Genomic DNA, 56,570 nt, shown 5'->3' with positions numbered 1-56,570 from the left:
GCTGTTTTCCTATAAAGGCTCGGGTTATGTGCGCGGCGGGATTTTCGATCGGGTGCAATTGCGCCAGTTCGGCAACGTCATCAGTTTTCGCGACATGGACCATCAGCGGCTCTCCGACGTGTTTGCCAAGGGCATGCCCGAGTTCACTGAAATGTCGGTGTTCATTGTGCGCAAACCGGCGGGGTTCGACCCGGGGTCGCCCTGGTCCCTGGAGCTCCTGGTGCGACGTCAGACGGGACCGGTCAGCGGCACCTTCAGCAGCTTCGAACTGCCTTATCAACTGCCCGAGCCCTACCTTGAGCGACCCGCACCCAGTGCCGAAGAACAGGCGGCCATCGAGGAAGCCAGTCGGCCGATGTGGCTGACCATCTGGTACCACAAACACTTCCAGATCGCCGTACTCGCGAGCGCGTTGTTGCTGCTGACGGCCATTTTGTTCCTGCAAGACAAACTCACCCGCCGGCCACGCTTTCTGCACTGGCTGCGTCGTGGTTACTTGCTTTTTACCGTGGTCTTTCTGGGCTGGTATGCCTTGGGGCAATTGTCGGTGGTCAATGTCCTGACCTTTGTGCATGCGCTGTTCGAGCAATTCCGCTGGGAGCTGTTTCTCACCGATCCGCTGATCTTCATGCTCTGGGTCTTCACCGCCGCGAGCATTCTTCTGTGGGGCCGTGGCGTGTTCTGCGGCTGGTTGTGCCCGTTTGGCGCCTTGCAAGAGCTGATCAACGAAGCCGCGCGCAAATTGAAAATTCCCCAGTACGAATTGCCCTTTGCGGTGCATGAGCGGCTGTGGGCGATCAAATACATCATCTTGCTGCTGCTTTTCGGCATCTCTCTGGAATCGATGTCCACCGCCGAGCTGTTCGCCGAGGTGGAACCCTTCAAAACCGCCATCACCCTCAAGTTCGACCGCCAGTGGTGGTTCGTGCTCTACGCGGTGGGGCTGCTGGTGATCAATCTTTTCACTCGCAAAGTCTATTGCCGCTACATCTGCCCCTTGGGCGCGGCGCTGGCGATCCCGACCAAATTGCGCCTGTTCGACTGGCTCAAACGCCGCAAGGAATGCGGCAGCCCCTGCCAGTTGTGCGCCAAGGAATGCGAGATCCAGGCGATTCATCCAGATGGCCGGATCAATGCCAACGAGTGCCACTACTGCCTCGATTGCCAGATGACCTACCACAACGAAGACAAATGCCCGCCGCTGATCAACAAGCGCAAGAAACGCGGCAAACCGGCACCCGTGGCGGTGCAACTGATACCTGTCGTGGAAGTGACCGCTCCTGAATGAAGCTTGCGAGCGCACGTCTGCAGTGACCCGTTTTATCCCTTCAAGGAGTACGCAACATGACTGACACAGAATCCAAAAAAACCGTGCCGGAAGCGGAACAGGCGGGGCTCAGCCGTCGCGGTTTTCTGGGCAGCAGCGCCGTGACCGGTGCGGTGCTGGCGGGTGCCACGACGTTGGGCGGCGCAGTGTTCAGCCGCGAGTCCTGGGCCGCGGCGGTCAAGGATGCGCAGGCGAAAATCCACGTCGGCCCCGGTGAGCTGGACGAATACTACGGCTTCTGGAGCGGTGGTCATCAGGGCGAAGTGCGGGTGCTGGGTGTGCCGTCGATGCGTGAGTTGATGCGTATTCCGGTGTTCAACGTCGACTCGGCCACCGGTTGGGGCCTGACCAACGAAAGCAAGCGGATCCTGGGCGACAGTGCAAAGTTTCAGAATGGCGATTGCCATCACCCGCATATCTCCATGACCGATGGCAAGTACGACGGCAAGTACCTGTTCATCAACGACAAGGCCAACTCCCGGGTCGCGCGCATCCGCCTGGACATCATGAAGTGCGACAAGATACTCACCGTGCCGAACGTGCAGGCCATTCACGGCCTGCGTCTGCAAAAAGTGCCTTACACCAAGTACGTGTTCGCCAATGCCGAATTCGTCATCCCGCACCCCAATGACGGCAGCACCTTCGATCTGCAAGACAAGAACAGCTTCACCATGTTCAACGCCATCGATGCCGAGAAAATGGAGATGGCCTTCCAGGTGATCGTCGACGGCAACCTGGACAACTCCGACGCCGATTACACCGGCAAGTACGCCGCGTCCACCTGCTACAACTCGGAGAAGGCCTACGACCTGGGCGGCATGATGCGCAACGAGCGCGACTGGGTCGTGGTGTTCAACATCCCGCGCATCGAGGCTGCGATCAAGGCTGGCAAGTTCATCACCCTGGAAGACTCGAAAGTGCCGGTGGTCGACGGTCGTAAAACCGATGGCAAGGACTCCGAGTTCACTCGCTATATCCCGGTGCCGAAGAATCCCCATGGCCTCAACACCTCATCCGATGGCAAGTACTTCATTGCCAACGGCAAGCTGTCGCCGACGGTATCGATGATTGCCATCGACCGGCTGGACGACTTGTTCGCCGATAAATTCAAGGACCCGCGCGAGGTCATCGTCGCCGAGCCGGAACTGGGCCTGGGGCCTTTGCACACCACCTTCGACGGTCGCGGCAACGCTTACACCACGCTGTTTATCGACAGTCAGGTGGTGAAGTGGAACATGGAGGAAGCGATACGTGCCTACAAGGGCGAGAAGGTCAATTACATCAAGCAGAAGCTCGACGTGCAGTACCAGCCTGGCCACAACCATGCCTCGCTGACCGAAACCAGTGAAGCGGATGGCAAGTGGCTGGTGGTGTTGTGCAAATTCTCCAAGGACCGCTTCCTGCCGACCGGACCGCTGCACCCGGAAAACGACCAGTTGATCGATATTTCCGGCGAAGAAATGAAACTGGTGCACGACGGTCCTGCGTTTGCCGAACCTCACGATTGCATCCTGGCGCGCCGGGACCAGATCAAGACCCAAAAGATCTGGAGCCGCAATGACCCGTTTTTCGCCGCCACCGTGGAGCTGGCCAAGAAAGACGGGATCAACCTGGAGACTGACAACAAGGTCATCCGCGACGGCAATCATGTACGGGTCTACATGACCTCCATGGCGCCGGCCTATGGTCTGACCGAGTTCACCGTCAAGCAGGGCAACGAGGTCACTGTGATCATCACCAACATCGACCAGATTGAAGACGTGACCCACGGTTTCGTCATGACCAATCATGGCGCCAGCATGGAGATCAGCCCGCAGCAAACTTCGTCCATCACCTTTACCGCCGACAAGGCCGGCCTGCATTGGTACTACTGCAGCTGGTTCTGTCATGCGCTGCACATGGAAATGGTTGGCCGCATGAAGGTCGAGCGGGCCTGACGGTTGCCAATCGACGGGAGCGGGCCGATGACCGATATCAAGGAAAATCCGGTGAAGGCGATTGCCCTTGTGCTCCTGTTGATGTCAGGCGGGGCACTGGCGGCGGTGCAACCGATCACCACGTTGCCGTTGCGGGTTGACGCGGAACAACGCTGGCACCTGCCGGCGGGCGAGTACCGTGGCTCGTTCAGCGTCGATCAACCGATGCAGATTCTCTGCGAGCCCGGCGCGGTGTTTCAGGCGCTAGGGCAGGGCAACGGCGTGATTGTCAGCGCGCCCGATGTCCGGATCGAGGGCTGTACCTTTCTGGATTGGGGGCACGACCTTACGGCCATGAATGCGGCGGTGTTCCTCCAGCCCAAGGCCCGTGGCGCGGTGATCAAAGGCAATCGCCTGCAGGGCCAGGGTTTCGGTATCTGGGTCGACGGTACGCAGGATGCGAGCCTGATCGACAACCGCATCCAGGGGGATCCGGCGCTGCGTTCCCAGGATCGTGGCAACGGTATTCATCTGTATGCGGTGCATGGCGCCAGAGTCATCGGCAACCAGGTGCGCGACACCCGCGATGGCATCTACATCGACACCTCCAACGGCAACCTGCTGCAAGGCAATACCCTGGAAGACCTGCGTTATGGCGTGCATTACATGTTCGCCAACGACAACCGGCTGATCGGCAACACCACCCGCCGCACCCGCACCGGCTATGCCTTGATGCAAAGCCGCAAGCTCACGGTGATCGGCAATCGCTCCGAACAGGATCAGAACTACGGCATCCTGATGAATTACATCACCTATTCGACCTTGCGCGACAATTTCGTCACGGACGTGCGCGACGGCTCGACCGGCGACAGCATGATCAGCGGCGCCGAAGGCAAGGCGCTGTTCATCTACAACTCGCTGTTCAATACCATCGAACACAACCACTTCGAGCACAGCGCCGTGGGCATTCACCTCACCGCCGGCTCCGAAGACAACCGCATCGCCGACAACGCCTTTGTCGGCAACCAACGGCAGGTCAAGTACGTCGCCACCCGCTTGCAGGAATGGTCAGCGGATGGCCAGGGCAATTACTGGAGCGATTACCTGGGCTGGGATCGCAACAACGATGGCCTGGGCGATATCGCCTACGAACCCAACGACAACGTCGACCGCTTGCTGTGGCTGTACCCGCAAGTGCGGCTGTTGATGAACAGCCCCGGGATCGAATTGCTGCGCTGGGTGCAACGGGCGTTTCCGGTGATGAAATCGCCGGGCGTCCTGGACAGCCATCCGCTGATGAATCCCACTACACGAACCCTGACCCAGGAGCCCACCGCATGAACGTCATCGACATGGAAGGCGTCAGCCAACGCTATGGGCACACCACCGTGTTGCATCAATTGAACCTGAGCCTGGGCGAAGGCGAAGTACTGGGCTTGTTCGGGCACAACGGCGCGGGCAAGACCACCAGCATGAAGCTGGTGCTCGGTCTGCTCCAGGCCAGTGAAGGGCTGGTCAGGGTGTTCGGCCGATTGCCCAGTGATCCGCAGGTTCGGCGTCTGCTCGGCTATTTGCCGGAGAACGTGACCTTCTATCCGCAGATGAGCGGCCTGGAGACCTTGCGACATTTCGCCCGACTCAAAGGCGCAGCGCCCGCGCAGGTGGATGTGCTGCTGGAGGAAGTCGGCCTGGCGAACGCGGCGCATCGACGGGTCAAGACCTATTCCAAGGGCATGCGCCAGCGCCTGGGACTGGCGCAAGCCTTGCTCGGCGAACCGCGTTTGTTGCTGCTCGACGAGCCGACCGTCGGCCTCGACCCTATCGCCACTCAAGACCTGTATCGGTTACTCGACCGGCTGCGTAGCCAGGGCACCAGCATCATTCTCTGTTCTCACGTATTGCCGGGGGTCGAGGCGCATATCAACCGTGCAGCGATTCTGACCCAGGGGCGCCTGCTGGCCCTCGGCAGTCTGCGCAGATTGCGCGACGACGCCGGGTTGCCGACGCTGATTCGCGCCAACGGGCTCAAGCACGCCGGGCCGTTGCAGCAATCCTGGAACAACGCCGGGCACGTCACCCAGCGCTGGGGCGTGGAGGGCCTTGAAGTGGCTGCGCTCAACGGCAACAAATTGGACCTGTTGCGCCAATTGCTCAATGAACACGAGCCGGTCGACGTTGAAATCGACCCACCGTCCCTGGAGGACATCTACCGCTATTACATGGGCCGGGCCGGTGCGACCCCCAGTGGAGAGACCGTATGAACCCGATCTGGAACATGGCCCGCAAGGAATTCAATGACGGTTTGCGCAACCGCTGGTTGTTAGCGATCAGCCTGTTGTTCGCGGTGTTGGCGACCGGCATCGCCTGGTTGGGTGCGGCGGCTTCCGGGCAATTGGGTTTCACCTCGGTGCCCGCGACCATCGCCAGCCTGGCTAGCCTGGCGACGTTCCTGATGCCGTTGATTGCTTTGCTGCTGGCCTATGACGCCATCGTCGGTGAAGACGAAAGCGGCACGTTGTTGCTGTTGCTGACCTATCCGCTGGGGCGCGGGCACATCCTGCTCGGCAAGTTCGTCGGCCATGGATTGATCCTGGCGCTGGCAACCCTCATCGGTTTCGGCTGCGCGATGCTCGCGATTGCGGTGCTGGTGGAGGACGTCGAACTGAACCTGCTGCTCTGGGCTTTTGGACGATTCATGCTGTCGTCGACGTTACTGGGCTGGGGCTTTCTTGGGCTGGCCTATGTGCTGAGCAGTGTGTCCGCCGAGAAATCCACCGCCGCCGGGCTGGCGCTGGGGGTGTGGTTCTTCTTCGTGCTGGTGTTCGACCTGGCGCTGTTGGCACTGCTGGTGCTGAGCGAAGGGCAGTTCAACCCGAAGGTGTTGCCCTGGTTACTGCTGCTCAACCCCGCCGACATCTATCGCCTGATCAATCTCTCCGGTTTCGAGCCCGGCGCCGGTAGCGCTGGCGTGCTGACGCTGGGCAGCGATTTGCCTGTGCCGGGCTCGATGCTCTGGTGGTGCCTGTTGCTGTGGGTGGCGGTGCCTTTGGGCTTGGCCTGGTTGCTGTTTCGTCGACGGGCGACATGAATTCATACCTTGGTCTTTGGAGCATATGACGATGAGTAATCTGTATTCGACGACGGTACGCGCCGTGGCGGGCCTGATGGTCTGCCTGCTGCTGGTGGCCTGTGACAAACCGGTGCAAACCACCTATAGCGACGCCGCGGCTGCTTTTCATCCCAGCGATGAATGCCATGTTTGCGGCATGATCATCGACGGCTTCCCCGGGCCCAAGGGCGAAGTGGTCGAGCGCAGCGGCATCAAGAAATTCTGCTCCACGGCGGAGATGATCGGTTGGTGGCTGCAACCGGAAAATCATCATGGCGAGGCCCGGTTGTATGTCCACGACATGGGCCGCAGTCCGTGGAACGCACCCAATGATTCTCATCTGATCGATGCCAAGGATGCGTTTTACGTGGTCGGCACCCAACTCAAGGGGGCAATGGGTGTGGTGTTGGCGTCTTTCTCCAGCCAGCAGGCTGCGGAAAAACTGGCCGCCGACCAGGGTGGTCGTGTGCTGCGGTTCAGCGAGATCGATCAGGCGGTACTTCAGCAGCAGCCAGCGATGTCGCACTCGACTCATTGATCGGCGAGCCATCGAGAAAAGTGATCGCCGTCAAGTCGGTATTTTTGCATCTGTTCAAAGATAGGGGCTCACAACGTCCCCAGTGCTTGGCATTCACGATGCCCAGGAGAAGATGATGCAAACCGAGTTTCAGGATCGTCTGGCGGTGATCACCGGTGCCAGCTCCGGGATTGGCCTGGCGTTGTGCGCCGCGCTGTTGCCTCGTGGGGTCAAGGTGCTGGCGATGTCACGCACCGTCGGTGAATTGCCGGCCTTGCAACAGATCTACGGTGAACGGCTGCAATGGTGCGCCGGGGACGTCACGTGCGAGGAAGACTTGCAAGGGCTGGCCCGGCGGGCGGCGGCACTGGGGCGGGTGGATTATCTGGTGCCCAACGCGGGCATTGCCGAAATGGCCGACAGCCTGGACATGCCGGCCTTCCAACGCCAATGGGCGGTCAACGGTGCCGGGGCGTTGAACACCCTGGCGGCGTTGCGCGGTGAGTTGGCGAACCCGGCTTCGGTAGTGTTTGTCGGTAGTTTTCTGACCGGTTCGAGCTTTCCCGGTCTGGCTGCCTGCATCGCCAGCAAGGCCGCGCTGGCGGCTCAGGCACGCACATTGGCGGTGGAGTTTGCGCGTTACGATGTGCGCATCAACCTTGTTTCGCCGGGGCCGACCGCGACCTCGATGTGGGACAACCTGGGGTTGAGCGATGGGGAGCTCGATGACGTCGCCGACACCCTCGGCAAGCGTCTGCTGCCTGGTCATTTTCTCGATGCGTCGGCGGTGGCCAATGTGATTGTTTTTCAACTGTCCCAAGGCGCCCGGGGTGTCTATGGGCAGGATTGGAAGGTTGATAATGGTTATACCTTGGGGTGATGTGGCTTGCAAAAAGGCGCGAAAGAACACCCTCAACCCCAAGACCAAACCATCGGAAAATGAGTCTAGCGCTGATTATCCCGAAACTGACTCGGCGAAAGACTGGTCAACGCCCGAAACTGCCGGCTAAACGCACTATGGTCGGTATAGCCACAGCGCAGGGCGATTTCGGTGATCGGCAGGTCGGTGTGCTGTAACAGCCGCGAGCCTTCTTCCAGTCGCGCCTTGTGAATCATCTGCCGTGGGGTGAGCTGGAATACCCGTTTGCAGTGACGCTCCAGTTGCGCCACGGAATAGCCGGCGATGGCGGTCAGTTCGGCGAGGCTGATGGCGCGGGCGAAGTGGCTGCGGATATGCGCATCCACGGCGGCGAGTTTCTGGAAGGCGGGATGGTTGGACTGAGGTGATTGCAGGTCGCGGGAGATCCCGGCCAGGCCAACGATTCGACCTTGCTCATCCTTCAGTGCGATTTTGTGAGTCAGGCACCAGATCGGCTGGTTGCCGTAGTACAAGTGCAGTTCCAATTGGTCGGCCAGTTCGCGGCCGCTGGACAGTACCCGGCGATCCTGTTCGGTGTACAGCGGACCGAAGCGTTCCGGGAAGACCATTTCGGCGGTGAGCCCCAGCAGTTCCTCGCGATGTTTGAAACCGCAGCGCCGGGCCAGGGTCTGGTTGACGAAGGCGTAGCGGGCTTCGCAGTCCTTGATGAAAAACACCACGTCCGCCAGGGTATCGAGCAGCGGCGCAATCGGCTGCAGACTGTTGAGCAGCGTTGGCAGGTCGCAGGGTTTGAAGGTGCTGAGCGAGGGATACATGGCGCTGGGGTCTGATGGCGACCCCGGGATCATAGAGGCTCGACAGCGTGGCCGAAACCCCCGAAGGGGAATCAGGCCGCAGGGGTGTCGTCCAGGCACATCAAGGTCTCGATCCGTGCCGGGCTGAAGGGTGGGCGGGGCACCGAAGGTTGCCAGCCGAACAGGTGGTGCACCGCACCACCACACACTCGACCCTGACAGGCACCCATGCCACAGCGACTGGCCAGTTTGGCTTCGCGCCAGTCAGTGTGCCCGGCCAATGCGGCGTAGGGCACGTCTTCGCAGCGGCAAACCAGGGTGTCGGATCGGGCCAGGGACTTGAGTTGCGGGTTGAGGGCGAATGCCTGATTCAGTGCCTTGGCAAAACCCTGCCAGCGTGCCCGGCGTGGCCACAACTGGCGGGCTGCTTCAAGGTTACCGACCGCCGCGTGGCCAGCAATTGCCCCTTCGACCAACGCCAGTTCACTGCCACCAAACCCGGTACATTCACCCGCCGCATAATGATCGGCACGGCTGCTGGCCTGCCAGGCATCCACTGCCAACGCCTGACCTTCGATGGCGTAACCCAGTGCCTGGCCCAATTGAATGTTCGGGATCAAGCCGAAACCACAGGCCAGCCGATCACATTCCAGTTCGACGATTTTGCCTTGCTGTTGCAGGCGCACGCCTTCCAGTCGCTCAGTGCCAAGGCCGGCCAGCACATGAGTCGAGGTGCGGTAATGGCGATCGAACAAACTGAACGATTGCAACCATTTGCCAGGCCAGCGTGGCAGTTGCGCGGCGAAACCGGCGACGGCGATGCGCGAGGCTTGCTCGGCGATGCGTTGTACCAGGGCGCCATGTTTTTTCGCGGTGGCGGCACTTGCCAGTAATAGCGGGCCGCTGCCGGCGATCACCACGCGCTCACCCCGCATCGGCACACCGGCCTTGATCAGTGCCTGCAAGCCACCGGCGCCGGTCACGCCCGGCAACGTCCAGCCGGGGAAGGGCAGCAGCAACTCGCGGGCTCCGGTGCACAGAATCAGTTTGTCGTAGCTGATCAACCAGCCATCGTCATCATCTTCGACCAACAGTTGTTTCGGCCCGGGACTGGCGATCACTCGGGTGCCGGCGTGATGGCGGATGTTGCTGCAAGCCTGCAAACGCTCACGCAGACGACGGGCCTGATCGGGCACGTTGGCTTGCGGGCCGTCACGCCAGATTTGCCCGCCCGGCAGCGGATTATCGTCGAGCATCACGATGCGTGCACCGCTGGGCGCAGCAGCGAGAGCGGCGGCCATGCCAGCGGGGCCGGCACCGATGATCAGCAGATCGGCGTATTCATTCATGGACGTGTCTCCACCTGCATGCCGTCTCGGCACAGGGTCTGGCAGGCGAGGCGGCGCCGGCCGTCAATGGTCACCCGGCATTCCTGGCAGATGCCCATGCCGCACAGCGGTGCGCGGCGTTGACCACTGACCGAGGTGCGCGTGCAGCCGTCGCTGCCCAACGCCAAGGCAGCGGCGACGCTGGTGCCCTCGGCCACCTTCAAGGCGCGGCCGTCCAGCAGCAAATCAGGCATAGGCAGGTTCTCCGAGGAAACGCTGGGGCAGATAGGGTTGTGCGGCCAGTGGCGGGGTTTCGTTGAACAGTTGCGCGACCAGCAAGTCGGCCGTGCCGGGGGCCGTGGTGACGCCTAACCCTTCGTGACCGACGGCCAGCCACAAGCCCTGGCGCTGCGGGTGTTGGCCCACCAGCGGCAGGCCATCGGGGCTGGCGGCGCGAAAACCGGTCCAGGCGCGGATACCGTTGAGCCGGGCCAGCCCCGGCATGTACTCGGCGGCGCGCTTGAGCATTTTGGCCAGCATCCAGCCTTCGACCTGCGGGTCGGTGGTGCCGAATTGCCGCGAGGCACCGATGAACAATTGCCCGGTGGGGCGCGGCTGAATATTGCAGGCGGTCGACGGTCCCGTGGCGTTGTGGGCGCTGGTGACGTAACCCAATTCCACCAAGGTGTGGGTGACGGTGCGGGGGTAGCGGTCGGTAATCAGCAGGTGACCTTTTTTCGGCTCTATGGGCAACTCCGGGCACAGTTCGCTGGCCTGAATACCGTTGGCCAACACCACCGCTTCGGCACTCAACCAACGACCGTCATCGAGGCAGACGCGGTGGCCATCGACCGCGCTGACCCGTGCCCGGCGTTGACGAATGTTCGGTGTGTCGAGCATCCAGCTGGCCGTCGCCGGCGCATAAAGAATGCCGTCACTATTGATCAATAAACCGCCTTCCAGGCCCACACGCAGTTCCGGTTCACGCTGGCGCAAAGCACTGGCGCCGACCAATTCGCACGCCACGCCCTGAGCCTGCAGGTTCAGGTATTTGCTATGGGCGACCGCCATTTCCTCGGCGTTGGCCGCCAGCCACAGCGTGCCGTTGTTGCGGTAGGCGCAGCCGTCGGGCAGGTCCGGCGCCAGTTCGCGCCAGCGTTGCAGGGAATGTTGACTCAGGGCCAGTTCGGCCGGGTTGTCGTCGAGCACCAGCAAGTGGCCCATGCCCGCCGCCGTCGCACCGTGCAGGCCGGCGTCCAGCACCAGTACCTGCAAGCCACGACGGGCCAGCGCCTGGGCACAGGCGGCACCGATGATGCCGGCGCCGATCACGATTACATCGGCCACAAGGCCCTCGTTCATGGACGAATGCCCCAGGCGAACGGGTCATCCTGTTCGATGATCAAACTGGCTTCGGCGCTGATAAAGGCACGGCCGCGAATGGTCGGTATAACGCGCTCGCCCTGCCATTCGTAAGAACCTTCGAACTCGCTGCCGATGACACTGGCCTGGCGCCAGATCTGCCCCGGTTGCAGTTTGTCGTCCGCGGCCAGGCACGCCAGTTTGGCACTGGTGCCGGTGCCGCAGGGTGAGCGGTCATAAGCCTTGCCGGGGCAGAGGACAAAGTTGCGGCTGTCGGCGTGATCGTCATCGGCGAACAGCTCGACATGGTCGATCAAACCACCGTCTTCGCCACGAATACCCTGAGCCTCCAGCGCCTGCTGCACGGCGTAGGTGTAAGCGGTCAGTGCTTCGAGGTTGTCGCCGGCCACCCGCAGGCCATGCTCGGCGATCAGGAAAAACCAGTTGCCACCCCAGGCGATATCGCCGACCACCTGGCCGACATCTGGCACCTGCAACACCAGCGCCTTGCGGTAACGGTAGGCCGGCACATTGCGTACGCTCACCGAATGATCTTCGTGCAGGGTCGCCTGCACCGTACCTACCGGAGTCTCGATGCGGTGCACGCCGGGACTGATCTTGCCCAGATGCGCCAACGACGCCACCAGGCCGATGGTGCCGTGGCCGCACATGCCCAGGTAACCGGTGTTGTTGAAGAAAATCACTCCGGCACAGGCGCTCGGGTCGACGGGCTCGCAGAGCAGGGCGCCCACCAGCACGTCGCTGCCACGGGGTTCCAGCACACAAGCGGCGCGCCATTGATCGTGATGTTCGGCGAGCAGCTTACGACGTTCGGCCATGCTGCCGGTGCCCAGGTCAGGAAAACCGGCAGTCACCAGGCGAGTCGGTTCGCCGCCGGTGTGGGAGTCGATCACGGTGATGCGTTTCATGGGAGGGCCACGTCCGTTCGGTTGAGTGAACGAAAGAGTGGCCTGTGCGGCGGGGTGTCGGCTTGATGGATTTATCCTGTGCCGATGACGAAATCAGCACAGCATTCTAGAAATCAGTGGGCGTGAGGCAGGTGCTCGAACAGGGTCTTGCAGACCCCGGCAATGTGTTCGTCCAGCAGCTTCACCGCCAGATCCACATCCCCGGCACGACAGGCTTTGATGATTTCACGGTGCTCGTGATCAGCCCGTTCCTTGCCGGCCGACAGGCTCATCTGCATGCGCAGGTAGCGCTCCAGCTTGTCGTTGACCGAACGAATCAGGCTGACCAGAAACGGTCGTTGCGCCGGCTCATAAAGGCAGGCGTGCAGTTCCCAATTGAGCTCGGCCCAGCGGCCCACGTCGTCCTCGCCGATGAATTCCTGACAGATGCGCTCGGCACGGGCGAAGGTTTCTTCGGTCATGTTGGGAATGGCCAGGCGCAGGATCTTGTCCTCGAGCAACATCCGCACTTCGAACATTTGTGCCAACTCGGCATCGGACACCCGCGTGACCATCGCCCCGCGATTGCGCTGGAACATCACCAGCCCTTCGGCCTCCAGCCGCTTGAGGGCCTCGCGCACCGGAATCTTGCTGACGTTGAACTGGCGGGCAATGTCGTCCTGGCGAATCGGCTCATCTTCGGCGAAATGCCCGGCGACAATCGCGTCCCGCAGATGACGGGTGATGATTTCCGAGGTTGAAGGTGTATTGCCAAGGTCGGGGGCGTTGAGTTTGGGTAGGTTCACGGCAGCGGTCGTTTGGAGTGAGATGGCGATAGGGTATACGAAATTCTTTCGCTGCGAAGTTCCAGACGATGGTCGCCCCGAAGAATAGGCATCAGCGGGGCGCTACCCAGACGCTTCGCGTGGGATCTCACCGGTCTGAATAGTCATTTGACAGCGCATCGGCCCGGATTCCAGCGGGATGCCCCGAGTGGATATCTGCGCGAAGGTGATTATGCTTCAAGGAACCTTGCAGCGATGCGAGGCCGTCAGCCTGTTTCCATGCTTCGCGCAGTCCTTGATCCGATGACATCAGCCCTGGGGCCTGGGTACGGTAAAAAGGTAACGAGGTACTCCGCCCTATAACAAGAGCAAGACGGAGAAGACTCATGGCCGTAATCGACAATACAACCACGGGCAGCACGCCCAACCGTGGGATAACCAGGGAGGAGCGCAAGGTCATTTTCGCCTCGTCCCTGGGCACTGTGTTCGAATGGTACGACTTCTATCTTTATGGCTCCCTCGCCGCGATCATCGCCAAGCACTTCTTCGCCGGCGTCAATGAGACAACGTCTTTCATCTTCGCGCTGCTCGCGTTCGCCGCGGGCTTCGCCGTACGCCCCTTCGGCGCCATCGTCTTTGGCCGACTGGGCGACATGATCGGGCGCAAGCACACGTTCCTCATCACCATTGTCATCATGGGTATTTCCACCGCCGTGGTGGGCTTTCTGCCCGGCTACGCGACCATCGGCGTGGCGGCGCCGATCATCCTGATCAGCTTGCGCCTGTTGCAAGGCCTGGCGCTGGGCGGTGAGTACGGCGGTGCGGCGACCTACGTCGCCGAACACGCGCCGAAGGGCAAGCGCGGTTACTTCACCTCGTGGATCCAGACCACCGCGACCCTCGGCCTGTTCCTTTCGCTGCTGGTGATCCTCGCCTGCCGAACCATCCTCGGCACCGAAGCCTTCGAGGCCTGGGGCTGGCGGATTCCCTTCCTGCTGTCGATCCTGCTGCTGATCATCTCGGTGTACATCCGCTTGCAACTCAGCGAGTCACCGGTGTTCTTGAAGATGAAGGAAGAAGGCAAGTCGTCCAAGGCGCCGCTGACCGAATCCTTCGCCCGCTGGGAAAACCTCAAGATAGTCATCATGGCATTGCTCGGTGGTACCGCTGGCCAGGCGGTGGTCTGGTACACGGGGCAGTTCTATGCGCTGTTTTTCCTGCTGCAAACGCTGAAGATTGACCCGCAGACTGCCAACTTTCTGATTGCCGGCTCGCTGCTGATCGGCACGCCGTTCTTCATCGTATTCGGCAGCCTGTCCGATCGCATCGGCCGCAAGGGCATCATCATGGCCGGCTGCATCCTCGCGGCGCTGACCTACTTCCCGATCTTCCAGGCGTTGACCCAATACGGTAACCCCGACGTGTTCGCCGCGCAGGAGAAGAACCCGGTCACGGTGATCGCCGATCCGAGTAAGTGCTCGTTCCAGTTCGACCCGGTGGGCAAGGCCAAATTCACCAGCTCCTGCGACCTTGCCAAGACCGTGCTGGCGAAGAAGGCCATACCCTACAAGAACGAAAAGGCTGAGCCGGGCGCTGTCGCGCAGGTCCGCATCGGCGGCAAGGTGATCCCGAGCTTCGAAGGCACCGGCATGCCGGCCGCCGACTTCAAGGCCCGCAACGACGCCTTCGTCGCTACCCTCGGCACCGCGCTCAAGGACGCCGGTTACCCCGAGAAGGCCGACCCGGCGAAGACCAATTACCCGATGGTGTTGTTGCTCCTGACCATCCTGGTGATCTACGTCACCATGGTCTATGGACCGATCGCCGCCTGGCTGGTGGAACTCTTCCCGGCGCGCATTCGCTACACCTCGATGTCGCTGCCATACCACATCGGCAATGGCTGGTTCGGCGGCTTTCTGCCCACGGTGGCGTTCGCCATGGTCGCGGCCACGGGGGATATCTATTACGGGCTGTGGTACCCCATCGTCATCGCCGTGATGACGGCCATTCTAGGCACGTTCTTCCTGCCGGAAACCAAGGATCGGGAAATTCATCACACATGAGGTTGGCACTGTCCTCTCCCGAAAGGGAGAGGGCATGTGCTGTATCGGGAGAGTGCTTGAGCTCCTAGCGCTTGCGACGATGGCCCGTGATCATCGACAGCGGCAGGTTTTCACGCAAGCGTATGCTTTCCACCAATGCCGCGACGATGTGCACGCAAACCAGTGTGAGCAGCGCATTGGCCATAAACTCGTGGACATCACGTGGCCAGTCTTCGCCCCAGAAGTAGTCCACTTCCTCCATCAGGAAACCGCTGATGCCCAGGCCAGTCATCAACAGCAGCATGAGGACCATCACCAATGCACCGATGGGGGAGTGCCCCATGCGGTGATAGCCCTTGCCGGAAAACAGCGCCCGGCCATGCTGAGCGACCCGGGTCGGGGTCGGCCAAAAGTCTGCCCAACGCGCCGATGGTGGGCCGATGAACCCCCACACCACGCGCACGAGCACGACCGCCACGGCGTAATAGCCGAGCCAGCGATGCCAGCCGTCTCCTTCCTCATTGAGGAAGTAGTCGCTGATGAAGACAACCACCAGGGACCAATGACAAACGCGTACGAGAGGGTCCCAGAGGCGCAGGGTTTCAGCGTTCACAGGGGACCTTATTCGATCTCTTCTTTCACGACTTTGCCGCTGACCGGGTCAAAGTAGATTTCGACTTTGCGCTTGTCTTTGTCAAAGCCGTAGATCTCGTAGCAATTGCCGCTCGTGACCTTGAACTTCTTGATGTTGTAGCCCTTGGCCTTCAGGTCTTCCTGAAACTTGGCCTGATCCTGCCATTGGGCTTTGTCGGTTGTGGTGCATTCAGGGCCGGCGAAAGCCAGGGGGGAGGCGGCAAGAAGGGAGAGCAACAGAAGTTTACGCATGGGTTTTCCTCGAAATATTGTTGTTGTCCGACAACGCGAGAGATTCTCAATCAGTCTCGCGCGCTGAAGATTAGTTGAGCTTTTGATCGTTGTCACGATGTTGCGGGCTGCAAACAAACGCCCAGGAATGCAGGGCGTGTAATTCTAATCAGTTAAGACGCAAATCCCTGTGGGAGCGGGCTTGCCCGCGAAAGCGGAGTGTCAGACGACATCAATGTTGACTGTGCCACCGTCTTCGCGGGCAAGCCCGCTCCCACAGGTTTTGCATTTTAACGGGCCGGCATTGCGGCATTTGATTTCAGGTTTTCACTCAGAACCGGTAGTTGGTGCTCAGTTCCAGAGTTCGTGGGGCTCCGGGGGTGATCAGGTCCACTGAGCCATGGGCCGAGGCGTAATAGTCCTTGTCGAAGACGTTGCGCAAACGTAGTGCCATGTCCCATTTCTGCAGGTTATAGAGCAACGCCGCGTCCACGGTGGTGTAAGCGGGCATGACCACTTGGTTATCCAGGGCGGTGTAACGATCGTCGACATAATTCGCCCCCATGCCCACGCGCCAGGTGTTGGTCAGCGAGTGCACCAACCAGAGGTTGGCACTGTGACGCGGGGTCAGGGTGGGTGTCTGGCCTTCGTTGGCGACGCCGTTGGTTCGGCTGTTGGACTTGGTGATCTCGGCATCCAGATAGGCATAGCCGGCATACACCTGCCACTTGTCACTCAACTGCCCGCTGGCGGTCAATTCAAGACCGTCGGTGCGCTGCTCGCCCGACAGGACCAGTTTAGTCGGGTTCGCCGGATCGGTCGTTTTCATGTTGGTGCGTTCCAGACGGAACAGCGCCGCCGTCAACGCCAGGCGGTTGTCGAGCAGGTCCCACTTGCCGCCGATCTCGAAGTTGGTGGTTTGTTCCGGCTCAAGGTCCTGGTTGGTAGTGCTCAGGGCGAAGACTTCGGAGGAGGGTTGATAAGAACGACTCACCGAAATGTAGTAGGACTGCACCTGATCAGGCTGGTAGACCAGCCCTGCGCGCGGGCTCCAGGTGTTATCGGTTCGGGACATTGAGGCACCCGTCAGATCATCCGAGTATTCCTGATCGAACACGTCATAACGCACACCCAGCAAAGCTTTCCATTGCGGGGTCAGTTCAATCAGGTCCTGGACGTAGAAACCGGCCGTGTCCTGGGTATTGGTACCTTTGGCGGTTTGACGGTTGGCCTGGAACGGCACGTCGACCAGGCCATCGCGGTACACCGGGACCCGCGCTACGTTGCTTTGGCTGAAGACGGATTGGTCCTTGACCTGGCGCCCCAGCTCCACGCCATAGAGCAGGTTATGGTTCATCCCGGCAAGCGTGGCCTGTTGCTTCAGTTCGGTCTGGTTGAACCAGCCGTCTTCCTTGCGCTGCACGTTGCCGCGGTTCAGTTTCACCAGCAGCTCGCCGTTGGGCGCGGTGACGAAGCGTGTCGGGCTGGAGTCGGCGAGTGTGTTGTTGCGATCCAGATCATAGTGGTAGTAGCGGCTGGTGTTGCTCAGAGTGAAGTCGTCGTTAGTGCGATAGTCGACGCCGGCCGTGAACGAAAACACCTCGCTGCGGGTGTAATCGTCATCCGGGTCGGCGGAACCGAAACGCTTGTCCCGATCGACATCGACCGGGCGATCGCCCCGCGCGGGAATGCCGAAGTCGATCAAGCGTTTGTCGTAGAGGTACGTCGCCCCCAGATTCAGCTCAAGGTCGTCGGAGAGCTTGAAGTAGGCCGAAGGCGCAATGGCCTTGCGATCGATATAGCCGTCATCGCGGAAGGTGTCGCTGTTCTCCAGCGCACCGGTCACCCGGAATGCCTTGTCGTTTTGCTGTTGATCGGCCCAGCCGGCATCGAACTGCGTACGCTTTTTACCCTCGCTGTCGACGCTGACACCCACTTCCTGTTTGGGAGTGAAGTTGGGTTTTTTGCTGATGCTATTGATCAGACCACCGGATGAGCCGCGGCCATAGAGTACCGCTGCCGGTCCCTTGATCACTTCCACGCGCTCGACGTTGGACAGATCGCGGAAGTACAGCGCGTCGTCACGAACGCCGTCGATGTACATGTCGCCGATGGCACTAAAGCCGCGAATGGTGACCTGGTCGCGCTGGCCATCGCCGTTGGAAAGACCGATGCCTGGGACGTTCTTCAACACGTCTTCCATCGACTGCGCGCCCTGATCCTTGATCACACTCTGGGGGATCACGTTCACCGTTTGCGGGATATCCCGCAGCGGGGCGTCGATTTTCAGCGCACTACGGCTGTCGGTCGGCTTGTAGCTCTGCTCGCTGTAATCGCTGGTCACAGCGGTGGCAGGCAGGGCCAACGTCGATTGGGTTTGTGCCTGTAAATCAGGGACTGCCAAAAGCCCCAGCAGTGAGAGAGAGGCGGGGTAGATGCGCGGTAAAGCCACCATGAGCTCCTTTTTTAGTTATAGGTGCTAATGATAATGATTTCCTTTTGTAAGTAAATAAATATCATTCACATGCATGGCCGACACATTTTCCGTTGGCCCAAACATGAGTCATTCCGAAACGTTGTATGTAAAGCGGGATCTGATGCACCCAGTCCGGAAGAAAGTCGGTAGTAAACCCATTGACCCTGCCGGCGGTCCTACAGCAATCCGCTTATGCGCAGCAGCGCCAGATGCCTGGAGACTTTGAGCGGGCTCTCATTCCCCGAATGAATGCACCCTATTGGCGAGCCTCCTCAATTTTTCGCCATTTCTTATTTACCGAATATTCCTACATTTTTCCTTCAGCGCTTTTGTTAACGTATTGCCCTCATTTGACGGCGCTCAGTGAAGGCTGTGCGTCGACGTTGCTAGGGAAGAAGGGCAGGAAGGTGATGGATTACTCACTCGCATTGAAGGTTATCGATCAGGAAAGAACTGAATCGCTGCGTCAACGAATGGATGACGTAGGGTGTGTGTTCGAGTTTGTGGTTGTCGCCCCTGAGGAAGACTCACTGATCGATGAAGCAATGCATCGACTGGCTCTGAATGCACTGTATGAACAGATCATGGCCAGTCAGCTTGATTGGCATCGTAAGCTGATCCTGAAGCTCCCCAGCGCGAATTTCCCAGAACCCAGCATGACTTGGGCTTTGGATAGGGCTATTGCCACTCCTTTAAGTCGAGCCGAAATCCGTAAGCTGACATCGACCGAGGTCTATCAGCGAGGCCCGCTGGCTCTTTATGGTCATTTCCGCGAACCTTTTCTCACCCAATTTGAGGGCGGAGAGGCGGAGGCTGAGGCGCTTTTTTGCGAATGGCTCGAATTGCTCGGCCTTGAAGATCGGGACGATGTTGTTGCTCTCAATTGGGTCAAGGGAGTTAAGGGGAGCAATAGTGGGTTGTTTGATAACGACAACGTTGCCTCCAGACGCGAGACATGGAGTGACTACTTCGATTTAAGGTTGGAATGTTGGGACATTTGGTGTCTGACCTTCTGGAACCCGCGACGTCGTACGTTGGGAGCATTAGCTGCCTGTGCAACGAAATGCACCAAGGCCCTGGAGACTCTTGCGACAGGGCAGGTTCATGAAGTCGAGGCTTGAATTTGTCGCTTTTTTCGGTTCGGTTTGCTGCGACTAATCGTAAAGCCAACACGGACAAGCGTGTTTTGATGTGTGAAAGGACAGTCTCATTTTTCGGTCCGCTTTCATCAACCCATTCGAATCAATTGTTAATGGCGATGATTGTCCGGTGTGGCCAGATCGCTTTGAAGAACGCTCCGTGGGCGACTTTTTCAACCCGGGCATTGACGGCGCGAAGCGGTCTTTGGTCCAGTGCGACCGCTAGCCCCAACGAACTATGTCGGCCTGCAGAAACTGGTGAAAGAGGCGAGTTGGTTGGCGTTGTAGAGTTCGAAAGGCTGGTCGCCTGCATAGCTGATCAGTGCATTAGGCATGCTCAGCGTTCCGACAAATGAATGCCACTGCATTTGGGATGGACGTCCGCACATGGGTCAGACCCTCCGGCCGTGCTTTCAGCGTAGTTCAGACCTCGGCTGCTTGATGACGAAGCCTTGCCCGGAGCAGGCAGCGCAATCGTCTCTTCGGTCAAAGCGGTCGAGACAAGTGGGACAGGTTCTGAACCTGGCCAGATCCATAAACGGCCGCATCTTTTCGTAGGCGTTCAGGTCGCGGTCTTCGAGCGCGACCTGCGCTGCGTCGATCAATGAACGATAAATATCGGGGTCCTCGATCGGCTCGTAGATGACACCGACAATCATCCGGCCCGTCTCGATGAGGTCGAAACGTTGACCATCGGGCAGGGTCAGTCTCAGGCCTTCGAGGCGTGCAGTGACACCCGATGGGTTGAAAACGAGATTTGCTCCGCGGCTGTCGCTATAGATCTTGCCGTCGTAGGTAGTTCGAACTTCGTCCTCATTGTCCTTTCTCGCATGAAAAATGGTCTGCCTGATTTTCCCGAGTATCAGGGCACCATCGCAGCCCACGACATCATAGGACGATGCGCCACTATAGCGGACAGGATGGCTCTGCAGTTCTTCCACGGCATGCCAGTACGCAGCGTTGGCCATTTCATTCATGTCGTATCGCTCGAGCGCGTTGATCAGCCCTTCGGCCACCAGCGCGGAGGTCATGGCATGAAGGTGCTGTCTGTGCGCCTCGGGGTTCTGCATTCGAAAGTCGTGGTCGTCGAGGGTGGAGCGCCACTGCTGAAGTCTCAGCGCTTTAGCCTGGTCGAAATTCATGAGGACGGGTTCGCTGTACAAGTGCTGGTTGTATGTACAGTAATTGAGGTTCGATGATGGTGACGAGGATGACGCGACGAGCTGTAGGGTTTTGGGTGGTGTACGGTCGGCAGGAGATGGGAGTCAATTGGTCGTTTCCTGCACCAGCTGGTAAGGGGGATCTATTCTTAATAGATGGAAGTCCGCTGGACTCTAAGGACAAAATTGATGATCACCCGTTTGAGCTACGCCACCTCATTGAGTGTGGTTCCTGCCACCTTCCGGTAGCTGTACCGTCAACCCTGATGGATCGTTGACGATCAAGATATTCGACCCAATAGCCGGGTGCGTCGAATTACCGGTCACTGGTGTCCAGGCAAGCGATTGCAAGTCTGGTTGACGAACTGAGTAGCAAAATGGAAGCCAGGACGATAGCTTTCGCGTGATGCGGCAGGTCGAACCTGTGTCGTTATACGGGACGGGCATTAACTTTTACATTCAACACAGTTATGCGTCAGCGTGTCGGAGGCGCATATGACCTATGACGTGAACATTGATCAATACTGCCTACAATGCGAGGTGACGTTGTTGCTGGATGTGCCGCCCGATCCGTGGGCCACCACCAGCGATTGGGACGCCTATGGCTATCGGGAACTGGAGTTTCGAGTGGTATCGGGTCAGGTGTATGACGACAACGGTATGGCCAGTGACGCCGGGCGCAACGCCTGCGCGGCACTAGCCGAACAATATGCTGAATTCATTGAACAAGAACTGTGGCGGCAAATTGAGGCCGAGCGACAGGATGTCGCTTAAATCCCGTTTGACCAGCGTGGGGTGTGAAGGGGCAAATCCCGCACAATGTGGATATGGTCTGTTGGTGAAATTATGACCGGCTACTTTCAGGCGAGGCTGTGTGAAAACGAAGAGCCACAACATTAGCAGTCGACATTTCTGACATTGATTTCAGGTTGATTTGTACTCTCGGCGTCCTCCATTGATGCTGAGCAGGGTGTGAGATCAAGCCAACCTTGACGAGCGAGAAGGAAGTCAGTATTTTTCTGGAATGATCATTCCAGAAAGGCTAGTCCGATGCGCACCAGAGAATTTGAGCATGACGAGATTGTCGACGCAGCCATGCAGGTTTTTTGGCAGCTCGGCTATTGCGCCACCTCGATACAGGATCTGGTCGACGGTACCGGATTGTCTCGAAGCAGCCTGTACAACGCCTTTGAGAACAAGCATGGATTGTACGAGCATGCACTGCGCCGTTATCACGATCTGACTGCCACGAACGTAGCGCTGCTTCAGGAGTCGGGCTCGGTCAAAGGGCTGATCCAGCAACTACTGATGAGGATCGTGAATGATGAACTCAGCGATACCGGACAACGCGGCTGCCTTGTCGCCAATGCCACACTTGAACTGGCTGGCCAGGACGAATCCATTGCCGAGTTGGTTTCCCGCAACTTCCTGCGTCTGGAGAAAGCTTTGGAGCGTGCATTCATCCGTGGTCAGGCAGAGGGGGAAATCCCCATACACAAGAAACCTCGCGCGCTCGCACGCTTTATAGTGAACACGATTCAGGGCCTGCGGGTCTTGAGTAAAGGCAGTGCTCACCAGAACCGTCGGCAACGCTTGCTGGATGTAGTCGACATCGCGATAGACGCGTTGTAACGCAGGACGGGTGTTGTAATGCTGCAAGTGAAAGTCTGACAGAGACCAGAATTTATTTGCCCAGAATTGGAATGATCATTCCAGATAAGACTCGAAGCACTTTTGTTCATTTTGCAAGAAGCCTTGAACGATCAAAAAAAGCACCACGTTACTGCCTGAAATTAACCTCAGGCAGTCGATCAGGAAACAGGAAATGTATTTTTCAGGGATACAACGATGACGATGAACGGCGACAATGGATTGATAGCAACGGGGTTCGATGAAACGTCTTCTGCGCAAAGGTTGCCCGTGTGGAAACTGTTGGCATTTACGATGGCTGGCTTCATCACCATTATGACGGAAACTATGCCAGCCGGCCTGCTGCCTCTGATCGGGCAGGGGCTGGGCGTCTCGCAGGCCTTGGCGGGTCAGTTGGTTACGCTCTATGCATTAGGCTCGGTGCTGGCAGCGATTCCGGTCGTTGCTGCTACGCGAAAATGGCGCAGGAGGCCGTTATTCCTGCTGGCGATCGGCGGGTTGCTGGTCTTTAACACCGTGACGGCATTGTCCTCCCACTATGTGCTGACTCTGATCGCGCGGTTCATCGCCGGCATGGCGGCAGGCGTGATATGGGGACTGTTGGCCGGTTATGCACGACGCATGGTGCCCCATGATTTGCAGGGGCGGGCCCTGGCGGTGGTCGGCATTGGTCAACCCATTGCCTTGTGTCTCGGCGTGCCCCTAGGCACTTGGCTGGGGACTCTGTTTGATTGGCGTGGCGTGTTCTGGATCATGTCGGCCCTCGCGTTAATGCTGTTCGTGTGGGTGCGGTTTGGCGTGCCTGACTACGCGGGACAAACTGAACGTCAGCGCAAACCGATCCGCAGAATTCTTCTGACCCCAGGTCTGCGCTCGATACTGTTTGTGATCTTCGTCTGGATACTTGCGCACAACATCCTTTACACCTACATCGCGCCATTTTTGGACTCCGTCGGGCTTGGTCAGCGAATAGACCTCGTGCTGCTGGTCTTCGGTGTTGCCTCTATCGTCGGCATCGGAGTCACAGGAATGTGGGTGGATCGTGGGTTGCGTGTGCTGACACTTCTTAGTCTGGCGGTTTTCGCGATGGCGGCGTTGGTGTTGGGAATGGCAAGCAGCTCTCCCAGCATTGTGCTCCTCAGTGTTGCTATCTGGGGGCTGACGTTCGGTGGCGCTCCCACGCTGCTACAGACGGCCATTGCCGATACCGCCGGTGACGGCGCCGATGTCGCGCAGTCGATGCTGGTCACCATCTTCAATCTGGCAGTGGCCGCAGGTGGCATTGCTGGTGGCTTGTTGCTGGAGCATGCGGGGCCGAGCTCTTTCCCCCCAACACTGCTGTTATTGGCGCTGCTCGGTCTGTCCGTGGTTTGGCTAGCTAGGGCCAATGGTTTCAAGCCTGGCCATCGCGCAATCACGCAATAAGAGTGGCCAATGGGCCGCTAGGTGGATGTTGAAGATCATAAAAATAACTTGAGAGTCTGCTTTCGGCACAGAGTGTGTAAAGACGCCTCAACGGTAAGTGTCCAGCCAACACACCTTCCGAACTCCAGCGTTAAGAGCGATGGTGTCCGCGTATTTTTAAGTGGACGCGATCGCCCTTAACGTCAGGATTTCCATGCGCAAACGAAGCTCTTATCCTAATCTCTTCAAGGCCCAGGTTGTTCAGGAGTGCCTGCAGCATAGTACGACCTTATCCGCCGTTGCCATCTGGGCATCTGGCTGGCTGCTAGTAGGTTGAATCAAGGTAAGTTTCACTGGCCAGGCATTCGGCATGGCTTCGAAATCGAACTCGATATCAAGCAACTCCAGGCTTTGGTACTTGGCCTGTCATCATGGCTACCGCAGTGATGACAGCTGCGGCAATGGATGTCATAAAGCACAAAATGGACAGCCAACAGCAGCGTGAACGACCATAGGCAAAGTAGGAAAAGGCTGGTAAGACTTTATTTGAAGCCCGTATGGGCGACCTCTGTTTGCTGTACCAAACTCAGAAATGGGAAAGCCAAGGGAACAGCGTGAATGAAGAAATGCTCCTGCAAGCTGTCCGTGATTTCTCAGCCCTTTTGCAGTTCGCTTGAAAGCGCGCCGGGGACTGCCTACGGCGCTGTGCGAGTTGATAGGTGCTATCAAAGACTTCAACGATTGTTGGGCCTGGCCTGAGCGTAATCGGGACTTGCAGATTGTACATATCGCCGCCCCAAGGAGGGGTTCTAACTTTAATCTTGAAGGCTTGAAAGCCTTCTGCATTGGGGCAATGCGGTGAGAAAACATAAGTTTGCATGGGGCTGGGGAGTAGCTCTCACTCTGGCGGTGGGGCTTGGGGTAAGCATTCTCGGGAGCTGGGCCCTTGAACGTTTCAACGAGCATCGGGCCCAAGAAGCGGTCGTTGCGGCTACCGAGGATGCAGCAGACTCGGTTTTGACTCGACTCCGGCTTTATCAATACGGATTGCGAGGCGCTCGTGGGGCGGTGCTGACTGCTGGAGAGCATGGTATTAGTCGCGAAATTTTCCTCCGATACAGCCAAACTCGCGATCTTGATACTGAGTTTCCTGGCGCACTCGGGTTTGGTTTTATAAGACGTGTACAAGAGCAAGACGAAGGTCAGTTTCTTAAACTTGCTAGAGCTGATGACAAAGCCGATTTTTCCATTCGCCAATTTTCACCGCATTCAGGCGAGCGTTACGTTATCCAGTATGTCCAGCCGGTTGAGCGTAACCAACCTGCAATTGGCTTGGACATTGCTTCGGAAACATTCCGGCGTGAGGCCGCTCAGTCTGCAATGCAAAGTGGTCAGGCACGGATTACCGCCCCCATCACACTGGTACAGGCCATAGGAAAGCCGCAGCAGTCTTTCTTGGTGCTGTTACCCATTTATCGTGAGGGGGTGACTCCATCAACCGTTGCAGAGCGAGAGGCAGCGGCATTTGGCTGGAGCTACACGGCGTTGCTGACAGAGGATGTGCTCAACGGCCTACGCGTGGAAAATGAATCGATCCATCTGCGTTTGAGGGATATCACCGTCCCTGGGCAAGAGGAGTTGTTCTATGAAAGTACCGACGACTCCACTAGCCATCAAACATTGATGACCCATCAGGTGGAGCGCGAAGTGTACGGGAGGCGATGGCAAATCGAACTCGACGCGCATCCGTTGTTCATTCAACGCCTGCATCAGGTTTCGCCGAAGGTCGTCCTTTTGATGGGGGGGGTGCTTACAGTTCTTCTAGCGACTTTGGTTGGAGTCGTGAGCGTCAGTCATCAACGACGGCGGCAGATACTCGCCGAGCAAGCAAGACTGGCTGCGATCGTTGAAAGCTCGGCCGATGGCATTATCGGTAAGACTCTCGATGGTTTCGTCACCAACTGGAACAAGGGAGCCGAGTATCTTTTTGGCTATACCGCCGAGGAAGCAGTGGGTCAGTCACTGGTCAGCTTGATTGTTCCTGAGGCGCTTGTAGCTGAGGAAGCCCATATCCTTGCGCGTATCAGGGCGGGGGAACGGATAAGGAGCTTTGATACCCAACGTCGATGCAAAGATAACCGGCTGATTGATGTCTCCGTAAGCATCTCACCCATTTTTGGTGAGGGTGGTCGCGTCGTAGGAGCCTCCAAAACCTTGAGGGATATCTCGGCGAAAAAAGCAGCAGAGGCCCGAATTCTTGAACTCAATTCCAACCTGGAGGAACAGGTTGCGCAACGAACTTCCGAGTTACGGCATCTCAATCTATTGCTAGGAACTGTGCTGCGCTCGGCCACCGAGGTTTCGATCATTGCGACGGATCTCGATGGTGTTATCCGCGTGTTCAACAAGGGCGCCGAGCATCTACTGGGTTATGACGCCGATGAGTTGCTGGGTAAAGACACCCCAGTACTGATCCATGTGCCAGAGGAAATCGCTGCTCGTGGTGTTGAACTGAGCGAGGAGTACGCTCAGGCAATCGACGGTTTCCGTGTGCTGACCCATAAACCTGAGCTTGAAGGCGCAGAAACCCGGGAGTGGACTTACATACGTAAGGACGGCTCGCGATTTCCTGTCACGCTGGTGGTCACTTCCATGCGCAATGACGAAGGGAAACTGAGCGGCTACCTGGGCATCGCGGTAGACATCACCGAACGTAAAGCGGCAGAAAAGAAGCTGGCGGCGAGCCTGGAGACGACACAGAAACAACGTAGCGAACTGATGGCGGTGCATGATCAGTTGCTGATGGCCGCTGAAGTAGCCGAACTGGGCATTTGGTCGTGGACGTTGGCGGACAATGCCTTGCAGTGGAATGATCGCATGTACGAGTTCTACGGGCAGCCACTGACGTTGCGTAATACTGGCCTGGATTATCAGCACTGGTACTCGCGTGTTCACCCAGACGATGTAGTGGCAACCGCTGAAAAACTGACTGCCGCAGTCGAGGGGACTGGTGTGTACGACACAATTTTCCGCGTCGTTCGCCCGGACGGTCAGCTCCGCTTCATACAGGCCGGTGCGCAAGTCGAACGCAGTCCGAGCGGTGAGGCGTTACGTGTGACGGGCATCAATCGGGACATAACCTCCCAACGCGAACTAGAGTCACATCTGTTGTACGCCAAGGAACAGGCCGATACCGCGAGTGCGACCAAGTCTGCCTTCCTGGCAAACATGAGCCATGAAATACGCACGCCGATGAACGCCGTATTGGGAATGTTGCAGTTGGTGCAGCACACAGACTTGAATGGTCGTCAGCTCGATTATGTGATCAAAGCACAGACAGCTGCGAAATCACTTTTGGGCTTACTCAATGACATCCTCGACTACTCCAAGATTGAGGCTGGCAAACTTCAACTCGATGTGCACCCCTTCGAACTGGAACCGCTCATGCGTGACCTCGCAGTTGTGCTGGCCGGCAACCAGAGCCAAAAAGAAGTCGAGGTGATGTTCGACCTGGACTCCAACCTACCCAACGACCTGATCGGCGATAGCCTGCGGCTGCAACAGGTGCTGATCAACCTGGCGGGTAACGCCCTCAAGTTCACCATGGAAGGCCAGATCGTGGTCAGCGTCCAGCAACTGATGCGCACGGAAAAAGCAGTGAGCTTGCGCATCGCCGTTTCCGATACCGGCATCGGTATCAGCCCGGAGCAACTTCAGCGCATTTTCGAAGGATTCACTCAGGCCGAGGCTTCAACCACCCGCCGCTTTGGTGGCTCCGGTCTGGGCTTGGTGATCTGCAAGCGACTGGTCACCTTGATGGGCGGCGAACTTCAGGTGGAGAGCCAGCAGGGTAGGGGAAGCCGCTTCTGGTTCGATATCTCCCTGGATGTAGCGCCGAGTTCGCTGCTGAGATCTGACACCCTAGGAGTCGATGTGTCCATACGGATACTGGTAGTCGACGACAACGCCATGGTGGGTGAATTGCTGTTGCGAACCGTACATGCATTGGGGTGGCAGGCTGACCATGTGAGTGGTGGCATGCAAGCAGTGGAATGGGTGAAAAACGCTCAGGCGAGGGGCGAAGCCTACGACGTGGTACTGATGGATTGGCGGATGTCCGATTTGGATGGGCTGAGCGCTGCGCAATTGATCCATCAGCAGGGCAACGGCGTACCTCCTCCAATGATCATTATGATTACCGCTTACGGCCGTGAAGTGCTGGCCGACGCTAACGAGATGAGAGACGCTCCCTTCGTGGGCTTTCTCACCAAGCCAGTCACTCCCAAGCAGTTAGCCGACGCTATTCAGCGAGCACTCAACGGCAAAGGTCTTGCACAGGCACTCCCGTCCAAGTCAGCTATTGACAGGCCGCAGCGCTTGGCCGGGCTGCGACTATTGGTGGTGGAAGACAACATGCTCAATCGGCAGGTTGCCGATGAGTTACTGAAGGGCGAAGGCGCTCGGGTGACGCTGGCTGAAGGTGGTCTGCAAGGTGTGAGCAGGGTGATGACTGAGAATGTACCCTTCGATGCCGTGTTGATGGATATCCAGATGCCGGATATTGATGGCTTGGAGGCGACCCGTCGCATTCGATCGAATCCACGTTTTGCAGCGCTGCCAATTGTGGCGATGACCGCGAACGCCTCCAATACCGATCGTGAGGCCTGTCTTGCTGCGGGGATGAATGATCATGTCGGCAAACCCATAGATCTTGAGCAACTCGTCATGACGCTGCTCATCCAAACGGGCCGCGAGGATAGCCAGGAATCTCTAGTCTTGGGGCAAGCCAATACAGGGGAAGACGTTATAGAGTCTCGTGCATCGACTGTTGACCGCTTTGGTGGTGACCTCGATTTGATCCGCAAAGTGCTGCGTAACTTTGGCCCGGACATGGAAAAACAGCTTGTTCGGTTGCGCGATCAGATCCAGCGGCAAGATGCATCGGGGGCCGCTTTTGTGCTCCATACCATTAAAGGTAGCAGCGGCACGATGGGTGCCAAGGCGGTGTCGCTGCTGGCCAGCAACCTGGAGCACACACTAAAAAACGGAGATGCAGAGTCGGTAGCGAGCATCTTTGCAGACCCAACATGGTTTGACGAATTGAGCAGGTTACTGCAACAAAGCCTTGAGCAAATGAATGTCGATTTTGGCCAGAGTCCGCGTGCAAAGAGCAGTGCTGACGAAGAATCCATGGTGCCGACGCAATGGAGAGAGTCCCTAGAGGAGATTTTGCTGTTGTTGGAAGCGGGTAACCTTCAAGCCATAGAGCTGGCAGACGCATTGGCGTCAAAAATTCCACAATCCCTGCGCCCACAGTTCGACGAGCTGGTTGTCAGGGTGCAGTCGCTAGACTTTTCCGCTGCGATGCCGATTGGTCGTGACCTGCTGAGATCTGCCTGATGGAACAATCAATGGAAACCTGGCTACCGCATTCTTTTATCCGTCCCAAACTCCTTATTGTCGACGACCAACCGACTAACATCCGGGTACTTCATGAGCTCTTTCGTGAGGACTGTGATGTGTTCATGGCCACCAGCGGTGAGCAGGCAATCAGTGTTTGCCAAGCCCAACTACCCGATCTGATTTTGCTGGACGTGGTCATGGAAGGCATGGACGGGCATGAAGTATGCCGTCGACTCAAGGTTGACCCTGCGACCCAAGGCATCCCCATCATCTTCATCACCGCGCAGCAGCAGGAGTCAGATGAGGTGTTAGGTCTGGAACTTGGCGCGGTGGACTTCATCAGCAAACCCATCAATCCCACCATTGTCAGAGCACGTGTGCGAACACATCTGACCCTGAAATTACAGAGCGATCTGCTTCGTTCCATGGCGTTGATGGATGGTCTTACTGGAGTGGCCAATCGACGCAAATTCGATGAGGACATATTGGTGGACTGGCGTCAGTGCTTTCGAGAGCAAAAGCCGATATCGCTTATTTTGGTGGATGTCGACTATTTCAAACGCTACAACGACCGATACGGGCACCAGGCTGGAGATGGCTGTTTGAAATCCGTTGCCCGAGTGCTATCTGAAGCGGTTAGACGGCCTTACGACCTGGTCGCCCGGTATGGTGGCGAAGAGTTCGCTTGCGTTCTGCCCAATACAGCTCTTTCTGGAGCAGTCGACATCGCAGAAAAAATGCAAGAGCGTGTCCAAGCACTGGGCATCGAACATTCGGCTTCTGATGTTGATCGAGTGATGACTATTTCTCTAGGTGTCGCAACATTGACGCCCACCGGCGAACTAGGATTCGAGGCTTTGATAGAAGCTGCGGACAAGCAACTCTACGAAGCGAAGAACGCGGGCAGGGCGCGGGTATGTTCACCTGCAATGTCGTCCAGTTAAGAGATTTTTGCTGCTGACTACTTTTTTGGTTGGAGCCTACTAGCTACAGCAACGCGCTGAGGCCGCGCCTAAGCAACGCGAAACTCAATGGCTAATCGCCATGCCTGCTTAGCACAAACCGGCGAGCAGGGTAAACCATAACGTCGCGGTGTTTGGCTTCACTGTAACCGTCCGGCCAAGTCATCTACCCAGCCCCGCAAAACCAAGACATGGTGTGCACTTAAATTTAAGTGGGCACCAATTCTAGCCTTTTAAGCGGGTATTTCATGCAGCCACAACGCCGTTCCTACTCTAAGTCCTTCAAGGCCCAGGTCATTCAAGAGTGTGCCCAGCCCAGTGCTTCGATTGCCAGCATCGCCCTCAGCCATAGCCTCAACGCTAACCTCGTCCACAAATGGATTCGGGTGCAAACGCAGAAAAGCACAGCGCTGCAACCTGCATTTATTCCGTTACCCGATCACTGGCGACCGGCGATTGGCTTTATGCGGCAGATTGATGCCATGAACAGTTACCGTTTCCGTTGCGCAAATTCAATTATTACCACCTTCATCTAGGTGGTGGGACTGCGCACGATATGCCGACCCCCGCCTCAGAAGCGGGGGGCACTTCTGCTTCTTAGGCTCAATCAGGAACACAGGAATGGATGCACTTACCCGAACTCTCAAAGAGACAATCGAGGCCGCTGATCGAGCCATCACAGCCGAAGACTTCGACGAACTGATGAAGTTTTATGCGGATGACGCAAGTCTCGTGGTCAAACCAGGATTGACAGTCGCAGGCAAAGACAGCATCCGCCGAGCTTTTGTCGCCATTGCGGAGCATTTCAATAACAGCATCATTGTCACACAGGGGGAGATGCAGGTTATACAAGGAGGTGATGTAGCTCTCGTTATCATGGAGACCCTGCTACAGGCCACGGATAAGGCCGGTGTGAAAACTGAGATTTCGCGCAGGGCCACCTACGTGTTTCGACAGATCTCGGAAAAGTGGCTTTGCGTAGTGGACAACTCCTATGGGACGACGCTACTGGATAGCGTTTCCTCCGTGGAAGTGGTCAGCGTTCTTGAGTCCGCGTGACCCAACTAATAACTAGACTGCGATAGCAGCCAGGCGTCTACCTTTGCCTGCTTACTCAGCACACAAAGCTTTAGCCTCCCAACGTCTAGCAGGTCGAGCAACCGTTGCAGTACTGGGACTCGCTTAGTGCCCACCTGATGATCATGTCCGCTGCGGCCCGGTAGTGATCTGCCATGAACAGAGGCCCCTCTGAAGCCCATCCGCGTCGAGCGAGCAGGTCAGTGACATCGAAGATCCCCGTTGCACCAAAAAATCTGGTATCCGGGTAATGGATACCTGCCAACGAGACCTTGGCAATGCCTGATTCTCGATCAAAGTACGACAGGAAATGCCATCCACCCGTAGTGCCTCCAGTGGCTGGGAAATTGATTGCGGCTTTCCCGGTGATGTAGTGCTCACGGGACACTCGGCATAGGTCAACATCGAAGTGAGGCATGCTCGACCTCTCCTGGTGCTCTCGCAACATTACAGGGCCTCTTTTATAGGTAATTCAATTCACATCATTCAATGCTCATGAGCATGTGAGTGGATGGTCAGGGCACCCGGTACCTTGGTGCGTTCGAGCCCCCCACGCTCCAGCCACCGGAGGGTCTGCGTATAGGCGCGCTGCAGCAAAGACTCGGTCTGGTCAAAGTTGAACACCGAGACATCCACCGGGCACAAGGGCGGGACGATGTGCAGGCTGGTGAGAGTGCGGAAGTGTTCGATGTCACTCACCAACTGGCGCATGCTCATCAGGTTGACGGTATGTAGGGCTAAGGCGATCAAGCCTCGGGGCGGTTGTGGTAGGGCGCAACTCACTCCTGTAGGAACCACCACTACGTTGGTGGCGCCCAAGGCTACGGCAGTTGAAATAGGTGTATTGCTTGCCACGCCACCGTCAATCAGGAACTGATCGGCAATTTGAACGCAGGGGAATACCAGCGGGATGGCAGCGCTGGCCAGTAACGCCTGCCCGAGTTCGCCACTGGACAGAACGGTCTCGGCACCGCTGAGCAGGTCGGTGGTGACGATGTGCAGGGGTAATACCGCATCCTCAATGCGGTGGATGGGTAGTGCCTGTCCCAGCAATCGGTTCAAGGCCGCCGGCTGCAACAGAAAGCCACGCCGATTGATCAGTCCTCTACAGGTATCGAGCCAGGACAGGGGAAAAATGTCCGTTTTACTCAGGCCGCGCCAGAAACCGGCAAGTGCCTCGACGCCTTCGGCATCGGGTCTTGCGGCGAAATAGGCACCATTGATGGCGCCCACCGAAGCGCCCACCACCATGTCGAATCGAATGTTGGCCTCGACCAAGGCCCGCAACATGCCCACTTGGACAGCACCCAAGCTGCCGCCGCCAGCGAATACGATTGCGGTTTTGGTAGCCATGGTCGAAGTCTCTGTGCAGAAATGTATCGAATCAGTGTAGCTGGCGGGTCGGCGTTACTTCCGGGTGCTCGCCAGATGATCGAGACGTCGCAAGCTTGGAGTTCCGGACGATGCTGAATCCCAATGGAAACGGGATCAATGCGTAACGGAGCGCGGTTCTACTGCGAGACTACGTCCATAGGAATGAACGTCTATGACAACGAAGAGAAACTACGTCTCAAGAACACCTATCAGGCTCAATAGGAAGCCGAGGTTGAGAGTCAGAGACTTAACCTGGAGCGCCTACGTATTTTGGAACGGGAAACCAGCCGGAGCCGGTGATTCAAAACCAGTTCATGCAGCTGAAATACTGACGAAACATTCTGGCCATATGATTCGCGTCACTGACATCCAGGGAGTTGGAGATGAATCGACCATCAAGAAGCATGCGTAAACTGCTCGACGCCGTTGCCACCAACAATGAGGCAGCGGCGCTTGATGTGATGCGTGCTGCTGAGCAGCTCCAAGATGAGGTGTTGCGCCAACGATTGCTGAACTTGATTCATCGGCTCAACCAAGACGCCAATGACTTGCGAATGGCGCGGGACGATATCCAAGGCGGAGCCATCAAGCTCGCGTGACCCGCATCCACCACTTAAAGCCAGTCCGCCTAAGCCACACTTTGGGTGGCGCGATGAACAGCTTTACTTCAATCCCGGCAGCGCTGAGCCCTCCATGACTTATAGCCAAAGCGGCTGCTAGGCAGAACGCTTACATTTGCTCGGAATCTGTTGTTCCTTGAGCGAATGAACTGGATGCGGCTTCAATCCGTTCCTGCAACTGAGTCACGTAGGTCTTCGCTTCCTCCAGGTTCTGGAACGACACTGCATTGTTGTCGAGCCAGACCGTGCATCCACTGCCTTCCTCATGCGCTTCAATTCTGACGTTCATCTGCAATTCCTATGCGTTTTGGTGCGGCGGATCGTAGCGTACTTTTCAGATGTATAAAAATGAAACAAAGGCTCTAGATCAATGCTTTGGCGAAGTATCCGGTTCAGGCTGCTTTGAAGAAATGTAGGAATACTGCCTCGGCAGGTATCACCCCAATCACTGATGGAAATGTGAAAGCAGGGGAGATGCCGTTCTCAGCGCTTGCTGAAAGCCAGCCGAGTGGCAAACAGAACAAAGACCATACCGGTGGTGCGATCCATCCACTTGGTCACATTTTCACGCCGCAAAATGCCAGCCAGTGGTTGAGTGGCGCCAATCAACATTGACGACCACAGTAAACCGAGCGCCACGTGGATGCTGACCAAGCCAAATGTCCAGGCAATCAAGGAGTGCCCTTGGGGAATGAACTGAGGGAGAAAAGAGACGTAGAAAATGCCAACCTTGGGATTAAGGACGTTCCCCATCATTCCCTTCAGAAACCAGTTTGCATTTGGCTTTCCGTCGGTTCCAGCGGGCGACAGTGAGGTAGGTGGACGCAAAAGCATATTCAAACCAAGCCAGGCTAGGTAAGCGGCGCCACAGTAGAATCGCTTCTGGGCCATCGCTAGCGTGGATAGTTACGCTAGCGATGGGCCAGTGCTATTTATAATTCAAAGCTTCCGAAATTGGGTTATTGGCTGGCAAGGGCGTGGAGCGCGACCCGCGAAGCGGCCAGGTCCCAAGCCGCGGTACCAACGCTTTTAAATACAACGGGCCGCGACGAATCGATTGGGCCGCGAATGGCTGCGGCCAGCGATCTGACTTGAGACCAATCCACACCTGCCCGCAACAGGTCGCCTGCTTCGTGCTGCGCACCCGCAATATCGTCAGCATAGAGAACGCTACCGTCTAGAGTGACTTTGCCGAGCTCCGCCATCTCTGGCTTGAAAGCACCTACACCAATAATCAATCGACCAGGTTTGGCTAGCTCGTTGTAGACCGGCTCTGTACTGGTGGTTACGGTGATTACCACATCCACGTCGGGAACGCTGTCGCCGCACGGTTGCAAATGCTCATGCAGGACTCGATTTTTATTGCAGAAATCTGCCGTCGCTTGCGCATCAATCCCTCGAACCCACAGCATGCACTGTGGGTAAAGGGCATTGATAGCTTGTACGTGGTAGCGTGCTTGTGCGCCGGTCCCGAACAGTAAGATCTGTTTGGGCTCATGCTTCAACAGCGTCCGAATCGCCAGGAGGGTAACTGCCGCAGTGCGACGCCCTGTGACCTCTGGGCCGTCGAGCAAGCACTTTATTTGTCCGGTTACGGCATCACATACAGTTACCGTGCCGTTGATCGTGGGCAGCTGACGCTGCACATTCCCCGGCTGGACGTTAACCAGTTTGTGGATACCGATGTCCTGGGCGGTGGCGGGCATGCTCAGCAAAACACCACCATCACCCAAGGGTACAACCAAGCGCTCAGGGCTCAGAATTGAACCAGCTTCCAGCTCGGTTGCGGCTTGGGCAATAGCGTCAACGAGTTTCTTGAAATCTAGTAGGGCCGCTGTCTGCGCTTGATCACAGACGGTAATCGAAAGGTTTTTCGGGGCGGCATTATTCGCCAGCATATTAGTCATTGAATATTCCTTTTGCTGAGATCATTAGTGGCGGATGTCGGAAGGAAACTGCTGGGCACGTAAGTACATTGATAAAGGGCCTACGCCTGGCGGATGGACGGCACAGCCATCGCAGGCAAGCCGTGCGCTTATGTGGTCTCAGTGTAAAATTTGCGCAAGAAAGGCCTTGGCCCGCGCGCTGTTCGGGGCGCTGAAGAAGTCCTGAGGTGGTGCGTCCTCAATGATCTGGCCGCCGTCTAGAAACAGCACGCGCTCGGCCACTTGCCGGGCAAAGCCCATTTCGTGGGTCACGCAAAGCATGGTCATACCGCTGCCGGCCAGATTAACCATCACATCCAACACTTCGCTTACCATCTCCGGGTCGAGCGCCGAGGTGGGTTCGTCGAACAGCATGATTTTGGGTTCCATGCATAACGCCCGGGCGATGGCCACGCGCTGTTGCTGGCCCCCCGAGAGCTGGCTTGGGTACTTGCTGGCTTGGCTGGCGATACCGACTTTTTGCAGGAAGTGCTGGGCCAGTTCCTCGGCCTTCTTGCGGCTCATGCCGCGCACCGAAATCGGGGCCAGGGTGCAGTTATCGAGCACGCTCATGTGCGGGAACAGATTGAAATGCTGGAACACCATGCCAATTTCACTGCGGACCTTCGCGGCTTCGCGATTGGTCTGGGCCAAGTCAGTGTCGTTGACCAGAATGCGGCCTTTTTCGGCGATTTCCAGGCGATTGATGCAGCGGATCAAGGTCGATTTTCCAGAGCCGGAAGGCCCGCAAAGCACGATGCGCTCGCCTTCGCGTACTTTCAGATCGATATTGTGCAGCACATGGAAGGCGCCATAGAACTTATTCAGGCCGGCGATATCAACCACTACCTTACGGGTGTCCGGGCTTGCGGCGAGCGGAGTGTCTACACGGGCAGAGAGGGCATGCATGGTCTTGTCTCCGGCAATCAGTGAAAGCGCTCGGCGCTGTACGGGGCAGGGTTGGTAAAGGGGGTGGCACCGGTCATCAATTCGGCCAGCAGACGGCCGCAGACCGGGCCGAGGGTCAGGCCATGGTGGGCATGCCCGAAGTTGAACCACAAACCTTTGTGTCGTAGCGCCGGGCCGATCACCGGGCACATGTCCGGCAAGCATGGACGGCGTCCCAGCCAAGGCTCGGCATCCAAGCGTTCGCCCAGCGGGTAGAAGGCGCGGGCCAGCTCTTCGCAGCGACGTAACTGGATTTCGTTGACCGGGTCCTGGCTGTCGGCGAACTCGATCCCGGTGGTCAGGCGAATGCCGCCGACCATCGGTGCCAGGACATAACCGCCCACCGGGTCAAGCAGCGGTTGTTGCAAGTGCGTGCCAGGCAGGGCGGCATAGTGCATGTGATAACCGCGCTTGATCGCCAGTGGAATGTCATACCCTAGTGGCTCGAAAATGCCCCGGGCTTGCGGGCCGAGGGCGACCACGGCTTCGTCTGCAATCACCAGGCCCTGTTCGCTCTGCACTTCCCATTTACCCACACGCTGACGCAAGGATAGGGCATCACCAAGGACGAACACGCCACCGCGTTTGACGAACAGTTCGGCATAACCGCGTGTCAGGCCGCCGGGGTCGCTAACAGTCTTGGGGTCCAGCCAGTGAATGCCGCCGACCACGCAGCTGTGCAAGCCTGGTTGACGGGCATGCATCTGGTCGCGGTCGAGCACTTCGAAATTCAGGTCATAGTTCATGAGTGCAGCAGCGTCGCGTTGGGCCTTGGCAAACACCGGTGGAGAACTGTAGGCCTCGACCCAGCCGTTGGCCTGGATCAAGTGATCCATGCCGGCCGGTGCAGAGAGCAGGTCGTGTTCGCTGACGCAGTGCTCCACCAATGGCAGCATGGCCCGGGTTGCGGCGGCCAAGCCCTTGGTCCCGGAGTGCCGCCAGTACTGCAGCAGCCATGGACTGGCTTTGGGCAGGTACTTCAGGCTGTAGCGCACGTCCGGCTGCTGGTTGCCCGCGTAGCGCAACAGGCGCGACAACTGGCGCGGGAACGCGTAGGGAATTACGCTGGCGCGCTCGATCAGCCCGGCATTGCCGTGGCTGGTGCCGTTACCAGGCTGCTGGCGGTCGATGAGCACGACCTTACGGCCACGGGCCTGTAACTGGAGTGCGGTACTGACGCCGACAATCCCTGCGCCCAGAACGATGGTTTCGCAATGCATGGTCTATCCCTGATGCAGGGGCGCGCACGGCAGCCCGAGAAAAGTTGATTACTGCAGGTGACGGCCGAGGCGGCCCTCGAGCGCTTTCAGACTGCGCCGCACGACTTCCACAATCAGCAGATAGAGCACGGCGGCCCAGAGGTAGATCTGGAAGTCGAAACTGCGTGAGAAGGCCAGCTTGGTCACCCCCATCAAGTCGTAGATGGTCACCAGCGAGGCAATGGCGCTGGCCTTGATCATCAGAATCAGTTCATTGCCCAGCGGGCCAATGGCGACCAGCAGTGATTGCGGCAGAATGACTTTGCGAAAGGTGGTCCAGCGCGACAGGCTGAGGGCTTTCGAGGCCTCGCGCTGGCCTTGGGTCACGGCCAGGATGCTGCCGCGCAAAATCTCGGCCTGATAGGCCGCGGTGTTCAGGGTAAAGGCCAGCAGTGTGCAGAACCAGGCGTCGCGGAAGAACCACCACAAACCTACGTCCTGCCAGAAGCCTTTGAACGAACCCAGGCCGTAATAGAGCATGAACAGCTGTGCCAACAGCGGCGAACCGCGGAAGAAATACACATAGACGCCGGTAAAACGGCTGATAAAGCGGTTACTCGACAACCGGCCCAGGGCGATTAGCAGACCGAGCAGGGCGCCAAGGGTGAAGGAAATGGCCACCAGCTTGGCAGTCACCAACAAACCTTCGATGAATCGGGGACCGTAACGCTCCAACAAGTCAGGGCTGAGAAACAGATTTTGCAATTCATCGAAGCTCATGGGCGAACGCTCCGTTGATGGCGGCTGAAATACTGCTCCAGGAACTGGAACAGGCGGCCGGAAATGGCGGAGAAAAACAGGTAGCCAAAACAGGCCACGGTGTAGAACAGCATCGGTTCCTTGGTGACGCTGACCGCCAGGTTGGTCTGGCGCATCAGATCGACAAGGGAGATGGTCGACACCAGCGAGGTGTCCTTGAGCAGTGACAGCCAGTTATTGGACAGGCCTGGCAAAGCAATGCGTACCAATTGCGGCAATACCACCTTGGTAAAGGTTGTACGTCGGGATAGGCCAAGGGCAGCTGCAGCTTCGAACTGGCCCTTGGCGACGGTTTTGAAGGCGCCCAGCCAGATTTGGCTGGAAAATGCGGCGAATACCAGACTGAAGGCGATTATCGCGGCAACGAAGGGGTTGATCGCGACTTCGGCCTCGTAGCCCATCGCGGCCAACAGTTTCTGCGCACCGATCTGACAGCCGTAATAGATAATCAGCAGGGTCAGCAGCTCGGGCAATCCGCGGAACACGGTGGCAAACACCGTGCTCATGGAGCGCAACCAACGACGTCGGGAACGGGCGGCCAAGGCCAGGCCCAGGCCCAGCGGCAGGCCAATCGGCAGGCAGCTCAGGGCCAAGGCAATGGTCACCAGAGCGCCGGCCAGCAAGGCCGAACCCCAGCCGCCGCTGGCGAAGGATAGCAATGACAGGTTTTCGAACATGCTCGAACCCTCTCGGTAAATTAAGCTCGCACGCTCTCGCCGCATCCGGATGCGGATGCGGTGCAGCATGTCGGCAAGTAACGACCCTCAGGCGTGCCTGAGGGCTCGGGGATCAATAGATATCGAAGGCAAAGTAGCGACTGGAGATCTTTTTATAGGTGCCGTCGGCAATGATCTCATCCAGCGCCTTGTTGAAGCGCTCGCGCAGGACATCGTCACCCTTGCGCACGGCGATCGAGGCATCGGCGGTGGTGCCGTTGACGTCGCCGATGATCTTGCAGCAGTCCTTACCAGCGCTGTCGACCCAGGCCAGCAGCGGGAATTTGTCGGCAATCACCCCGTCGATCCGGCCAGTCGCCAGATCGCTGTTGGCTTCATCAAGGGTGGGATAGAGCTTCACGTCGGCACCGGCTGGGCCGTAATGATCTTCGGCATAGATGGCCTGGGTCGAGGATGACTGGGCACCGACCGTACGGCCCTTGAAGTTGGTCTGGGCGTCGGTGATGTTCGAGTCCTTGGATACCGCCACGGACAGGGGGGTACGGTAGTAGTGCCGGGTGAAATCGATTTTCTGCTTGCGCTCATCGGTGGCGATCATCGAAGCCACGACCGCATCGTATTTCTTCGCCATTAGCGCCGGGATAATCCCTTCCCAGTCCTGGGCGACGATGCTGCATTGTACGTTCATGCGTTCGCATAGCGCGTTGGCGATATCCACATCGAAACCGTGCAGTTTGTTGTCCGAGTCAACGTAGTTGAACGGCGGGTAAGCGCCTTCGGTAGCAATCTTCAGTACTTCAGCCTGCGCGCTGGTGGCCCCGGCCAGGACCATTGCGCATGCACCGGCAAAGCGAATGACGTGTTTCATCCAGCACCTCGTTTTATTGTTTTAAATTTGGTGACGATGTGTATCCAACGAACTCATTGTGTAAGGCAGCGATGGTTTCAAGACGCTTTTCGACCTCGGGACCCAGCTGTTTGCAGACGTCGTTGACCAGCAGGTGGACCAGCGACTGCATCGCCGCTGTCGATTCCCAGAACAGGTTGAACTCGGTGGGCACACGGAACACTTCATCGGCGTTCTGTTCGGCCCAGTCGCAAAAGGTGTCGGTGATCAGTGTCACAGGGATTCCGGCATCGCGGGCCTTGCGGCACAGGGTCAGGGCGTGGCGGGAATAGCGGCGGGCTTCGAACACCACCAACGCACTGTCTTCGGGGACACTGAGCAATACGTCGGCGTAATGCCCGGCGGCACCGTCGACCCAGTGTGTGTCATCGCGCAGGTACTGCAACAGATGCACCATTGATGCTGCGATGCCACGCTCTGTCTGGAACCCGGCGACGAATACCTTGCGCCGGGTGGCCAGGCGCTGGCTGACGTTCTGCCAGGTCGGGGTGAGGCTATATTCGTAAACCTTAACCAGGGCCGCGACTTCCAACTCGAAACTGCGCGGTAGGCCTTGCGGGCCTTGGCTGGCTTGATGGCGAAACTCCTGCAAGCGATCGCCCACCAACCATGGGCCATCGCCCAGGTCGACCTTGAGGTCGTTTTTCAGGTCTTTGAAGTGGCTATATCCGAGGGAGCGACAGAAGCGCCCCACACTGGATTCACTGACGTTCAATTTCGCGGCAATATCAGCGGCGGTCTGGAATGGCAGTTCATAGAGATTGGCCAGCATATAGTTAGCAATCGCCCGGCCAGAGGCCGCGGCGGTTGAAAGACTGCTTTCAAGGCGTTGTTTGATGGGCTGGCTCAAGGCTGCATCCTGTTGTTTTCAGCGCTTACGAAAGAAAATGCGTGTTTTCTGGCATAAAGTCAATACATGACAGATAGCTGTCACCGCCGATGATCGTCACGCTGGTACGCAGCATCATCACGTTCCGAATATTAATGGGTGAAAACACCTCTTTTGCACGCTGCTACGTGAAATTGCTTCTGCGCAAAACACAGATTTCAATCTCAACCGCGTACTTTTCTGCCGTGGAAACCGAAGCCGACTTTTTCAACGGAATAGGCCGAAAGCTGTGGGTCGCGATCGGCAGAAATCGTCCACTGAGTTCAACTCCTGACCGTTGGCGGAGCTATCAAAGCCGGCCAAAATTGATACCTATAGGCAGTCGCCGATACAGCTACCCGGGCGGTGCATGGAGAGAGGTCAGGCGAAGCTGTCCCGCTACGCGGTGGGGCTATTCGCAGATTTTGTTAGTGGGCACTTTATGGACGTCGATGCGATCGTCCAGCATTACGATTCACTTCAAGTGGAGAATCAGCTGCCACAGAGGAAGTAGTAATCCAAGCTGTTTTTCGCGTTCCCCTGAAGTTGCTTGGGACGTGTCAGAATGGATCCAATGGTGTGATATTTCATGGGATGCCGCCTGCAAATGCTTGCTCAGAGGCTCCTTTTTTGACAGAGTTGTCACTTGACAACTAGTAGGCACCTTTCCATACTGGGGATGGGTTGATGGGGCGAACCAAGCACCCGAAGAAAGAAATTGAAGAAGCCCTGAAACACGCCGAATCTCAGGGTTGGATGATCAAGGAGGGTGGCTCTCACGCTTGGGGTAAGATCTATTGCCCGTTCAACGACAACGAATGCCGTTGCGGTGAATTCTGCATCACCTCGGTGTGGAGCACACCCAAAAGCCCAACCAACCATGCTTCCCAGCTTTGCCGAGTCGTTGATAACTGCGCCCGGCAACGAGAAAAACTCGAAGCTGACAAAGAGCAAGCCCAGTAAACCAGCAAGTCGAGTAATCCCGAAAGTTCAGTAAGCCAAGCCGGATCTCTTGCAAAAGTAAGTCGAGGGATCCCAGCAAGAGACGGAGTAATAGAGATGGAATTTACCTTCACTCTCAAGTACCAGCTACCAACCAACGACACCGACACTGATGGGCTAATTGAGAGATTGGCAGAAGAGGGTTGTGACGATGCATTGGTGGGCGTAGGCCAGCCTGGACGCCTCGGTCTCGAATTTGTACGCGAATCTGCTACCGCGAGAGAAGCAGTGGAAAGCGCTCTGGCAGATGTACGTCGTGCGGTGCCCGAAGCTAGGTTAATTGAAGCGACACCCGATCTTGTAGGCCTTACCGATGTGGCTGAAGTGATGGGCGTTACTCGACAAAACATGCGCAAGCTGGTGATTAACTATCCAAGCTTCCCGGCTCCAGTGCATGAAGGTAGCTCCGCCATTTGGCATCTAGCCGAGGTGCTTGGCTGGATGGAGGGTAGAGGAACCTACCAAGTGCCCCGCGTTACCTTGGATGTGGCTCGGGTAGCTATGCATGTGAACATCAAGAAAGAAAATGATCGCGTGGCGAATGATCCTTCCATTCATGCCATGGGTTACTGAGTCGTTTGCCGAGCGATTTTTGCCAATCCATTGAATGAGCTCAGGAGTGGGCGAAGTTCCGCCCTGGGGTCGGGTAAACAGTTATCCGCCAAGCGTCCGGTAGACCGCACCGATTGAACGGGCCAGATGCTACGAGCTTGGCTGACGATGCCGCGCATAGAGTATCGCGCCACCCACTCCCGACGTTCCTCTCGTCTGCAGTTCAAACGTATCCGGATACCGCTTGATCAACTCACTGAGCTTTTTATAACCATGGGTGCGAGGGTCGAATTCAGGCCTCAATTTGCTGATGTTGGTGCCCAGTGCCCCCAAGTGAGCCCAGCCGTCCTCGTCGGCGATGTCATCCAAGATCTTTGCGATGAAACTTACTGGTGCCTTGGGTAGCTTTTTTACTTCGGGCGTACTGGCGACTTTGACGGCCTCGATTGCGGCGGGTGGCTCGGGTTCGGGTCGATCATGTCCATTGCTCGTTGCAACAAGTACTTCACTGCGCAGCAATTCGGTATAGATGAATTTGTCGCAGGCCGACACGAATGGTCTTGGGGTTTTTTCTTCACCAAATCCGTAGACGGTCAAACCTTCTTCTCGTAGCCGCGAAGCGAGGCGGGTGAAGTCACTGTCGCTCGAAACAAGGCAGAAACCGTCGAAGCGTCGGGTGTACAGCAGATCCATTGCGTCGATGATCAAGGCACTGTCTGTTGCGTTCTTACCTTTGGTGTATGCGAACTGTTGGATAGGTTGAATTGAATAGTCGAGTAGCACCTTTTTCCATCCACCCAGCTGAGGGCCAGTCCAGTCGCCATAGATCCGCTTGACGTTGGCGACGCCGTACTTGGCGATTTCTTCGAATAAACCTTCGACAATTGCTGCGGGGGCATTGTCGGCGTCGATTAATACTGCCAAGTGTTTTTGCATGGGCGTGGCTGCGTGGATGGCCATGGGTCGTCCTTGAGTTGAGGACTTCAACATACCGTTAAATCACGGATGAACAAAGTGACCACCGCTTCGCGCTAGAGCCCGTCTTTTGCCAACGGCTACGGGTTGCGGTGATGTGCAAAGCGGCACCGGTTAGCCAGTGACTTTCAATAGACCGAAAGAGCCGAGGAGGCAGAGGTAGCTTAGGGTAGAAAGTAGCCGGTGACAGCTTCACCAGTTGACCATACTCCAATCAACCTATTATTTGGGGGCACTGTCGCTGCTATGCTTGGGCTTTCTCGAAAGGAATCGACATGCCAAGCGATTATTCACTGTCGGATGTACTGGAAAGGCTGTTCGAAAACCAGCAGGCCCTGGAGGCGGCCATTATGGAGTTAACCCTGCTGATTGAGAAACAAGGAGCCCAGAAAGTGGGCGGAAATGTCCGTGGCGCACTGTCGATCATGGGTGAAAATGCCGGTCATATCAAACAAGGCCTGGCTCGATTGAAGAAATTGGATATCGGTTAACTGACCGCACAGTAAGGTCCGTCAACGATCATGTCGAGGTGAATTCGGTTAGCCAGTCCGGTTCACCTAACAGACAGCTATCGACCCATTGCAGACATTCATAACGATTAAGCTCACAGGTGAACAAAAGCGCAGCTATTGCGAATCCGATGAGGATGCGAACGGCCTTGAACCGTTTGTTAGGTTGCGATTCGTTTGAAGCCACGCCAGCCCAAATAGATGAGGGGCAACCAAAGCAGGACACCAAAGCTCAGGAGCAACAGGAACGGACGCGGTTCAAATTCAGAAGCGGCATACACCGCAAACATTGGTACAAACACGACCTGATAGGGAAGATTAAGTACAACTTTTGCGAGCGGCCAAGCAAAAAAATCTCGGCATTCCACGTAGGGCAGCAAAGCGTCTGTTCGATAGCACCCATGCTTAAAACGGCCCACTTCCTCGAAGGTTGGCAGCAGCACAAGGACCACAAAGGCGCCGACAAGAGTTGCCAGATATGCAAGGCACGCGATAAGAAGGATCTGGTGCAATCGCAATCTGACGGGAGTCACGTCCTGACCCATTGGTCCAGAGATTTCTCGTCCTTGCCGATCGGGAGAATCTTTATCTGACATGACCTTCTCCTTAGAATATTTGCCTTACTCCGCGGCGTGGGCACATCGCTCCTACAGCGCTATGTGTCTGGCCAGTGTCCGCTTCTGACCCGATAGCTGCCTGCCATGCCGGTCCATTTCCGTCCAAAAGCTTTGGGATGCGCTGTTAACGTGGTTCGCCGCTGCCTGCCTCAGCACATTCAAATTGCATCGGATTTCATCCCCTGCACGACGGGAAACCCGCGCAGCTTGGCTGACCACGTCACCATCAGCGTGGCCACCAACAGCGCCAGTAGTGCAGGAGGGAATGCTACTACGCCGAGTCGGTCGAGTAGTAGGCCTCCCACAATGCCCCCGCCAGCAATTGCGGTGTTCCAAGCAGTCACGAGCATGGATTGTGCGACATCTGACGCATCGCCAGCAGTTTGGGCCAAAGCCGTTTGAAACAACGTTGCGGCGCCGCCAAAGGCTAATCCCCACGCGCCAATCGCTACGAAAACGGCAACGGGTTCGGTGGCTGCTATACCCAGCACCATCGCTGAAATCCCAAACAATGCGGTACTCGCGAGGGTCAGCGCGCGCAAGTACTGGTCGATTAACACCCCGACGATCCAGATGCCCAGCAGCGATGTGATTCCGAAGACCAGCAGTACTACATCCGTCTGCGCCCCTAGGCCGGCCACTTGCAGAAACGGGGCGATGTAAGTGTAGAGAATGTTGTGCGCAAGGACGAACGCCAGTACCACGAAGAGCACGGGGCGAATGCCCGGCAGTGTGAATACATGGCGCAGCGACAGACGTTTTTCTTCAGCCTTTCCGGTGAAGTCCGGCACGTTGAAGCGCACCCATGCCATCAGCAGCACGGCCAGCAGGCTCATGATGCCGAAGCACATGCGCCATCCCAGGACGTTGCCCAGAAAGGTTCCGGCCGGGATGCCCAACGAGAGCGCCAGGGGTGTGCCCACCATCGCAATCGCGATGGCGCGGCCTTTGCGGTGTTCGGGCACCAGGCGCGCGGCATAGCCGGCCAATAACGCCCACAACAGCCCCGCCGCAACGCCGGCCAGAAAGCGCGCCGCGATCGTCAACGTGAAGCTGGTCGAAAACGTCGTGACCGTGTTAGCAATGGCAAAGCCGGCGATGGCAGCGAGTACCAAGGGACGGCGACGAAATCCTTGTGTGGCCGCCGTTAACGGCATGGCAGCCATTAGCGATCCAATGGCATAGGCGGTGACGGTTTGCCCGACCCACGCCTCGGAGACGGCCAGTCCCTGTGCCATCTGCGGCAGCAGACCAGCCGGCAGTGCCTCGGTAAGGATGGTGATGAAGGCGGCCATTGCCAGCGCCAACAAGGGTGCATAAGGCATGCGATCCTGCACTTGCGAGTTCATTGTCCTAGCTCCGCGATGCCGTATACCGCGTCCCGCAGGTCGGTTACGAACTGTCCCGACATGCCCTCGTACAACGTGTTGGTGAAGGCGACGACACTCAGCTTCTGCTGTCGATCCACGCACCACGAATGGCCATAGGCGCCACCCCAACGCCAGGTGCCTGGCGACTCGGGGGTGACCGCCAAGGCCGGATCGTGCAGTACCGAGAACCCCAGACCAAAGCCGAACCCCGGTGCAGCGGGCAGTTCCCGGCCGCCGGTTTGATCGCGGGCCATCTCCTCGACGAGTGCCGTGGGCAGCAGCTCACCGCCGCCGCGACGTAATGTTTCAAGGAGGCGCAGGAAGTCCTCGGCTGTTCCGGCCATGCCGGCACCACCCGACGCAAACGTCTGCGGGTTGAAGATACGGGCGGGGCTGAACGGGATGCCGATCGCCCCCTCGAACGGCGAAACGATTTCGCCTTCGGCCAGCGCATGGGGCTCGGGAGTCGCACTGACGTAGGCAGTAGCCACGCGCGATGGTTCAAACGCGGCAAAGCCGGTATCGGTCATATGCAGCGGATCAGTCACGAGCTGGCGCACCGCATCAGCCAGTTGCTCGCCCATTACCCGCTGAATCACCGCCCCCAGTACATCGGTTGCCAGCGAATAGCCCCAAGCCGTGCCGGGCTCGTACAGCAGCGGCACGCTGGCGATGCGACTCAGGTTCTCGGTGAGGCTGACGGTGGACGCATCCATGCCGTCCGAGACACCGGCCTGTGCATAGGGGCCGTGAGCATCGACTTCCAAAAAACGATAGCCAAGCCCAGCCGTATGACTAAGCAAATGCCGCACCGTGATGAGGGCAGCACGTCCATCAGCCAACTGTGGCCGAAACTCGGGCAACCACCGCTCAACGCTGTCATCCAGACCGAGACGGCCTTGCGCTACCAACACCAGGGCCGCCGTCGAGACAATGGGCTTGCTGACCGATGCCAAGCGAAACACCGTCTTTACGCTCATCGGCAACCGCTTCTCGCGGTCGGCCCAGCCGGCCGCTTGGCGATGGACCAACTCGCCATCGCGGGCCACCAGTATTACCGCGCCAACCAGGCGCTGCTGCTCCAGCGCCTGCCGGACCGTTGCTTCAATGCGCGCGGACAACTGACGTGTAAGTGTGTCCTTGGATAAAGCGACTTCGGGGAGGGTCATGTGGAGTTCCTTATGAGAGTGGAAGCCCCGCCACGATAGAAAGTCTAGGATTAAAGAAAAACTGGGGTAGAGTTCCATTTTATGCGGAGCAGAATGTCCGTAATGGAGAGCAGCATGGACAGCTTGAACGGCTTTGTGGTGTTTGTGCAGGTCGCTGAAAATCGCAGTTTCGTTGCGGCCGGCCGAGTGCTGGGGGTGTCGGCGTCGGCCATCGGCAAGAGTGTGGCGCGGCTTGAAGAGAAGCTCGGTGTTCGCCTGTTTCACCGCAGCACGCGCAGCGTCACGCCGACTGCCGAAGGCATGCTGTTTCTGGAGCGCAGCCGTCGGATTCTGGCAGAAATCGAGGCGGCTCAACTGGAACTGTCGCAAGCCAGCGTCGCTCCACGTGGACGCTTGAGGGTTAGCCTGCCCTTGGTCAGTTCGCTGGTACATCCGGTGCTCGGCGACTTTATGCGTGAGTATCCGGCCATTGAATTGGACCTAGACTTCAGCGACCGCCTGGTCGATGTGATCGAGGAAGGTTTCGACGTCGTGGTCAGAACCGGCGCGCCTACGGATTCGCGTTTATCGGCGCGTAAGCTCGGTTCATTCCGTTCGTTGCTGGTCGCCTCGCCGGACTACCTGGCAGCGCGTGGTACGCCAAAAGTACCAACCGATCTGCTGCAACACAGCTGCCTGCACTACCGTTTCCCCAATAGCGGCAAGCTGGAAACCTGGGCCTTGTGTCGTGCTGCTCAGGAGCCCGAGTTAGCCTTGCCCATTTCGATGATCTGCAACACCATCGAAACCCGTTTGTGCTTTGCCTTGCGGGGACTGGGTATCGCCTACCTGCCGGAGTTCTCAGTCAGGCAGGCGCTCGCCGAGGGGAAGCTGTGGACCGTTTTGCCAGAGCACACAGAGCGCAATGGCGAGTTTCATTTGCTCTGGCCTGCCAGTAAACACCCTTCTCCCAAGGTGCGGGTATTCGTTGACTTCCTCTGTGCCCAGGTATTTCCGGGGAGAAAGGGGACGGATGTATGTTCACTACTCTAAACGTCCGCTATTGATCAACAACAGCTAAGGATCGGAAGTAGCCCTTCGCAACAGGTAGCAATTGGGCCATTAGCTGCCGTTCGTGGCGGACCGCTATCGACCCAGGCTGTGTGAAAACGCCAGTGATTGTCTAACCTTCTGATCGTCTAGATCGTATCGGGGGCGATCATGAAGCGATTCATTGAAGGCGAGGCTCGGACGCAAGTCACGTTGCTGCCTGAGTGCTTGGACGATTACGTAGCCGAAGAAAATCCAGTGCGAGTGGTCGACGTTTTCGTCGATGAACTCGACCTGGGTGCACTTGGGTTTGAAGGCGTTGATCCTGCTGCAACGGGCCGTCCGGCCTACCATCCAGCGATCTTGCTGAAGATCTAATCTACGGCTACCTCAATCGGATTTAGTCCGGCCGCCGGCTGGAACGGGAGGCCGAGCGTAACGTCGAGTTGAAGTGGCTGACGGGGCGTTTGGCCCCGGACTTCAAAACCATTGCCGACTTTCGCAAGGATAACGGCAAGGCTATTCGCAGTGTCTGCCGGCAATTTGTGGTGCTTTGTCGCAACCTCAATTTCTTCTCTCAATCGATCATCGCCATCGACGGCAGCAAATTCAAAACCGTCAATAATCGCGACCGCAACTTCACTCAGGGCAAGGTGAAGGCACGCATGCAGCAGATCGAACAGAGTATTGATCGATATCTGGCGGCGATGGATTCAGCTGATCGGGCAACACCCGAAGTAGCCGAAGCCAAGGCCGAGCGGTTGAAAGAAAAGATAGAAACGCTGAAAAAGCAGATGCAGAAACTCAAGGACATCGAGGCGCAGCTTCACGACAGTCCAGACCAGCAGATCTCTCTTACCGATCCAGATGCACGCTCAATGGCCACGAGCGGCCGAGGTACCGGAACGGTTGGCTACAACGTACAAACAGCTGTCGACGACAAACACCATCTGATCATTGCCCATGAGGTGACCAACGTTGGCAATGACCGGACGCAACTGAGCAATATGGCGAACCAAGCGCGTGAAGAAATCGAGGCTGAATCGCTAACGGTGGTAGCCGACCGAAGCTATTACAAGGGTCTGGAAATCCTTGCCTGTGAGCAAGCAGGCATCACTACCTTCGTACCGAAACCCCTGACATCAGGCAGCAAAGCCGAAAACTAAGGCAATTCGCGCTTCCGTCTGCTGGTTTCGCAGGCAACGCGCGCAACTCTCCGTTTTCGACGTATTCAGTGCGTTTTCACACAGCCTGGACCCATAGCTGCCATTTATTGATATGAACAAACGCTGGCTTTTCAAAACAATCTCCGTCTGCTCTGTTTAGGCTGCCCAGCGTAGCCCGGCGACACTCAACAGGATCAAGCCGACCCAGAAGAAACGCCAGAACGAAACCCCATCACCCAACCAATACATGCCAACGATAGCTGTACCAGCAGCGCCGATGCCGGTCCAGACCGCGTAGGCGGTGCCTACGGGCAGGACCCGCAATGCCACCGTCAATAAATACAAACTACCGGCCAGTGCCATGAAGGTGCCGGCGAGCAGCCAGGGTCGTTCTAGGCCATTTGCGGATTTCAATCCGACCGCAAAGGCGATCTCCAGGAGTCCGGCGAAGATCAGCAGTAACCAGGAAGAGGTGTAAGTCATTCGCCAAGACCTTTGAAGAAAAAAAGCGAGCCGGTCAAGGCTCGCCAAAGGGAAGTAAATCGTCAGTTTGCCAACAATTTGCCGCTGAACAGACTGGCCAGGGTTTTCATGGTCAGCACGGTCAGTGCCACAGTGAGAAACAGCAAGATCACAGCCGCGATGACCATCAACAGAGTGTTGTCCTGGTCATGTGCATATTTCAGCGCCGCGTTGCTCAGAGCCGCAATGGGAAAGCTGATAGCCCACCACGAAGGGGCAAAAGGCACATCGCGACGAAACACTTTGAAGCTCAGCACCACGAACAGGAACAGGCCGAAGTAAAACAACACGCTGGCAAACCGGTCGATCTCGCCGAACACATTGGTGTACGCCATAAAACCTACTTCAAACGGTGCAATCAAGATCATCAGCGAAGGCACCATGCCTTTGGCCAAGGCGGCCTGATGTACCAACCGTGAAAAGATCCGGGTATAGAAAATCAGTGCCAGCACCGCACCCACGGCAAGCGCAAATACATTGAATTCGACGGCCCAAGCCATGGGCATGTGCGCTCCGGTCACCGCGATATCGAGGGTGGCGACTCCTGGGATCAACCAGGCGGGTACGGCATTCAATTGATCCTGAGCGCCCGACAACAGGCGCGAAACCACCAGGCCGGCGAGTAGTACGGTCAACACGCTGCCCAGTATCCAGAGTGCCTGGCCGAGCAGTTGGCTATGGGGCGCCGCGACTGCGGAAAGCAGCAGCAGTGCGATGGTGACGGTGCCGAAAAAGTTGCTGGCGATTGGATGGTTGAATTCGGTCCGTATCGCTTCAGGATGCTTCATCCACTTGGTCAGGTAACCCAGAGTCAGCAACACGAATATCAGGCCGGCAAGCGCGCCAATCGCTTCACCCAATAGGCCACCAACGCCGTAATACTGACCACTCAAGCGCCAGGCCAAGCCCAAGCCTGCCAAGCCCATGACTGAACCGAACAGATTTATGGGCAGATTTTTGATGGACGTTGTGCTGGTCGGTACCAATTGAGCTACAGCGACGGTGGGGGTGTATGCAGTGTTCATGGCAGTTTCCCGTTTGACTGAATTTGCTGTTGGAGCTATTTTCAGCCAAACGGCCTTTGGCTGAAATGGACACATAACGACGTATTCAGCCAATAAGTCGACGAGGACAGACATTATGCGTATAGCCCTGCTGGCAGTCCCTCGCGTACAGCTCCTGGATGTCGTCGGCCCCGCAGATGTCTTCGCCGAAGCGGCTAAACAACTGAACAATCCACGTGCCTACCGGGTCGAAGTTATCGGTACCAACAAGGGGATAATCAAAGGCTCAAGCGGTTTGAAGCTCGGCATTGACGAGACCTTCGAAACCTATAAAGGCCGGATTGACACGTTGCTTGTGGCTGGCAGCCCACATATGGATGAAATCACCTTGAACTCTGCATTGCAGGAATGGCTGCGCCAGCAGGCAAAATTAGTGCGTCGTCTCGGCTCGGTCTGTAGCGGTGCTTTCCTGCTAGCCGCCGCTGGCCTGCTTGATGGACGCCATGTCACCACTCATTGGAACTCCAGTGCGAAGCTTGCCAAGCAATACCCGAAAATCCATGTAGCCCCTGACAGCATCTACATCAAGGATGGCAATATCTACACCTCGGCGGGTGTTACGGCCGGTATGGACCTGGCCCTGGCGCTAGTCGAAGAGGATCACGGCAGGGAGCTGGCGCTCAGCGTCGCCCGTGAAATGGTGATGTTCTTTAAGCGACCTGGCGGGCAATCGCAATTCAGCGCACACCTGGCAGCGCAAACCGCCGAGCGCAGTGTAATCAGAAACGTGCAGGACTATGTTCTGGAACACTTGAAGGCTGACTTGAGCGTGCCTTCCCTGGCCGCACGCGCCGGCATGAGTGAACGTAACTTTGCTCGTACGTTCAAGGCCGAAGTCGGCTCGACGCCGGCCGAGTTTGTCGAACTGGCCCGTATCGATGCGGCCAGACGGTTAATTGAGGATTCGGACGTACCACTCAAACGTTTGGCCGATAACGTGGGCTATGCAAATACGGATGGGTTTAGAAGGGCCTTCATGCGGCGACTCGGGGTTGGACCGAGTGATTATCGAAAGCGGTTTTCATCCGGGTGATATGGAGAGGGCTCATCGTCAAAACGTCATCAGGTTCTTCGATGTTTGATGCCCGTTTTTGGCCGATTGCTGTCTGCCACGAACGGCTGCAATCGGCCAATAGCAGTCGGTGGACAGACTAGTGGCAAATTGGTAGCTTCCATTCGCGCGTTAAATCTTGTTGCAGATAAGCTTTCCTTAAGCATGCCGCACTTGTGCCACCCAATATCCCGTTCCATCTCGAGAGCGAATTATGACTGTAGTGACATCAATCACTGAAATCGAAGAAAACCTACAGCTTTTCGAAGATTACTTGTGCGAAGGCTCCGATGAAGAGCAGTTATTCTGTTCAGAATTGATTCGAAAGGGCAGTTGCTTTATCGCATACGAAATCGAAAATGAACTGCGGTTTTCTCCTAGTCGCTATATTGGCTATTCAAAAAATACAATTCGCTCTCACATTCAACGGGAGAAAGATGGAAAAGAAACGAATCCGGCCATCACTAAAGTGCTTGGAAAGTTAACTCAGAACGACGACCTAGAAAAGAAATACCTTAAATATTGCAGTGATTTGGGCGTATCACCTTTCAATAAAAAAAGAAAATTTTGGAGCCTATCCCTAGACGGCGTAGATTTCACAAACAATAAAATATCCGACGAGGGCTTTCCTGAGGGGAAAATGGTTGAAAGGAAACATACAGCTCGTGAGCGAAATGCAGCTTTAGTCAAGTCAGCGAAGGATGCTTATAAAAAATCAAATAAACGTCTTTCCTGCGAAGCCTGTAGCTTTGACTTTGAAAAAGTCTATGGCGAAAGAGGTAGTGATTACATTGAAGCCCACCATATAGTACCTGTAAGCGAGATGCAGGCCTCACAAAAAACCAAAATTACTGACATTGCAATGGTGTGCTCTAACTGCCATAGAATACTGCATCGCTCAAGGCCCTGGCTCACTGTTGCCCAACTTAAAGCACTTATCACCAAAAAACCTAACAAGTCCCAGTGAGGCATTTGCGAATGGCAGATTCGGGTAGTTTTCTGCCCCTCGTGACAGAAATAAAGCGGCCATTTCCAGTCAGTCGTGACAGAAATCAACTCGCTATCGTACCTCTCTGCGGCTCCCGATCGTTGCCCTGAGCTGGTTCGGGAGCCCATTAGAAATTATGCGGAGAATGGAATGTCCCTTGCTGGAAATATCGGAGCCATCACCAAATCGGTCAAGCTTGTCCAACAGGCTGGCTATCTAAAAGACTCCGGGTTATGTGCTGGACAAATTATCTACGAGAACTACGAATATTTACTTCAACAGTCGACTCACGGAAATTCCAATCAGATTACAGAGGTGTTAAGCATAGTAAAATCAAAAAAAGATTTAAATCTTTTGCGCGGATATCTACAATTATTTTTTCCAGTACGTATGAGCGAGGACTCGAGGAAGTTTCGGGCCGTAAAGGTTGAGGGCTTCGAAACAGAGAAGGCCAAGGCATTGCTGATTGATTTTGAACTTTACAAGCGGCTGACAGATGCCAAAGTCGATGTGACCATCGAAAAGCTCAACGATATTAAATATGAAATCCAGATTTTCACGGTGAGTTGGAAGATCTACCTAAAACAATTCTTAAAATGGCCGACTACAGATGCAGTCGCTTCACTTTCAGAGCTAGTCGAAGTAGGGTGGATTAAGGCTGGTTTGCTAAGCTATTTCAACTATCATGTCGGAATGAGCGGTCAGCCAGCGGCGGTCAGGATTGATATTCTCGACAAGATATTCAATAAAACCCTGACAGTTAATTGTTTTGACAAATGCTATCTCGAAGAGTGGGGAAATCCGTCCAGCCTAGAACGCTTAATGAAAATGGCCAGGACAATTGCCGCGCTTTGCCGAAATGCGAAACGATCCTCGGGAAATTTCTCAATTGCAATTTGCGACTGGGAAAAAGATTTGGAATATCTGCGCCGGAATTACTATGAAACCTTTTTGAATCTACAGACCATTAAGTGGCCGGAGACGTAATATTTTTGCGCTAATAAAATCAACTGTTTGGATTAGTCCATCTCTGAGATACCAGCACCGACTGCTCGATCCTAGTTGGATTTACCATTAACGGTGTTATTAACAGTACGTTCGCTTTCCTTAACTCGGCTTCGCAGTCGGTCAGCATCGACTGCAGGGTCGAATCAGTAGGACATACATCTCTTTAATACTCGCTAGGCAAATACCGCCACCTATGAACGGCCGGCATGGGTCGACTTCAGCCAGTCGCGACAGGCTGAAAGCGGCCAAAATCGGACACTAACGTTTGCACAAAGGCCGCGGCCCTTCAGGGCCGTCGCGCCTGCAGCGAATTGTTAGCCACTGCTTGGCCAACCACAAAGGGTGTCAAATTCAATATACGTTTTCGTAGATTCCTTGATTGCCTGACCTAAAGGCATGAGCAAGCGGTCAAGTTCAGACTTGCTTGCTCCCCCGCTAGCCGAAACTAGATCATTAACGTGTTTGATGAAAATTGAGTAGCAATCAATTGCACTCTTTCCTGTGCCAGATTGCTTCCACTTGTTTTTCGTATCGAAAAGTAGCGACTTACACTTCTGCCTCTCGTCGGCGGTTAATTCTTCGAAGATAGCCCAAAGCGACCTGATTGCGTGCTGGTCATAAATCGGATTATTCTTGTCTTTCAGATGCATTGCAAAGGCATAGAACACCACATCGGTCTTGGTTGGCACTGGCTGCTCTGCGGCATAGTTCTCACAGAATTTCTTGTATGCCCTCCATTTCCCTAGCTTCCACAAAAGAGCCTCTGCAAGGTCTTGTGGAGAATCCAAACTATTGTTCGAGAAATCTTCCGTGTCTACGAGCGGGGGGAAACCATCTTCGTCGTATTGATACCCAAGCTTCGCTAGTTCTTTCGTTGCTTCCTCAATTGCGGCCTTGTCCAAGCCACCCTCAGAAATCTTCTTCTGAAGACTGGCAATTAGTTTTCCCAAGGGGCTTTCTTTTGTCATCTGCGAAGTCTCGATTGCAGTGGCTAACGTTTTGTTAAGGGGCCGGCTTTATCCGCGACGGTTTCAGCCTCGACACAGTGTACAGAGCTCACTTTCTCATCAACAAAATGCCAAGTTAGAAAGCCATCGACATCAAGCGCTTTGAGATCTTCGAAAAGCCTGGGTCTGAAACCCTCTGAAACCTCAAGAGTTCATAAGCTCCTTAATCTTTGCAGCACAGCTAATCGGTGATTCAGCAATATCTTTTCCAGAAACTCTAAAAGAGCGGATGCCTATTTTTTCAAGCTTGGCGTCTATGGCAGAGTCTTTGGCTCTATCTTCTGCTGATGTATGATGAGCCACTGAGTCACAAAATATCGCTATTTTCGCATTTTCAAAAAAGAAATCAGCTTCGGTAATTATTTTAGAAAGTCTGCTCGTGCGAACCCCACCTTCCCACATAGATTGCAGAGAAGGAAATACAGACCCATCAGGATAAATCAACATTTGAATCTTCGGGTTCAATCCTATCTGGCTCATCGCTTGTAAAAGAAATAACTCAATCGGTGAATCGCAACCCCATATTTTTATTGGCGCTACATTTTTGAAGTTCTTAAAGTATCGCGAGAATCTAAATTTTCTATAATCACCGATGATGCCCCTGCTATCGCCAAGCAATGAAGTGCATAAGCCGGGGTCGCACACATCAGATTTCTCATAATTTGAAGTAAGAAAATAGGTATTGTAAACAAACCCTATTGTATCAGAATGCGTATTTTTGCTTGCCGGCACACCACCTGCGGCATAGATTCCGAATGCTTTCGAGAAGGGGTTATAGCCTATATATTGAGGCCGCCCGTCCAGAACCCTCCCCAGATCTATGTTGTTAATCCATTCAGCGCTTACTTCGGCAGGCACGCCCTTCTTCTGAGCAGGGTATAAAGAAACATGGTAGGGTAAACCGTATAGCTTTCCATTTCTTCTTTCAAAAGAGTGACAGCAAACGACAACATTAACCATTTGAAAAGTGTCGCCACGATCTTTGTAAAAATCAATTGCTTCTTTCGAAGGATTCAAATGAAACACCGGGACACCTTCGAAGAACTCATTGGATAAATTTATCACCGCTGACTCAAGCGGTTGAACACCATCCAAATCAAAAATATCGTTAGCCAAGAACTCGCCAGCAGCACTGGCTAGATCTATCTGAAAAGGCTCATCAGGCAGGCAACTATAATTTGGAAATGCCCAAAGCTCTTTGGGTCTATTTTGAATATCACCATCTATATCTGGCATGATCCCCCCATGCTTTCAGAACCAACAATGACACTTTCAATCTCTTTGCAGCAGCTTCTTACGAGCGTCGTTATATTCCTGCTCAGAGATATGCCCATCATCCTTGAGTTTCGCCCACTTAATTAACTCATCGGCAACAGAAAACGACTTCATTCGTTCACCTTTGATAATGTCGATTTCGGAATGAGCCGTGCTATTCTGTGGCGTGTTCGAAAAAATCCCATTTTCGGCAACCCATTCACGATGCTGTGCCAGCGGTGAATGGAATAGCTTGCCAAGAATCAGCAAATACGCGAAGGCGATCAGGACTGCTATGCATGCGACAATGAACTGCTCTGTCAGGCGGTCGTATCTCTCAGCGGCGCTGAGGGTTGTTGCGAACCACAGGACAAAACAGGTCGCAATGACGATGATCGCGTAGAGATAGGATTTAGCATTTCTCACAGCAGTCTCAATGTGAGAAAAATCGCTATTCTTTTTCATCATAAATATGCCAAATAGCAGAAATACAGAAGGTAATATCCCTACAAAAAAACCAGTTGGTGGCAGCATAAGCAATGTAAAAATCAATATCTTGCTATGATCAGTGCTGGTCAGAGGTGTATTGCTCATTTACTAAACTCTCAGAGTGAGATGATTGCAATAGTTTCTACAGTTATAATAACCAGCGCCCATGCAATAAATATTCGACGGCGGGTGGAAGGGTTTCGTTTTGATTTGAAAGCAGAGATAAGCAACACATTCAACGTGGGTAATGCGAGGCTCCCACCAATGGCTTGCAAGATATAATTCTGGAAGACCTCGGGGTATCTAACAATTTTCGGAAGGTTTGCCAGTCCATGATCTTTCCCGAAGAAGGCAATGA

The 56,570-nt window shown here is 56.2% G+C and carries 54 protein-coding genes and 4 pseudogenes (2 of these 58 running past the window's edge); 26 read left to right on the top strand and 32 right to left on the bottom strand.

Annotation, left to right across the window (positions count from 1 at the left end):
- From nosR to MEB48_RS02375, 7 genes are all read left to right on the top strand, one after another.
- Window positions 1-1,288 carry the 3' portion of a transcriptional regulator NosR gene (gene nosR, locus MEB48_RS02405; RefSeq protein WP_237881520.1) on the top strand. It extends 893 nt beyond the left edge of the window, so only the last 1,288 of its 2,181 coding nucleotides appear in the window; its start codon lies off the left edge, out of view; the stop codon is at window positions 1,286-1,288.
- A 56-nt stretch (window positions 1,289-1,344) separates the two neighbouring features.
- The gene (gene nosZ / locus MEB48_RS02400; RefSeq protein ID WP_237881518.1) at window positions 1,345-3,264 is read left to right on the top strand and encodes a TAT-dependent nitrous-oxide reductase; all 1,920 of its coding nucleotides are present in this window, start codon (window positions 1,345-1,347) and stop codon (window positions 3,262-3,264) included.
- A 27-nt stretch (window positions 3,265-3,291) separates the two neighbouring features.
- Complete coding sequence (locus MEB48_RS02395) at window positions 3,292-4,584, top strand: nitrous oxide reductase family maturation protein NosD (protein WP_237881516.1); 1,293 nt, start codon at window positions 3,292-3,294, stop codon at window positions 4,582-4,584.
- A complete protein-coding gene (locus MEB48_RS02390) occupies window positions 4,581-5,504 on the top strand; it encodes an ABC transporter ATP-binding protein (RefSeq protein WP_237881514.1) in 924 nt (307 codons plus the stop codon). The genes MEB48_RS02395 and MEB48_RS02390 overlap by 4 nt, the downstream gene beginning before the upstream one ends.
- Complete coding sequence (locus MEB48_RS02385) at window positions 5,501-6,331, top strand: ABC transporter permease (RefSeq protein ID WP_237881512.1); 831 nt, start codon at window positions 5,501-5,503, stop codon at window positions 6,329-6,331. Before MEB48_RS02390 ends, MEB48_RS02385 begins: the two co-directional genes overlap by 4 nt.
- Before the next feature lie 31 nt (window positions 6,332-6,362).
- Window positions 6,363-6,890: a nitrous oxide reductase accessory protein NosL gene (locus MEB48_RS02380; RefSeq protein WP_237881510.1), complete on the top strand. Its 528-nt coding sequence runs from the start codon at window positions 6,363-6,365 to the stop codon at window positions 6,888-6,890.
- 115 nt (window positions 6,891-7,005) lie between these two features.
- Window positions 7,006-7,749 (top strand): SDR family NAD(P)-dependent oxidoreductase, encoded by a 744-nt coding sequence (locus MEB48_RS02375; protein ID WP_237881508.1) that lies wholly within the window; start codon window positions 7,006-7,008, stop codon window positions 7,747-7,749.
- A gap of 65 nt (window positions 7,750-7,814) precedes the next feature.
- Here the strand turns inward: MEB48_RS02375 and MEB48_RS02370 are convergent, their stop codons facing one another.
- The 6 genes from MEB48_RS02370 to MEB48_RS02345 form a co-directional block, all read right to left on the bottom strand.
- The gene (locus MEB48_RS02370) at window positions 7,815-8,564 is read right to left on the bottom strand and encodes an AraC family transcriptional regulator (protein ID WP_237881506.1); all 750 of its coding nucleotides are present in this window, start codon (window positions 8,562-8,564) and stop codon (window positions 7,815-7,817) included.
- 71 nt (window positions 8,565-8,635) lie between these two features.
- A complete protein-coding gene (locus MEB48_RS02365; RefSeq protein ID WP_237881504.1) occupies window positions 8,636-9,892 on the bottom strand; it encodes an NAD(P)/FAD-dependent oxidoreductase in 1,257 nt (418 codons plus the stop codon).
- Complete coding sequence (locus MEB48_RS02360; RefSeq protein ID WP_237881502.1) at window positions 9,889-10,125, bottom strand: (2Fe-2S)-binding protein; 237 nt, start codon at window positions 10,123-10,125, stop codon at window positions 9,889-9,891. Before MEB48_RS02360 ends, MEB48_RS02365 begins: the two co-directional genes overlap by 4 nt.
- Window positions 10,118-11,233, bottom strand: coding sequence for an NAD(P)/FAD-dependent oxidoreductase (locus MEB48_RS02355; RefSeq protein WP_237881500.1), 1,116 nt, complete (start codon window positions 11,231-11,233; stop codon window positions 10,118-10,120). Before MEB48_RS02355 ends, MEB48_RS02360 begins: the two co-directional genes overlap by 8 nt.
- Window positions 11,230-12,162 (bottom strand): 4-hydroxyproline epimerase, encoded by a 933-nt coding sequence (locus tag MEB48_RS02350; RefSeq protein ID WP_237881498.1) that lies wholly within the window; start codon window positions 12,160-12,162, stop codon window positions 11,230-11,232. The genes MEB48_RS02355 and MEB48_RS02350 overlap by 4 nt, the downstream gene beginning before the upstream one ends.
- Before the next feature lie 113 nt (window positions 12,163-12,275).
- A complete protein-coding gene (locus MEB48_RS02345) occupies window positions 12,276-12,947 on the bottom strand; it encodes a GntR family transcriptional regulator (RefSeq protein ID WP_007900901.1) in 672 nt (223 codons plus the stop codon).
- Window positions 12,948-13,312: 365 nt separating this feature from the next.
- Here MEB48_RS02345 and MEB48_RS02340 point away from each other — a divergent pair, with 365 nt between their 5' ends.
- A complete protein-coding gene (locus MEB48_RS02340; RefSeq protein ID WP_237881496.1) occupies window positions 13,313-14,989 on the top strand; it encodes an MFS transporter in 1,677 nt (558 codons plus the stop codon).
- Window positions 14,990-15,053: 64 nt separating this feature from the next.
- Here MEB48_RS02340 and MEB48_RS02335 read toward each other — a convergent pair whose 3' ends face one another.
- The 3 genes from MEB48_RS02335 to MEB48_RS02325 form a co-directional block, all read right to left on the bottom strand.
- Window positions 15,054-15,581 carry a cytochrome b/b6 domain-containing protein gene (locus MEB48_RS02335; RefSeq protein ID WP_237881494.1) on the bottom strand — a complete coding sequence of 176 codons (528 nt, stop codon included), beginning with the start codon at window positions 15,579-15,581 and terminating at the stop codon, window positions 15,054-15,056.
- Window positions 15,582-15,589: 8 nt separating this feature from the next.
- Complete coding sequence (locus tag MEB48_RS02330) at window positions 15,590-15,853, bottom strand: PepSY domain-containing protein (protein ID WP_237881492.1); 264 nt, start codon at window positions 15,851-15,853, stop codon at window positions 15,590-15,592.
- A 310-nt stretch (window positions 15,854-16,163) separates the two neighbouring features.
- A complete protein-coding gene (locus MEB48_RS02325; RefSeq protein WP_237881490.1) occupies window positions 16,164-18,287 on the bottom strand; it encodes a TonB-dependent receptor in 2,124 nt (707 codons plus the stop codon).
- Window positions 18,288-18,466: 179 nt separating this feature from the next.
- On the opposite strand from MEB48_RS02325, the gene MEB48_RS02320 reads away from it, so the two are divergent.
- Entirely contained in the window at window positions 18,467-19,429 is a 963-nt protein-coding gene (locus MEB48_RS02320) for a hypothetical protein (RefSeq protein ID WP_237881488.1), read from the top strand.
- Window positions 19,430-19,475: 46 nt separating this feature from the next.
- Here MEB48_RS02320 and MEB48_RS02315 read toward each other — a convergent pair.
- Together MEB48_RS02315 and MEB48_RS02310 are read right to left on the bottom strand one after the other, a co-directional pair.
- Window positions 19,476-19,836 (bottom strand): annotated as a pseudogene (locus MEB48_RS02315) (SOS response-associated peptidase family protein); the annotation flags it as partial.
- Window positions 19,837-19,860: 24 nt separating this feature from the next.
- Entirely contained in the window at window positions 19,861-20,589 is a 729-nt protein-coding gene (locus tag MEB48_RS02310) for a hypothetical protein (RefSeq protein WP_237881486.1), read from the bottom strand.
- A 513-nt stretch (window positions 20,590-21,102) separates the two neighbouring features.
- Here MEB48_RS02310 and MEB48_RS02300 point away from each other — a divergent pair.
- The 8 genes from MEB48_RS02300 (at window position 21,103) to MEB48_RS02270 (ending at window position 31,085) form a co-directional block, all read left to right on the top strand.
- Complete coding sequence (locus MEB48_RS02300; RefSeq protein WP_237881482.1) at window positions 21,103-21,381, top strand: hypothetical protein; 279 nt, start codon at window positions 21,103-21,105, stop codon at window positions 21,379-21,381.
- A 276-nt stretch (window positions 21,382-21,657) separates the two neighbouring features.
- Entirely contained in the window at window positions 21,658-22,239 is a 582-nt protein-coding gene (locus tag MEB48_RS02295) for a TetR/AcrR family transcriptional regulator (protein WP_237881480.1), read from the top strand.
- 222 nt (window positions 22,240-22,461) lie between these two features.
- Window positions 22,462-23,682: an MFS transporter gene (locus tag MEB48_RS02290; RefSeq protein ID WP_237881986.1), complete on the top strand. Its 1,221-nt coding sequence runs from the start codon at window positions 22,462-22,464 to the stop codon at window positions 23,680-23,682.
- Between the two features lie 270 nt (window positions 23,683-23,952).
- Window positions 23,953-24,108 carry an IS66 family insertion sequence element accessory protein TnpB gene (gene tnpB, locus MEB48_RS29315; RefSeq protein WP_442969057.1) on the top strand — a complete coding sequence of 52 codons (156 nt, stop codon included), beginning with the start codon at window positions 23,953-23,955 and terminating at the stop codon, window positions 24,106-24,108.
- Between the two features lie 411 nt (window positions 24,109-24,519).
- Window positions 24,520-29,061: a PAS domain-containing hybrid sensor histidine kinase/response regulator gene (locus MEB48_RS02285; protein WP_237881479.1), complete on the top strand. Its 4,542-nt coding sequence runs from the start codon at window positions 24,520-24,522 to the stop codon at window positions 29,059-29,061.
- A gap of 11 nt (window positions 29,062-29,072) precedes the next feature.
- Window positions 29,073-30,008, top strand: a complete 936-nt coding sequence (locus MEB48_RS02280) for a diguanylate cyclase (RefSeq protein WP_330932683.1) — start codon at window positions 29,073-29,075, stop codon at window positions 30,006-30,008.
- Between the two features lie 266 nt (window positions 30,009-30,274).
- Window positions 30,275-30,562: a transposase gene (locus MEB48_RS02275; protein ID WP_237881475.1), complete on the top strand. Its 288-nt coding sequence runs from the start codon at window positions 30,275-30,277 to the stop codon at window positions 30,560-30,562.
- An 85-nt stretch (window positions 30,563-30,647) separates the two neighbouring features.
- On the top strand, window positions 30,648-31,085 hold the full coding sequence (locus MEB48_RS02270) for a YybH family protein (RefSeq protein ID WP_237881473.1): 438 nt from the start codon (window positions 30,648-30,650) through the stop codon (window positions 31,083-31,085).
- 5 nt (window positions 31,086-31,090) lie between these two features.
- On the opposite strand, the pseudogene MEB48_RS02265 reads toward MEB48_RS02270, so the two are convergent.
- Window positions 31,091-31,521, bottom strand: a pseudogene (locus MEB48_RS02265) (hypothetical protein).
- Window positions 31,522-31,589: 68 nt separating this feature from the next.
- Window positions 31,590-32,456: a patatin-like phospholipase family protein gene (locus MEB48_RS02260; protein WP_237881471.1), complete on the bottom strand. Its 867-nt coding sequence runs from the start codon at window positions 32,454-32,456 to the stop codon at window positions 31,590-31,592.
- 404 nt (window positions 32,457-32,860) lie between these two features.
- On the opposite strand from MEB48_RS02260, the gene MEB48_RS02255 reads away from it, so the two are divergent.
- A complete protein-coding gene (locus tag MEB48_RS02255) occupies window positions 32,861-33,076 on the top strand; it encodes a hypothetical protein (RefSeq protein ID WP_008001700.1) in 216 nt (71 codons plus the stop codon).
- Between the two features lie 130 nt (window positions 33,077-33,206).
- Here the strand turns inward: MEB48_RS02255 and MEB48_RS02250 are convergent, their stop codons facing one another.
- The 9 genes and pseudogenes from MEB48_RS02250 to MEB48_RS02210 all read right to left on the bottom strand — a co-directional run bounded on the left by MEB48_RS02250 (window position 33,207) and on the right by MEB48_RS02210 (window position 40,422).
- Complete coding sequence (locus tag MEB48_RS02250; protein WP_095053983.1) at window positions 33,207-33,386, bottom strand: hypothetical protein; 180 nt, start codon at window positions 33,384-33,386, stop codon at window positions 33,207-33,209.
- Between the two features lie 194 nt (window positions 33,387-33,580).
- A pseudogene (locus MEB48_RS02245) lies at window positions 33,581-33,970 on the bottom strand (LysE family translocator); the annotation flags it as partial.
- Between the two features lie 86 nt (window positions 33,971-34,056).
- On the bottom strand, window positions 34,057-35,004 hold the full coding sequence (lhpI, locus tag MEB48_RS02240) for a bifunctional Delta(1)-pyrroline-2-carboxylate/Delta(1)-piperideine-2-carboxylate reductase (protein ID WP_237881469.1): 948 nt from the start codon (window positions 35,002-35,004) through the stop codon (window positions 34,057-34,059).
- 138 nt (window positions 35,005-35,142) lie between these two features.
- Window positions 35,143-35,931, bottom strand: a complete 789-nt coding sequence (locus MEB48_RS02235; RefSeq protein WP_269137364.1) for an amino acid ABC transporter ATP-binding protein — start codon at window positions 35,929-35,931, stop codon at window positions 35,143-35,145.
- 17 nt (window positions 35,932-35,948) lie between these two features.
- Entirely contained in the window at window positions 35,949-37,190 is a 1,242-nt protein-coding gene (locus MEB48_RS02230; RefSeq protein WP_237881467.1) for an NAD(P)/FAD-dependent oxidoreductase, read from the bottom strand.
- 48 nt (window positions 37,191-37,238) lie between these two features.
- Window positions 37,239-37,949: an ABC transporter permease gene (locus MEB48_RS02225; RefSeq protein WP_237881465.1), complete on the bottom strand. Its 711-nt coding sequence runs from the start codon at window positions 37,947-37,949 to the stop codon at window positions 37,239-37,241.
- Window positions 37,946-38,665: an ABC transporter permease gene (locus tag MEB48_RS02220; RefSeq protein WP_237881463.1), complete on the bottom strand. Its 720-nt coding sequence runs from the start codon at window positions 38,663-38,665 to the stop codon at window positions 37,946-37,948. Before MEB48_RS02220 ends, MEB48_RS02225 begins: the two co-directional genes overlap by 4 nt.
- Before the next feature lie 112 nt (window positions 38,666-38,777).
- Window positions 38,778-39,533 carry a transporter substrate-binding domain-containing protein gene (locus MEB48_RS02215; RefSeq protein ID WP_237881461.1) on the bottom strand — a complete coding sequence of 252 codons (756 nt, stop codon included), beginning with the start codon at window positions 39,531-39,533 and terminating at the stop codon, window positions 38,778-38,780.
- Between the two features lie 13 nt (window positions 39,534-39,546).
- On the bottom strand, window positions 39,547-40,422 hold the full coding sequence (locus MEB48_RS02210) for a MurR/RpiR family transcriptional regulator (RefSeq protein WP_237881459.1): 876 nt from the start codon (window positions 40,420-40,422) through the stop codon (window positions 39,547-39,549).
- 705 nt (window positions 40,423-41,127) lie between these two features.
- Here MEB48_RS02210 and MEB48_RS02205 point away from each other — a divergent pair.
- The gene (locus MEB48_RS02205; RefSeq protein WP_237881457.1) at window positions 41,128-41,403 is read left to right on the top strand and encodes a hypothetical protein; all 276 of its coding nucleotides are present in this window, start codon (window positions 41,128-41,130) and stop codon (window positions 41,401-41,403) included.
- Window positions 41,404-41,499: 96 nt separating this feature from the next.
- Window positions 41,500-42,015, top strand: coding sequence for a helix-turn-helix transcriptional regulator (locus MEB48_RS02200; RefSeq protein WP_237881455.1), 516 nt, complete (start codon window positions 41,500-41,502; stop codon window positions 42,013-42,015).
- A gap of 129 nt (window positions 42,016-42,144) precedes the next feature.
- Here MEB48_RS02200 and MEB48_RS02195 read toward each other — a convergent pair whose 3' ends face one another.
- On the bottom strand, window positions 42,145-42,954 hold the full coding sequence (locus MEB48_RS02195; RefSeq protein WP_237881453.1) for an NYN domain-containing protein: 810 nt from the start codon (window positions 42,952-42,954) through the stop codon (window positions 42,145-42,147).
- Window positions 42,955-43,244: 290 nt separating this feature from the next.
- Between MEB48_RS02195 and MEB48_RS02190 the strand changes: the two genes are divergently transcribed.
- Entirely contained in the window at window positions 43,245-43,460 is a 216-nt protein-coding gene (locus MEB48_RS02190) for a hypothetical protein (RefSeq protein WP_237881451.1), read from the top strand.
- Window positions 43,461-43,639: 179 nt separating this feature from the next.
- Here the strand turns inward: MEB48_RS02190 and MEB48_RS02185 are convergent, their stop codons facing one another.
- The 3 genes from MEB48_RS02185 to MEB48_RS02175 all read right to left on the bottom strand — a co-directional run bounded on the left by MEB48_RS02185 (window position 43,640) and on the right by MEB48_RS02175 (window position 46,634).
- Entirely contained in the window at window positions 43,640-44,074 is a 435-nt protein-coding gene (locus MEB48_RS02185; RefSeq protein ID WP_237881449.1) for a hypothetical protein, read from the bottom strand.
- Window positions 44,075-44,253: 179 nt separating this feature from the next.
- The gene (locus MEB48_RS02180) at window positions 44,254-45,444 is read right to left on the bottom strand and encodes an MFS transporter (RefSeq protein WP_237881447.1); all 1,191 of its coding nucleotides are present in this window, start codon (window positions 45,442-45,444) and stop codon (window positions 44,254-44,256) included.
- Window positions 45,441-46,634 carry a serine hydrolase domain-containing protein gene (locus tag MEB48_RS02175; protein WP_237881445.1) on the bottom strand — a complete coding sequence of 398 codons (1,194 nt, stop codon included), beginning with the start codon at window positions 46,632-46,634 and terminating at the stop codon, window positions 45,441-45,443. The genes MEB48_RS02180 and MEB48_RS02175 overlap by 4 nt, the downstream gene beginning before the upstream one ends.
- 114 nt (window positions 46,635-46,748) lie before the next feature.
- On the opposite strand from MEB48_RS02175, the gene MEB48_RS02170 reads away from it, so the two are divergent.
- Both MEB48_RS02170 and MEB48_RS02165 read left to right on the top strand, forming a co-directional pair.
- Window positions 46,749-47,666: a LysR family transcriptional regulator gene (locus tag MEB48_RS02170; protein WP_237881443.1), complete on the top strand. Its 918-nt coding sequence runs from the start codon at window positions 46,749-46,751 to the stop codon at window positions 47,664-47,666.
- A 168-nt stretch (window positions 47,667-47,834) separates the two neighbouring features.
- A pseudogene (locus MEB48_RS02165) lies at window positions 47,835-48,820 on the top strand (IS1182 family transposase); the annotation flags it as partial.
- 165 nt (window positions 48,821-48,985) lie between these two features.
- On the opposite strand, the gene MEB48_RS02160 reads toward MEB48_RS02165, so the two are convergent.
- Together MEB48_RS02160 and MEB48_RS02155 are read right to left on the bottom strand one after the other, a co-directional pair.
- Window positions 48,986-49,312, bottom strand: coding sequence for a DMT family transporter (locus MEB48_RS02160; RefSeq protein ID WP_237881441.1), 327 nt, complete (start codon window positions 49,310-49,312; stop codon window positions 48,986-48,988).
- 62 nt (window positions 49,313-49,374) lie between these two features.
- A complete protein-coding gene (locus MEB48_RS02155; protein WP_237881440.1) occupies window positions 49,375-50,376 on the bottom strand; it encodes an SLAC1 anion channel family protein in 1,002 nt (333 codons plus the stop codon).
- 115 nt (window positions 50,377-50,491) lie between these two features.
- On the opposite strand from MEB48_RS02155, the gene MEB48_RS02150 reads away from it, so the two are divergent.
- The 3 genes from MEB48_RS02150 (at window position 50,492) to MEB48_RS02140 (ending at window position 53,441) form a co-directional block, all read left to right on the top strand.
- Window positions 50,492-51,448 carry a GlxA family transcriptional regulator gene (locus MEB48_RS02150; RefSeq protein WP_237881438.1) on the top strand — a complete coding sequence of 319 codons (957 nt, stop codon included), beginning with the start codon at window positions 50,492-50,494 and terminating at the stop codon, window positions 51,446-51,448.
- Window positions 51,449-51,680: 232 nt separating this feature from the next.
- The gene (locus MEB48_RS02145) at window positions 51,681-52,433 is read left to right on the top strand and encodes an HNH endonuclease (protein WP_237881437.1); all 753 of its coding nucleotides are present in this window, start codon (window positions 51,681-51,683) and stop codon (window positions 52,431-52,433) included.
- A 171-nt stretch (window positions 52,434-52,604) separates the two neighbouring features.
- Complete coding sequence (locus MEB48_RS02140; RefSeq protein ID WP_237881435.1) at window positions 52,605-53,441, top strand: hypothetical protein; 837 nt, start codon at window positions 52,605-52,607, stop codon at window positions 53,439-53,441.
- 335 nt (window positions 53,442-53,776) lie between these two features.
- Here the strand turns inward: MEB48_RS02140 and MEB48_RS02135 are convergent, their stop codons facing one another.
- The 4 genes from MEB48_RS02135 to MEB48_RS02120 all read right to left on the bottom strand — a co-directional run.
- The gene (locus MEB48_RS02135) at window positions 53,777-54,430 is read right to left on the bottom strand and encodes a hypothetical protein (RefSeq protein ID WP_237881433.1); all 654 of its coding nucleotides are present in this window, start codon (window positions 54,428-54,430) and stop codon (window positions 53,777-53,779) included.
- Window positions 54,431-54,613: 183 nt separating this feature from the next.
- On the bottom strand, window positions 54,614-55,705 hold the full coding sequence (locus tag MEB48_RS02130) for a very short patch repair endonuclease (protein WP_237881431.1): 1,092 nt from the start codon (window positions 55,703-55,705) through the stop codon (window positions 54,614-54,616).
- Between the two features lie 36 nt (window positions 55,706-55,741).
- Entirely contained in the window at window positions 55,742-56,317 is a 576-nt protein-coding gene (locus tag MEB48_RS02125; protein WP_237881429.1) for an SHOCT domain-containing protein, read from the bottom strand.
- An 11-nt stretch (window positions 56,318-56,328) separates the two neighbouring features.
- Window positions 56,329-56,570, bottom strand: the 3' portion of a protein-coding gene (locus tag MEB48_RS02120; RefSeq protein ID WP_237881427.1) for a hypothetical protein. It continues 85 nt past the right edge of the window; the window shows 242 of its 327 coding nt (coding positions 86-327); the start codon falls outside the window, past its right edge; the stop codon is at window positions 56,329-56,331.

Source organism: Pseudomonas sp. PGPR40 (genome assembly GCF_022014505.1).
In the GTDB taxonomy this organism is placed as follows: domain Bacteria; phylum Pseudomonadota; class Gammaproteobacteria; order Pseudomonadales; family Pseudomonadaceae; genus Aquipseudomonas.
Note: the sequence above shows the minus strand (reverse complement) of the source record. Positions and strands in the feature narration are given on the sequence as shown.

Excerpts from the sequence above, each read along its gene's own strand:
- MEB48_RS02175 (WP_237881445.1), bottom strand. The coding sequence starts at position 46,634 with ATGACCCTCCCCGAAGTCGCTTTATCCAAGGACACACTTACACGTCAG.
- MEB48_RS02300 (WP_237881482.1), top strand. The coding sequence starts at position 21,103 with ATGACCTATGACGTGAACATTGATCAATACTGCCTACAATGCGAGGTG.
- MEB48_RS02130 (WP_237881431.1), bottom strand. The coding sequence starts at position 55,705 with ATGCCAGATATAGATGGTGATATTCAAAATAGACCCAAAGAGCTTTGG.
- MEB48_RS02230 (WP_237881467.1), bottom strand. The coding sequence starts at position 37,190 with ATGCATTGCGAAACCATCGTTCTGGGCGCAGGGATTGTCGGCGTCAGT.
- nosZ (WP_237881518.1), top strand. The coding sequence starts at position 1,345 with ATGACTGACACAGAATCCAAAAAAACCGTGCCGGAAGCGGAACAGGCG.
- MEB48_RS02290 (WP_237881986.1), top strand. The coding sequence starts at position 22,462 with ATGAACGGCGACAATGGATTGATAGCAACGGGGTTCGATGAAACGTCT.
- MEB48_RS02225 (WP_237881465.1), bottom strand. The coding sequence starts at position 37,949 with ATGAGCTTCGATGAATTGCAAAATCTGTTTCTCAGCCCTGACTTGTTG.
- MEB48_RS02310 (WP_237881486.1), bottom strand. The coding sequence starts at position 20,589 with ATGAATTTCGACCAGGCTAAAGCGCTGAGACTTCAGCAGTGGCGCTCC.
- MEB48_RS02125 (WP_237881429.1), bottom strand. The coding sequence starts at position 56,317 with ATGAGCAATACACCTCTGACCAGCACTGATCATAGCAAGATATTGATT.
- lhpI (WP_237881469.1), bottom strand. The coding sequence starts at position 35,004 with ATGACTAATATGCTGGCGAATAATGCCGCCCCGAAAAACCTTTCGATT.
- MEB48_RS02185 (WP_237881449.1), bottom strand. The coding sequence starts at position 44,074 with ATGTCAGATAAAGATTCTCCCGATCGGCAAGGACGAGAAATCTCTGGA.
- MEB48_RS02375 (WP_237881508.1), top strand. The coding sequence starts at position 7,006 with ATGCAAACCGAGTTTCAGGATCGTCTGGCGGTGATCACCGGTGCCAGC.
- MEB48_RS02295 (WP_237881480.1), top strand. The coding sequence starts at position 21,658 with ATGCGCACCAGAGAATTTGAGCATGACGAGATTGTCGACGCAGCCATG.
- MEB48_RS02215 (WP_237881461.1), bottom strand. The coding sequence starts at position 39,533 with ATGAAACACGTCATTCGCTTTGCCGGTGCATGCGCAATGGTCCTGGCC.
- MEB48_RS02270 (WP_237881473.1), top strand. The coding sequence starts at position 30,648 with ATGGATGCACTTACCCGAACTCTCAAAGAGACAATCGAGGCCGCTGAT.
- MEB48_RS02255 (WP_008001700.1), top strand. The coding sequence starts at position 32,861 with ATGAATCGACCATCAAGAAGCATGCGTAAACTGCTCGACGCCGTTGCC.
- MEB48_RS02150 (WP_237881438.1), top strand. The coding sequence starts at position 50,492 with ATGCGTATAGCCCTGCTGGCAGTCCCTCGCGTACAGCTCCTGGATGTC.
- MEB48_RS02190 (WP_237881451.1), top strand. The coding sequence starts at position 43,245 with ATGCCAAGCGATTATTCACTGTCGGATGTACTGGAAAGGCTGTTCGAA.
- MEB48_RS02275 (WP_237881475.1), top strand. The coding sequence starts at position 30,275 with ATGCAGCCACAACGCCGTTCCTACTCTAAGTCCTTCAAGGCCCAGGTC.
- MEB48_RS02180 (WP_237881447.1), bottom strand. The coding sequence starts at position 45,444 with ATGAACTCGCAAGTGCAGGATCGCATGCCTTATGCACCCTTGTTGGCG.
- MEB48_RS02140 (WP_237881435.1), top strand. The coding sequence starts at position 52,605 with ATGTCCCTTGCTGGAAATATCGGAGCCATCACCAAATCGGTCAAGCTT.
- MEB48_RS02390 (WP_237881514.1), top strand. The coding sequence starts at position 4,581 with ATGAACGTCATCGACATGGAAGGCGTCAGCCAACGCTATGGGCACACC.
- MEB48_RS02395 (WP_237881516.1), top strand. The coding sequence starts at position 3,292 with ATGACCGATATCAAGGAAAATCCGGTGAAGGCGATTGCCCTTGTGCTC.
- MEB48_RS02200 (WP_237881455.1), top strand. The coding sequence starts at position 41,500 with ATGGAATTTACCTTCACTCTCAAGTACCAGCTACCAACCAACGACACC.
- MEB48_RS02360 (WP_237881502.1), bottom strand. The coding sequence starts at position 10,125 with ATGCCTGATTTGCTGCTGGACGGCCGCGCCTTGAAGGTGGCCGAGGGC.
- MEB48_RS02330 (WP_237881492.1), bottom strand. The coding sequence starts at position 15,853 with ATGCGTAAACTTCTGTTGCTCTCCCTTCTTGCCGCCTCCCCCCTGGCT.
- MEB48_RS02380 (WP_237881510.1), top strand. The coding sequence starts at position 6,363 with ATGAGTAATCTGTATTCGACGACGGTACGCGCCGTGGCGGGCCTGATG.
- MEB48_RS02195 (WP_237881453.1), bottom strand. The coding sequence starts at position 42,954 with ATGGCCATCCACGCAGCCACGCCCATGCAAAAACACTTGGCAGTATTA.
- MEB48_RS02250 (WP_095053983.1), bottom strand. The coding sequence starts at position 33,386 with ATGAACGTCAGAATTGAAGCGCATGAGGAAGGCAGTGGATGCACGGTC.
- MEB48_RS02135 (WP_237881433.1), bottom strand. The coding sequence starts at position 54,430 with ATGACAAAAGAAAGCCCCTTGGGAAAACTAATTGCCAGTCTTCAGAAG.
- MEB48_RS02205 (WP_237881457.1), top strand. The coding sequence starts at position 41,128 with ATGGGGCGAACCAAGCACCCGAAGAAAGAAATTGAAGAAGCCCTGAAA.
- MEB48_RS02260 (WP_237881471.1), bottom strand. The coding sequence starts at position 32,456 with ATGGCTACCAAAACCGCAATCGTATTCGCTGGCGGCGGCAGCTTGGGT.
- MEB48_RS02340 (WP_237881496.1), top strand. The coding sequence starts at position 13,313 with ATGGCCGTAATCGACAATACAACCACGGGCAGCACGCCCAACCGTGGG.
- MEB48_RS02370 (WP_237881506.1), bottom strand. The coding sequence starts at position 8,564 with ATGTATCCCTCGCTCAGCACCTTCAAACCCTGCGACCTGCCAACGCTG.
- MEB48_RS02220 (WP_237881463.1), bottom strand. The coding sequence starts at position 38,665 with ATGTTCGAAAACCTGTCATTGCTATCCTTCGCCAGCGGCGGCTGGGGT.
- MEB48_RS02235 (WP_269137364.1), bottom strand. The coding sequence starts at position 35,931 with ATGCATGCCCTCTCTGCCCGTGTAGACACTCCGCTCGCCGCAAGCCCG.
- MEB48_RS02365 (WP_237881504.1), bottom strand. The coding sequence starts at position 9,892 with ATGAATGAATACGCCGATCTGCTGATCATCGGTGCCGGCCCCGCTGGC.
- MEB48_RS02350 (WP_237881498.1), bottom strand. The coding sequence starts at position 12,162 with ATGAAACGCATCACCGTGATCGACTCCCACACCGGCGGCGAACCGACT.
- MEB48_RS02355 (WP_237881500.1), bottom strand. The coding sequence starts at position 11,233 with ATGAACGAGGGCCTTGTGGCCGATGTAATCGTGATCGGCGCCGGCATC.
- MEB48_RS02325 (WP_237881490.1), bottom strand. The coding sequence starts at position 18,287 with ATGGTGGCTTTACCGCGCATCTACCCCGCCTCTCTCTCACTGCTGGGG.
- MEB48_RS02170 (WP_237881443.1), top strand. The coding sequence starts at position 46,749 with ATGGACAGCTTGAACGGCTTTGTGGTGTTTGTGCAGGTCGCTGAAAAT.
- MEB48_RS02145 (WP_237881437.1), top strand. The coding sequence starts at position 51,681 with ATGACTGTAGTGACATCAATCACTGAAATCGAAGAAAACCTACAGCTT.
- MEB48_RS02155 (WP_237881440.1), bottom strand. The coding sequence starts at position 50,376 with ATGAACACTGCATACACCCCCACCGTCGCTGTAGCTCAATTGGTACCG.
- MEB48_RS02160 (WP_237881441.1), bottom strand. The coding sequence starts at position 49,312 with ATGACTTACACCTCTTCCTGGTTACTGCTGATCTTCGCCGGACTCCTG.
- MEB48_RS02280 (WP_330932683.1), top strand. The coding sequence starts at position 29,073 with ATGGAAACCTGGCTACCGCATTCTTTTATCCGTCCCAAACTCCTTATT.
- MEB48_RS02385 (WP_237881512.1), top strand. The coding sequence starts at position 5,501 with ATGAACCCGATCTGGAACATGGCCCGCAAGGAATTCAATGACGGTTTG.